This window comes from Pseudomonas sp. B20(2017) (genome assembly GCF_002113125.1).
Classification (GTDB): domain Bacteria; phylum Pseudomonadota; class Gammaproteobacteria; order Pseudomonadales; family Pseudomonadaceae; genus Aquipseudomonas.
Genome location: NZ_NEJP01000021.1, coordinates 1 through 55,714, shown reverse-complemented (window position 1 = coordinate 55,714; position 55,714 = coordinate 1). Strand labels below are relative to the sequence as shown.

General features: G+C 61.3%; 55 protein-coding genes and 1 other RNA gene (1 of these 56 cut by a window edge). 37 read left to right on the top strand and 19 right to left on the bottom strand.

Features of this window, described 5'->3' with window-relative positions:
- Nucleotides 1-625 carry the beginning of a glycerol-3-phosphate transporter gene (gene glpT, locus CAF63_RS25190; protein ID WP_085689903.1) on the bottom strand. 725 nt of this gene lie to the left of the window's left edge, so the window shows 625 of its 1,350 coding nt (coding positions 1-625); it begins with the start codon at nt 623-625; its stop codon lies beyond the left edge, outside the window.
- Between the two features lie 328 nt (nt 626-953).
- Between glpT and CAF63_RS25185 the strand changes: the two genes are divergently transcribed.
- A complete protein-coding gene (locus CAF63_RS25185) occupies nt 954-1,568 on the top strand; it encodes an energy transducer TonB (RefSeq protein ID WP_085689901.1) in 615 nt (204 codons plus the stop codon).
- 61 nt (nt 1,569-1,629) lie between these two features.
- Here CAF63_RS25185 and CAF63_RS25180 read toward each other — a convergent pair whose 3' ends face one another.
- Entirely contained in the window at nt 1,630-2,607 is a 978-nt protein-coding gene (locus tag CAF63_RS25180) for an NADPH:quinone oxidoreductase family protein (RefSeq protein WP_085689899.1), read from the bottom strand.
- 150 nt (nt 2,608-2,757) lie between these two features.
- Here CAF63_RS25180 and CAF63_RS25175 point away from each other — a divergent pair, with 150 nt between their 5' ends.
- Nucleotides 2,758-3,165, top strand: coding sequence for a flagellar basal body-associated protein FliL (locus tag CAF63_RS25175; protein WP_007951814.1), 408 nt, complete (start codon nt 2,758-2,760; stop codon nt 3,163-3,165).
- A 142-nt stretch (nt 3,166-3,307) separates the two neighbouring features.
- Here the strand turns inward: CAF63_RS25175 and CAF63_RS25170 are convergent, their stop codons facing one another.
- Nucleotides 3,308-3,760: an EVE domain-containing protein gene (locus tag CAF63_RS25170; protein ID WP_085689897.1), complete on the bottom strand. Its 453-nt coding sequence runs from the start codon at nt 3,758-3,760 to the stop codon at nt 3,308-3,310.
- 197 nt (nt 3,761-3,957) lie between these two features.
- Here CAF63_RS25170 and CAF63_RS28875 point away from each other — a divergent pair, with 197 nt between their 5' ends.
- Nucleotides 3,958-4,113, top strand: coding sequence for a hypothetical protein (locus tag CAF63_RS28875; RefSeq protein ID WP_007911192.1), 156 nt, complete (start codon nt 3,958-3,960; stop codon nt 4,111-4,113).
- 35 nt (nt 4,114-4,148) lie between these two features.
- Here CAF63_RS28875 and CAF63_RS25165 read toward each other — a convergent pair whose 3' ends face one another.
- From CAF63_RS25165 to CAF63_RS25150, 4 genes are all read right to left on the bottom strand, one after another.
- Nucleotides 4,149-4,754 (bottom strand): 5-formyltetrahydrofolate cyclo-ligase, encoded by a 606-nt coding sequence (locus tag CAF63_RS25165; protein ID WP_007951812.1) that lies wholly within the window; start codon nt 4,752-4,754, stop codon nt 4,149-4,151.
- An 80-nt stretch (nt 4,755-4,834) separates the two neighbouring features.
- Nucleotides 4,835-5,013: non-coding RNA, 6S RNA (ssrS, locus tag CAF63_RS25160), on the bottom strand.
- 30 nt (nt 5,014-5,043) lie between these two features.
- Nucleotides 5,044-5,361: a cell division protein ZapA gene (locus CAF63_RS25155; RefSeq protein WP_007951811.1), complete on the bottom strand. Its 318-nt coding sequence runs from the start codon at nt 5,359-5,361 to the stop codon at nt 5,044-5,046.
- On the bottom strand, nt 5,358-5,567 hold the full coding sequence (locus tag CAF63_RS25150) for a TIGR02449 family protein (RefSeq protein ID WP_007940359.1): 210 nt from the start codon (nt 5,565-5,567) through the stop codon (nt 5,358-5,360). Before CAF63_RS25150 ends, CAF63_RS25155 begins: the two co-directional genes overlap by 4 nt.
- Before the next feature lie 125 nt (nt 5,568-5,692).
- On the opposite strand from CAF63_RS25150, the gene CAF63_RS25145 reads away from it, so the two are divergent.
- The 10 genes from CAF63_RS25145 to gcvP all read left to right on the top strand — a co-directional run bounded on the left by CAF63_RS25145 (nt 5,693) and on the right by gcvP (nt 18,214).
- The gene (locus tag CAF63_RS25145; protein WP_085689895.1) at nt 5,693-6,253 is read left to right on the top strand and encodes a YecA family protein; all 561 of its coding nucleotides are present in this window, start codon (nt 5,693-5,695) and stop codon (nt 6,251-6,253) included.
- Nucleotides 6,254-6,280: 27 nt separating this feature from the next.
- Nucleotides 6,281-7,615 (top strand): Xaa-Pro aminopeptidase, encoded by a 1,335-nt coding sequence (pepP, locus tag CAF63_RS25140; RefSeq protein ID WP_085689893.1) that lies wholly within the window; start codon nt 6,281-6,283, stop codon nt 7,613-7,615.
- Complete coding sequence (ubiH, locus tag CAF63_RS25135) at nt 7,612-8,799, top strand: 2-octaprenyl-6-methoxyphenyl hydroxylase (RefSeq protein ID WP_064379959.1); 1,188 nt, start codon at nt 7,612-7,614, stop codon at nt 8,797-8,799. The genes pepP and ubiH overlap by 4 nt, the downstream gene beginning before the upstream one ends.
- The gene (locus CAF63_RS25130; RefSeq protein ID WP_007951806.1) at nt 8,792-9,277 is read left to right on the top strand and encodes a DUF4442 domain-containing protein; all 486 of its coding nucleotides are present in this window, start codon (nt 8,792-8,794) and stop codon (nt 9,275-9,277) included. The genes ubiH and CAF63_RS25130 overlap by 8 nt, the downstream gene beginning before the upstream one ends.
- 9 nt (nt 9,278-9,286) lie before the next feature.
- Nucleotides 9,287-10,504 carry a 2-octaprenyl-3-methyl-6-methoxy-1,4-benzoquinol hydroxylase gene (locus tag CAF63_RS25125; protein ID WP_178081324.1) on the top strand — a complete coding sequence of 406 codons (1,218 nt, stop codon included), beginning with the start codon at nt 9,287-9,289 and terminating at the stop codon, nt 10,502-10,504.
- Between the two features lie 245 nt (nt 10,505-10,749).
- Complete coding sequence (locus tag CAF63_RS25120; RefSeq protein WP_085689889.1) at nt 10,750-11,754, top strand: extracellular solute-binding protein; 1,005 nt, start codon at nt 10,750-10,752, stop codon at nt 11,752-11,754.
- Between the two features lie 162 nt (nt 11,755-11,916).
- Nucleotides 11,917-13,533 (top strand): iron ABC transporter permease, encoded by a 1,617-nt coding sequence (locus CAF63_RS25115; RefSeq protein WP_085689886.1) that lies wholly within the window; start codon nt 11,917-11,919, stop codon nt 13,531-13,533.
- A 157-nt stretch (nt 13,534-13,690) separates the two neighbouring features.
- Nucleotides 13,691-14,773 carry a glycine cleavage system aminomethyltransferase GcvT gene (gene gcvT / locus CAF63_RS25110; protein ID WP_085689884.1) on the top strand — a complete coding sequence of 361 codons (1,083 nt, stop codon included), beginning with the start codon at nt 13,691-13,693 and terminating at the stop codon, nt 14,771-14,773.
- Nucleotides 14,774-14,822: 49 nt separating this feature from the next.
- Entirely contained in the window at nt 14,823-15,206 is a 384-nt protein-coding gene (gcvH, locus tag CAF63_RS25105) for a glycine cleavage system protein GcvH (RefSeq protein ID WP_085689882.1), read from the top strand.
- A 134-nt stretch (nt 15,207-15,340) separates the two neighbouring features.
- Entirely contained in the window at nt 15,341-18,214 is a 2,874-nt protein-coding gene (gene gcvP, locus CAF63_RS25100; RefSeq protein WP_085689880.1) for an aminomethyl-transferring glycine dehydrogenase, read from the top strand.
- A 190-nt stretch (nt 18,215-18,404) separates the two neighbouring features.
- Here the strand turns inward: gcvP and CAF63_RS25095 are convergent, their stop codons facing one another.
- The 3 genes from CAF63_RS25095 to CAF63_RS25085 all read right to left on the bottom strand — a co-directional run bounded on the left by CAF63_RS25095 (nt 18,405) and on the right by CAF63_RS25085 (nt 21,005).
- Nucleotides 18,405-18,722, bottom strand: coding sequence for a DUF2388 domain-containing protein (locus CAF63_RS25095; protein ID WP_007951791.1), 318 nt, complete (start codon nt 18,720-18,722; stop codon nt 18,405-18,407).
- A 69-nt stretch (nt 18,723-18,791) separates the two neighbouring features.
- Nucleotides 18,792-20,576, bottom strand: a complete 1,785-nt coding sequence (locus CAF63_RS25090; protein WP_085689877.1) for a GspE/PulE family protein — start codon at nt 20,574-20,576, stop codon at nt 18,792-18,794.
- 90 nt (nt 20,577-20,666) lie between these two features.
- Nucleotides 20,667-21,005 (bottom strand): hypothetical protein, encoded by a 339-nt coding sequence (locus tag CAF63_RS25085; RefSeq protein ID WP_085689875.1) that lies wholly within the window; start codon nt 21,003-21,005, stop codon nt 20,667-20,669.
- 126 nt (nt 21,006-21,131) lie between these two features.
- Between CAF63_RS25085 and CAF63_RS25080 the strand changes: the two genes are divergently transcribed.
- Nucleotides 21,132-21,596, top strand: a complete 465-nt coding sequence (locus CAF63_RS25080) for an Lrp/AsnC family transcriptional regulator (RefSeq protein WP_027610503.1) — start codon at nt 21,132-21,134, stop codon at nt 21,594-21,596.
- Nucleotides 21,597-21,752: 156 nt separating this feature from the next.
- Here CAF63_RS25080 and CAF63_RS25075 read toward each other — a convergent pair whose 3' ends face one another.
- Nucleotides 21,753-23,123 (bottom strand): inorganic triphosphatase, encoded by a 1,371-nt coding sequence (locus CAF63_RS25075; RefSeq protein ID WP_085689873.1) that lies wholly within the window; start codon nt 23,121-23,123, stop codon nt 21,753-21,755.
- A 156-nt stretch (nt 23,124-23,279) separates the two neighbouring features.
- On the opposite strand from CAF63_RS25075, the gene argE reads away from it, so the two are divergent.
- Together argE and argA are read left to right on the top strand one after the other, a co-directional pair.
- Nucleotides 23,280-24,428 carry an acetylornithine deacetylase gene (gene argE / locus CAF63_RS25070; protein WP_085689871.1) on the top strand — a complete coding sequence of 383 codons (1,149 nt, stop codon included), beginning with the start codon at nt 23,280-23,282 and terminating at the stop codon, nt 24,426-24,428.
- A gap of 135 nt (nt 24,429-24,563) precedes the next feature.
- Complete coding sequence (gene argA / locus CAF63_RS25065; RefSeq protein WP_007951778.1) at nt 24,564-25,862, top strand: amino-acid N-acetyltransferase; 1,299 nt, start codon at nt 24,564-24,566, stop codon at nt 25,860-25,862.
- Between the two features lie 82 nt (nt 25,863-25,944).
- Here the strand turns inward: argA and tauA are convergent, their stop codons facing one another.
- On the bottom strand, nt 25,945-26,934 hold the full coding sequence (gene tauA / locus CAF63_RS25060; RefSeq protein WP_007951777.1) for a taurine ABC transporter substrate-binding protein: 990 nt from the start codon (nt 26,932-26,934) through the stop codon (nt 25,945-25,947).
- Nucleotides 26,935-27,299: 365 nt separating this feature from the next.
- Here tauA and CAF63_RS25055 point away from each other — a divergent pair, with 365 nt between their 5' ends.
- The 8 genes from CAF63_RS25055 to CAF63_RS25020 all read left to right on the top strand — a co-directional run bounded on the left by CAF63_RS25055 (nt 27,300) and on the right by CAF63_RS25020 (nt 34,637).
- Entirely contained in the window at nt 27,300-28,700 is a 1,401-nt protein-coding gene (locus CAF63_RS25055; protein ID WP_085689868.1) for an OprD family porin, read from the top strand.
- Nucleotides 28,701-29,007: 307 nt separating this feature from the next.
- Entirely contained in the window at nt 29,008-29,646 is a 639-nt protein-coding gene (locus tag CAF63_RS25050) for a peroxiredoxin (RefSeq protein WP_011336455.1), read from the top strand.
- Nucleotides 29,647-29,961: 315 nt separating this feature from the next.
- Nucleotides 29,962-30,555, top strand: coding sequence for an NADPH-dependent FMN reductase (gene ssuE, locus CAF63_RS25045; RefSeq protein WP_085689866.1), 594 nt, complete (start codon nt 29,962-29,964; stop codon nt 30,553-30,555).
- A gap of 89 nt (nt 30,556-30,644) precedes the next feature.
- Nucleotides 30,645-31,625: a sulfonate ABC transporter substrate-binding protein gene (locus CAF63_RS25040; RefSeq protein ID WP_085689864.1), complete on the top strand. Its 981-nt coding sequence runs from the start codon at nt 30,645-30,647 to the stop codon at nt 31,623-31,625.
- A 25-nt stretch (nt 31,626-31,650) separates the two neighbouring features.
- Nucleotides 31,651-32,799 carry an FMNH2-dependent alkanesulfonate monooxygenase gene (ssuD, locus tag CAF63_RS25035; RefSeq protein ID WP_011336452.1) on the top strand — a complete coding sequence of 383 codons (1,149 nt, stop codon included), beginning with the start codon at nt 31,651-31,653 and terminating at the stop codon, nt 32,797-32,799.
- Between the two features lie 9 nt (nt 32,800-32,808).
- Nucleotides 32,809-33,591: an aliphatic sulfonate ABC transporter permease SsuC gene (ssuC, locus tag CAF63_RS25030; RefSeq protein ID WP_085689862.1), complete on the top strand. Its 783-nt coding sequence runs from the start codon at nt 32,809-32,811 to the stop codon at nt 33,589-33,591.
- Nucleotides 33,588-34,394, top strand: coding sequence for an aliphatic sulfonates ABC transporter ATP-binding protein (ssuB, locus tag CAF63_RS25025; protein WP_085689860.1), 807 nt, complete (start codon nt 33,588-33,590; stop codon nt 34,392-34,394). Before ssuC ends, ssuB begins: the two co-directional genes overlap by 4 nt.
- Before the next feature lie 27 nt (nt 34,395-34,421).
- Nucleotides 34,422-34,637, top strand: coding sequence for a molybdopterin-binding protein (locus CAF63_RS25020; protein WP_007953520.1), 216 nt, complete (start codon nt 34,422-34,424; stop codon nt 34,635-34,637).
- Between the two features lie 170 nt (nt 34,638-34,807).
- On the opposite strand, the gene CAF63_RS25015 is transcribed toward CAF63_RS25020, so the two are convergent.
- Nucleotides 34,808-35,443, bottom strand: coding sequence for a TetR/AcrR family transcriptional regulator (locus CAF63_RS25015; RefSeq protein ID WP_085689858.1), 636 nt, complete (start codon nt 35,441-35,443; stop codon nt 34,808-34,810).
- 229 nt (nt 35,444-35,672) lie between these two features.
- Entirely contained in the window at nt 35,673-37,049 is a 1,377-nt protein-coding gene (locus CAF63_RS25010) for a glutamine synthetase family protein (RefSeq protein ID WP_011336449.1), read from the bottom strand.
- Nucleotides 37,050-37,327: 278 nt separating this feature from the next.
- Between CAF63_RS25010 and CAF63_RS28650 the strand changes: the two genes are divergently transcribed.
- From CAF63_RS28650 to CAF63_RS24970, 8 genes are all read left to right on the top strand, one after another.
- Nucleotides 37,328-37,684, top strand: coding sequence for a gamma-glutamyl-gamma-aminobutyrate hydrolase family protein (locus CAF63_RS28650; protein ID WP_143492492.1), 357 nt, complete (start codon nt 37,328-37,330; stop codon nt 37,682-37,684).
- A 93-nt stretch (nt 37,685-37,777) separates the two neighbouring features.
- Nucleotides 37,778-39,136, top strand: a complete 1,359-nt coding sequence (locus tag CAF63_RS25000) for a glutamine synthetase family protein (RefSeq protein ID WP_085689854.1) — start codon at nt 37,778-37,780, stop codon at nt 39,134-39,136.
- Nucleotides 39,137-39,192: 56 nt separating this feature from the next.
- Nucleotides 39,193-40,557 (top strand): aspartate aminotransferase family protein, encoded by a 1,365-nt coding sequence (locus CAF63_RS24995; RefSeq protein ID WP_039765388.1) that lies wholly within the window; start codon nt 39,193-39,195, stop codon nt 40,555-40,557.
- Between the two features lie 172 nt (nt 40,558-40,729).
- Entirely contained in the window at nt 40,730-41,842 is a 1,113-nt protein-coding gene (locus CAF63_RS24990; RefSeq protein ID WP_085689851.1) for a polyamine ABC transporter substrate-binding protein, read from the top strand.
- Nucleotides 41,843-42,029: 187 nt separating this feature from the next.
- Nucleotides 42,030-43,127 (top strand): polyamine ABC transporter substrate-binding protein, encoded by a 1,098-nt coding sequence (locus CAF63_RS24985; protein ID WP_085689849.1) that lies wholly within the window; start codon nt 42,030-42,032, stop codon nt 43,125-43,127.
- A gap of 73 nt (nt 43,128-43,200) precedes the next feature.
- Complete coding sequence (locus tag CAF63_RS24980) at nt 43,201-44,343, top strand: ABC transporter ATP-binding protein (RefSeq protein ID WP_085689847.1); 1,143 nt, start codon at nt 43,201-43,203, stop codon at nt 44,341-44,343.
- A 35-nt stretch (nt 44,344-44,378) separates the two neighbouring features.
- Entirely contained in the window at nt 44,379-45,260 is an 882-nt protein-coding gene (locus tag CAF63_RS24975; RefSeq protein ID WP_178081323.1) for an ABC transporter permease subunit, read from the top strand.
- A complete protein-coding gene (locus CAF63_RS24970; RefSeq protein ID WP_085689843.1) occupies nt 45,257-46,147 on the top strand; it encodes an ABC transporter permease subunit in 891 nt (296 codons plus the stop codon). Before CAF63_RS24975 ends, CAF63_RS24970 begins: the two co-directional genes overlap by 4 nt.
- Before the next feature lie 142 nt (nt 46,148-46,289).
- Here the strand turns inward: CAF63_RS24970 and CAF63_RS24965 are convergent, their stop codons facing one another.
- Entirely contained in the window at nt 46,290-46,931 is a 642-nt protein-coding gene (locus CAF63_RS24965) for an HD domain-containing protein (protein ID WP_085689841.1), read from the bottom strand.
- 190 nt (nt 46,932-47,121) lie between these two features.
- On the opposite strand from CAF63_RS24965, the gene CAF63_RS24960 reads away from it, so the two are divergent.
- On the top strand, nt 47,122-48,087 hold the full coding sequence (locus CAF63_RS24960; RefSeq protein ID WP_085689980.1) for a GlxA family transcriptional regulator: 966 nt from the start codon (nt 47,122-47,124) through the stop codon (nt 48,085-48,087).
- A gap of 7 nt (nt 48,088-48,094) precedes the next feature.
- Here CAF63_RS24960 and CAF63_RS24955 read toward each other — a convergent pair whose 3' ends face one another.
- Nucleotides 48,095-50,506, bottom strand: a complete 2,412-nt coding sequence (locus CAF63_RS24955; protein WP_085689839.1) for a penicillin acylase family protein — start codon at nt 50,504-50,506, stop codon at nt 48,095-48,097.
- Between the two features lie 103 nt (nt 50,507-50,609).
- Nucleotides 50,610-51,188 carry a DUF6436 domain-containing protein gene (locus CAF63_RS24950; protein ID WP_085689837.1) on the bottom strand — a complete coding sequence of 193 codons (579 nt, stop codon included), beginning with the start codon at nt 51,186-51,188 and terminating at the stop codon, nt 50,610-50,612.
- Nucleotides 51,189-51,285: 97 nt separating this feature from the next.
- Between CAF63_RS24950 and CAF63_RS24945 the strand changes: the two genes are divergently transcribed.
- The gene (locus CAF63_RS24945; RefSeq protein WP_085689835.1) at nt 51,286-52,239 is read left to right on the top strand and encodes an alpha/beta hydrolase; all 954 of its coding nucleotides are present in this window, start codon (nt 51,286-51,288) and stop codon (nt 52,237-52,239) included.
- Between the two features lie 101 nt (nt 52,240-52,340).
- On the opposite strand, the gene CAF63_RS24940 is transcribed toward CAF63_RS24945, so the two are convergent.
- On the bottom strand, nt 52,341-53,093 hold the full coding sequence (locus tag CAF63_RS24940; protein ID WP_007953496.1) for a DUF2059 domain-containing protein: 753 nt from the start codon (nt 53,091-53,093) through the stop codon (nt 52,341-52,343).
- 108 nt (nt 53,094-53,201) lie between these two features.
- Between CAF63_RS24940 and CAF63_RS24935 the strand changes: the two genes are divergently transcribed.
- Both CAF63_RS24935 and CAF63_RS24930 read left to right on the top strand, forming a co-directional pair.
- Nucleotides 53,202-53,834 carry a 2OG-Fe(II) oxygenase gene (locus tag CAF63_RS24935; RefSeq protein ID WP_085689833.1) on the top strand — a complete coding sequence of 211 codons (633 nt, stop codon included), beginning with the start codon at nt 53,202-53,204 and terminating at the stop codon, nt 53,832-53,834.
- Between the two features lies 1 nt (nt 53,835).
- A complete protein-coding gene (locus CAF63_RS24930) occupies nt 53,836-54,321 on the top strand; it encodes a DUF523 domain-containing protein (RefSeq protein WP_085689830.1) in 486 nt (161 codons plus the stop codon).
- Between the two features lie 119 nt (nt 54,322-54,440).
- Here CAF63_RS24930 and CAF63_RS24925 read toward each other — a convergent pair whose 3' ends face one another.
- Complete coding sequence (locus tag CAF63_RS24925; protein ID WP_085689829.1) at nt 54,441-55,025, bottom strand: transporter substrate-binding domain-containing protein; 585 nt, start codon at nt 55,023-55,025, stop codon at nt 54,441-54,443.
- Nucleotides 55,026-55,157: 132 nt separating this feature from the next.
- On the opposite strand from CAF63_RS24925, the gene CAF63_RS24920 reads away from it, so the two are divergent.
- Nucleotides 55,158-55,583 (top strand): DUF4399 domain-containing protein, encoded by a 426-nt coding sequence (locus tag CAF63_RS24920; RefSeq protein WP_085647002.1) that lies wholly within the window; start codon nt 55,158-55,160, stop codon nt 55,581-55,583.
- Nucleotides 55,584-55,714: the final 131 nt, after the last annotated feature.

The window sequence follows — 55,714 nt, the reverse complement described above, 5'->3', positions numbered from 1 at the left end:
GCATGGTCACGAACGCGAACACCGCTACCGCCAGGGCAACGGCGGCCGGGACGTAGAACGCCGCATGCCAGTCGTTGAACAGGCCCATGCCGATCAGGAACAGCGGGCCGATCAGGCCGCCGCCGACGTTATGCGCCACGTTCCACACCGATACCACGCCGCCACGTTCCTTCTGCGACCACCAGTGCACCATCGTGCGTCCGCTCGGCGGCCAGCCCATACCCTGGGCCCAACCGTTGATGAACAGCAGGATGAACATCATGGTCACGCTGGAGGTTGCCCAAGGCGCGAAACCGAAAATGAACATGACCCCGGCCGATACCAGCAGGCCGAATGGCAGGAAGTAACGCGGGTTGGAGCGGTCGGACACCAGGCCCATGAGGAACTTGGACAGGCCGTAGGCGATGGCGATGGCCGACATCGCCAGACCCAGATCGCCACGGCTGTAGCCATCGTCGATCAGGTACGGCATGGCCAGCGAGAAGTTCTTGCGCAGCAGGTAGTAACCCGCATAGCCAAAGAAGATGCCGGCGAAGATCTGCCAACGCAGGCGTCGGTAGGTGCTGTCGATTTTTTCTTCAGGCAACGGAGCCTGATGTGCGGCAGGACGAAAGAAAGCAAACATTCAAGAGCTCCAGATTTCTTGTTTTGACTGCGGATGCGAATGTTACAGTTTCGTTACCGAAAATAGCACCGCTTCCCATCGGCAAAACAGTGGAAATGTTGGAAGTCGCGCGTTCCTTTATGAACATGTCGCTCAGATATAAGTGCGCGGCGTTGTGGGAAAGGTTACTTCGGCGTCTTCCTGCCGGGTTTCAGGGTTTTGTAAGGCGCAGGTTTGGGAAATGTCCTGCGAACAATGCAGAAGTAACGGCGTTCTGTTTCGGGCCTTCGGGCTCTACCCTTTTGACGGTGCCAATCGGGCATTCGTGCGGTGAAGGGGGGGAGGGCTCATGCGGTGGTGTGTGTTGCTGTTTTTGCTGATGGCATCTGGAGGTACGTGGGCGATAGAGGTGCTGCTGATTCCGGAAAACAACCCGAGGCCGGTCTATCCGCGGGGGCTTTTCAGGGCTGGCGTGGTCGGTGAAGTGGGCGCCGAGTTCACCGTCCATGCCGACGGCTCAGTCGACCGGATCAGCTTTGCGAAAGACAGCCATCCGGAGTTGATCGAAGCGGTCAGGGTCGCCGTCGAGCAATGGCGTTTCAAACCGTGGACGGTCGAGGGCGACAGACCGACAGAAAGGCGAGTCCTTGCGCCGATGGTGTTCAGGCTGGATCTGGATCAACCCATCCACATCAACCAGCAGCTGAAAGCCTTGAAGTGCCGCACCCTGAACGAATACCTCGGCAACATTGCGCAGCAGTCGTGGATCGATACCAAGGTGTTCGTTCACACCAGGGCCTACCTTTCCAATGTCTTCCACAAGGCGCAGTTGCCGGACGAACAGCGGCTGGCAATGATCGCCAGACTGAACAAGCGGATTCCGACGATTGTCCGGGGATGTCGGGACAGTCCGGTCCGGACGTACATGAGCCTGTTGCCAGAGGATATTCGCAGTCTGATGTAGGGCTGGAATGTTCTGAAGGGCGATCCGGCAGTTGCCTTCAATTCCGGATCGCTCGATCGGCTCAGCGCACTTGCACCACAACTTTCCCGACAGCCTTGCGCTGCCCGAGATCATTGATCGCCTGTGCGGCATTGCCCAGCGGATAGACCTGCGACACCAGCGGCTTCAGCTTGCCCTCGGCAAACCAGCCGAACAGTTGCTGGAAGTTCGCCGCGTTGTCCTGCGGCTGGCGCTGGGCGAAGGAGCCCCAGAACACGCCGAGTACCGCCGCGCCCTTGAGCAGGGCGAGGTTGACCGGCAGTTCGGGAATGCGGCCGCTGGCGAACCCGACCACCAGCAGGCGGCCGCTCCAGGCGATGGCGCGGATGGCCTGGTCGAACAGGTCGCCACCGACCGGGTCGTAGATCACGTCGGCGCCCTGGCCGTCGGTCAGGCGCTTGATCTCGTCCTTGAGGCTGGTTTCGCTGTAGTTGATCAGTTCGTCGGCACCGGCAGCCTTGGCCACGGCGAGTTTTTCCGCGCTGCTGGCGGCGGCGATCACCCGGGCGCCCATGGCTTTGCCGATTTCCACGGCGGCCAGGCCAACGCCACCGGAAGCGCCGAGCACCAGCAGGGTTTCACCCGGTTGCAGGTTGCCGCGCTGCTTGAGGGCGTGCATCGACGTGCCGTAGGTCATGCTGAAGGCGGCGGCGGTGTTGAAATCCATCGATGGCGGGATCGGCAGCACGTTGTAGCCCGGCACTGCGACCTGTTCGGCGAAGCTGCCCCAGCCGGTCAGGGCCATGACCCGGTCGCCGACCTTCAAGTGACTGACCTTTTCACCCACCGCGCTGACCACGCCGGAGGCTTCGCCACCCGGCGAGAACGGGAAGGGCGGCTTGAACTGGTATTTGCCCTCGATAATCAGCGTGTCCGGGAAGTTGACCCCGGCGGCGTGCACGTCCAGCAGGATTTCGTTCTTCTTCGCGACAGGACTGGCGACGTCTTCCAGCACCAGCGATTCGGCAGGGCCGAAGGCTTTGCACAGCACGGCTTTCATCAGGGCTATTCCTTTGGGAGTGATGGCCGATAAGTGTAGGTGTGGCAGTCAACGGGTCAACGAGCATGCCCGGCCCTGATAGTCCGCCATAAGCTTGTGCTTGAGCGGCGGGTCGTTATGCTAGGCCGCAAACCGGATAAGGAGCGAATTGTGAAAGCGTGGATCATGTTGTTGCTGGCCCTGTCTCTGCCTGTGGCAGCGCTGGCCGAAGAAGCCAAAGAAGGCGAGGCGCCGAAGGTCAACTACATCACCCTGAGCCCGCCGTTTGTGGGCAACTACGGGTTGGATGGCACGCCGAAGCTCAAGGTCTACAAGGCCGACGTGGCGCTGCGGGTGACCGGCGAAGAGGCGACCAAACTGGTCAAGGCCAACGAGCCGCTGATCCGCAATCAGTTGGTGGCGCTGTTCACCCAGCAGACCACCGATGCGATGGGCAGCATCGAAGGCAAGGAAAAGCTGCGTCAGGAAGCCTTGAAGCAGACCCAGCAAGTGATGAACGACGAGACCGGCAAGCCGGTGGTTGAAGATCTGTTGTTCAACAACCTGATCATTCAGTAAGGCATTTGTTGTCCGGGCGGGGCTCATCGCGAGCAAGCTCGCTCCCACAGTGATTTTGTGGTGCCACACATTTGTGTGATCGCCGCTGAACCCTGTGGGAGCGAGCTTGCTCGCGATGGCATTTTGTCAGGCGACAAATGGCTCAGGGTTTGAGCGCCATCACCGCCGCCCACTGTTCGGCAGTCACCGGCATCACCGACAGTCGCGAACCCTTCTGCACCAGCGGCATCTCGGCCAGCGCGGTCTGCTGTTTCAGATAATCCAGTTTCAAGACCCGGCTGAAGGTTTCTACGTGGGCAACGTCAATCGCGCTCCAGGCGTTTTTCTCCAGCGTGGCTTTCGGGTCGAAATAATGGCTTTGCGGATCCATTGCGGTGGGATCCGGGTACGCGGCCTGAATGATTTTGCCGATCCCGGCAATTCCCGGCTCCGGGCAGCTGGAGTGGTAGAAAAAGAATTCGTCCCCGACTGCCATGGCCCGCAGGAAGTTGCGTGCCTGAAAGTTGCGAACCCCGTCCCAGCGCGCTTTGCCGAGCTTTTCCAAACCCTTGATCGAGAGTTCGTCGGGCTCGGATTTCATCAGCCAGTAGGCCATGGTGTGTGCTCCTCAAGCGGTCGTTGGGCAGGTTGTCCGGCAATTTTATGACAAACCGACGGTCGGTTGACGTCAGCATTTGCGCAGAGGTTCACGTTGTCGCAAAATGCCGGCCTTTAAAGCTTGACGCTGCTGCACGGCCTACGAATGGAAACCGCTGCTGTCATCGTGATGATGTGCCTTGAGGGGGGCAATCGATGAAACGCAAACCGGATTTGCTGTGGACTTTGGTAATTTTGTTCGGTCTGGGCGTCGTGACCACCGGTTATGCGCAAAGTCTGTGGGCCAACAAGGCCGATGCACCGATTGAAGTGGCGCAACAAGTACAACAGTCAACAGCCTTCAAACGCTGAAACTGCCTTTTCGACGCCGCTGATCCGCGCGGCGTCTATCCCGCGAAATACCACGCCTTGTCTGTCACCGTTCCTTGCAACGGTACATCCCAGCTCGCTTGCGCGAGACGTTCGACCTTCTGACATTCATGGGCCAGGCCCAGCAGCGTCGGCTTGCGCCAGTTCTGGCGTCGGGCCAGATACGCCAGGCTGCGGTCGTAGAATCCGCCGCCCATGCCCAGGCGCCCGCCGACATCGTCGAATCCCACCAGTGGCAACAACACCAGATCCAGTGCCCAGACCTTGCGCTGACGGGCCAGATTGGCGCGTGGCTCAAGGATGCGGAAACGGTTGGGTTTGAGTTTTTCGCCGGGGCGGATTTGCTGGAAGACCATTTTGGTCCGGGGCCAGGCACTGAGCACCGGCAGGTAGGTTTTCTTGCCCCGACGCTGGGCGGCGCGCAGCAACAGGCGCGGGTCGATTTCACCGTCGGTGGGCAGATACAGGGAAATGTGTTTTGCCCGGCGAAAGTGCGGGTCTTGTGCCAGTTGCTTGTACAGGCCTTCGGCGGCCTGGCGTTGTTCGCTTCGCGTCAGCGAGCGGCGGGCCTTGCGCAGCAGGCGGCGCAGTTGGGGACGGGGCAGCAACGCGGGTTCGGTCATGGTTCGGCTTCGGCAGGGTGGGACGAAAACGTACGCATAAAAAATCCGATGCCGGCATGCACCGGCATCGGATTCGAATCAGGCTCCCCGGATGAGCCGCTGTCGACTTAGCCCTTGAACCCGAGAGTTCAAGGTGGAGGATGCAGTAGGCTTTAAGGCTTTCCGTCTGGCGGACATGCACACCAGCCCAACGTGCAACCCCCAGGGTAGTGCAAATCGGCTCAGGGACATCGTCAACTGGCAAGCACCCCAGGGAGTGCGGCGAGTATAACTCAAGCGGCCTGGCGAATCAGCCCTTGCTGATGTCCGGATCGTCGGCCAGCACCAGATCGACACGATCGAGCAAGTCACGCACCTGTTCACGGGTCGAACCGCTGGCCTGGATGTCCGGGCGCTCTTCTTTGTGCAAGAGGTCGTGGGTGATGTTCAGCGCGGCCATCACGGCGATGCGGTCGGCGCCGATGACTTTGCCGCTGCTGCGGATCTCGCGCATCTTGCCGTCCAGGTAGCGGGCGGCGCTGATCAGATTGCTGCGCTCTTCCTGGGGACAGATGATCGAATATTCTTTATCGAGGATCTGCACGGTAACGCTATTGCTTGAACTCATGAGTCTTGCTCCAGGGCCTTGAGGCGCGAAATCATCGATTCGACCTTACGCCGGGCGATTTCGTTTTTTTCAATGAGGTGCGCGCGTTCCTCGCGCCAGGTCTTTTCCTGAGCAAGTAAGAGTGCATTTTGACTCTTTAGTTGCTCGACTCGGGTAATCAGCAGTTCGAGTCTGGCCATCAGCGCTTGCAGGTCGGTGTCTTCCATTGTGTCCACTGATTCGGTCTGATGGGTTTGGCTGGGGGACAGCCTTTAATGGTCTTGGCGAGTCTGTCGATGTAGGATACAAGGCCTTCATTCTAGACATAGCGCCGTCTGGCGCCTAGCTGCCCATGCCCATTCAGAATTCCCCGTACCAAGGCTTTGCCACCCTGCTCAATTCCAGCGGTCACTCCGTTTCGCCTGCCGAACTGCACGGCCTGTTGCTGGGCCGCAGCTGCGCCGGTGCCGGCTTCACCGCAGAGGAATGGCTGATCGATGCTGCCGAGTTGCTCGAAAACGAGCCGCAGGACAACGTTCGCGCCGCGCTGATCGGCCTGCAAGAGATGGTCAAAAGCGAACTCACCGGCGACGACATCACCGTGGTTCTGCTGCTGCCGAACGATGACGCGCCACTGGCCGAGCGCGCAGCTGCGCTGGGCGAATGGTGCCAGGGCTTCCTCACTGGTTTCGGCCTGAACTGCCGCGACAGCAGCATGCTGAGCACCGAAGCCACTGAAGTGTTGCAAGATTTGGCAGCGATCTCCCAGGTGCAAGACGCCCTGGAAGAGTCCGAAGACGGCGAAAGCGATTACATGGAAGTCATGGAATACCTGCGTGTAGCGCCGCTGCTGCTGTTCTCCGAAACCAAAAAGGCCGACGTGCCGCCAGCGGCCAAGCCGTCGCTGCACTGATCGCGTGCCAGGGAAAGCCATCTGCCCATGATCCATATCCCGAAAGCGGAATACGCCCGGCGCCGCAAGGCGCTGATGGCGCAGATGGAACCCAACAGCATCGCGATCCTGCCTGCCGCCGCGGTCGCCATTCGCAACCGCGACGTCGAGCATGTCTATCGCCAGGACAGCGACTTCCAGTACCTCAGCGGTTTTCCCGAGCCACAGGCGGTCATCGTCCTGATGCCCGGTCGCGAACATGGCGAATACGTGCTGTTCTGCCGTGAGCGCAATGCCGAACGCGAACTCTGGGACGGCCTGCGTGCCGGCCAGGAAGGCGCGATCCGCGATTTCGGCGCCGACGACGCCTTCCCCATCACTGACATCGACGACATCCTGCCGGGCCTGATCGAAGGCCGCGACCGGGTGTATTCGGCGATGGGCAGCAACCCGGAATTCGACCGCCACCTGATGGACTGGATCAACGTGATCCGCTCCAAGGCGCACCTCGGTGCCCAGCCGCCGAACGAATTCGTTGCCCTGGATCACCTGCTGCACGACATGCGCCTGTATAAATCGGCGTCAGAAGTTAAGGTGATGCGCGAAGCGGCGCGGATTTCCGCCCAGGCTCACATCCGGGCAATGCAGGCCAGCCGCGCCGGGCTGTACGAGTACAGCCTCGAAGCCGAACTCGATTACGAGTTCCGCAAGGGCGGGGCGAAAATGCCGGCCTACGGCTCGATCGTCGCTGCCGGGCGCAACAGCTGCATCCTGCATTACCAGCAGAATGACGCGCTGCTCAAGGACGGCGATCTGGTGCTGATCGACGCCGGATGCGAGATCGACTGCTACGCCAGCGACATCACCCGCACCTGGCCGGTCAACGGCAAGTTTTCCGCTGAACAGAAAGCGATCTACGAACTGGTGCTGGCTTCGCAGGAAGCGGCATTCGCCGAAATCGCTCCGAACAAGCATTGGAACCAGGCGCACGAAGCCACGGTTCGGGTGATCACCACCGGGCTGGTGAAGCTGGGGCTGTTGCAGGGCGAAGTCGACGAGTTGATCGCCTCCGAGGCCTACAAGGCGTTTTACATGCACCGCGCCGGCCACTGGCTCGGGATGGATGTGCATGACGTCGGCGAGTACAAGGTCGGCGGCGAATGGCGGGTGCTGGAAGTCGGCATGGCGCTGACCGTGGAGCCGGGCATCTACATCGCCCCGGACAATCAGAACGTAGCGAAAAAATGGCGCGGCATTGGCGTGCGCATCGAGGATGACGTGGTAGTGACCAAGAGCGGTTGTGAAATCCTGACCGGCGGCGTGCCGAAAACCGTCGCCGAGATCGAAGCCCTGATGGCGCAAGCACGGACCTGCGCGGCATGAGTCGGGTCAATCTGGCAATCATCGGTGGCGGTCTGGTCGGCGCCAGTCTGGCGTTGGCCTTGCAGGCCGGGGCCAAGGCCCGGGGCTGGAAGATCGTGCTGATCGAACCGTTCGCCCCCGGTGACACCTGGCAACCGAGCTACGACGCGCGTTCCTCGGCGCTGTCTTTCGGTTCGCGGCAGATTTATCAGCGGCTGGGCGTGTGGCAGGAAATCTCCCGCCGCGCCGAGCCAATCAAGCAGATTCACGTGTCCGACCGTGGACGTTTTTCCACCGCCCGCCTTTCGGCGATGGAAGAGGGCGTCCCGGCGCTCGGTTATGTAGTGGAAAACGCCTGGCTCGGCCAGTGCCTGTGGCAGCACCTCGATAAAGAGGTGATCAGTTGGCGCTGCCCGGCGGAGGTCTCCCGCATGGAGCCGCTGCCTGACGGCTATCGCCTGACCCTCAACGACGAAACCACAGTCGAGTGCGATCTGGCGGTGCTCGCCGATGGCGGCCGTTCCGGTCTGCGCGAGCAACTGGGCATCAACGTGCGCAAGCGCCCGTACAACCAGAGCGCGCTGATCGCCAACATCACTCCGAGCGAAGCACACAACGGCATGGCCTTCGAGCGCTTCACCGATGAAGGCCCGATGGCGTTGCTGCCGCTGCCGGAAAACCGCTGCGCGCTGGTCTGGACCCGTCTGGGCATGGACGCGCAACGGCTGGCCGACCTGAGCGAGCGTGATTTCCTCAGCGAGCTGCAAGGCGTGTTCGGCTACCGTCTCGGTACTCTGAAACAGGTTGGCGCGCGGCATCTGTACCCGCTGTCGCTAGTAGAGGCCGAAGAGCAGGTGCGTTCGCATCTGGCCGTGCTCGGCAACGCCGCCCACAGTCTGCACCCGATTGCCGGGCAGGGTTTCAACCTGTCCCTGCGCGATGCCGATGCGTTGGCCGCCGCGTTGCTGGCCAGCGACAAACCGCTGGGGGATTTCGCTACGTTGCAGGCCTATCGCGAGCGTCAGCGTCTCGATCAGGACCTCACCGTCGGCTTCTCCGATCAGGTCACGCGCCTGTTCGGCAGCACTCAGCCGCTGGTGTCGCTGGGGCGCAACATCGGCCTGCTCGGCCTCGATCTGCTGCCGCCGGCCAAGCGCTGGTTCGCCCGCCAGGCCATGGGGCTGGGGACGCGGCCGGATGCGTGAGTGGCTGATCAAGCAGTTTGGCAAGGCGCGGCTGATGCGCTGGATCATGACGTTCTACCCGCCGTATTTCGGCGCCGGTGTCCGCGTGAAGCACATCAGCGATGACTTTCGTGACATCCAGGTCTCGATGGGCCTGGGCTGGTACAACCGCAATTACGTCGGTACCCAGTTCGGCGGCAGTCTGTATTCGATGGTCGATCCGTTCTTCATGTTGATGCTCATGGAAAACCTCGGCTCGCGGTACATCGTCTGGGACAAGGCCGCCGACATTGATTTCATCTCGCCGGGCAAAGGCCCGGTGTTCGCCCGGTTCAACATCGACGACACCCTGCTCGACGAGATCCGTCGACAGACCGCCAGTGGCGAGAAATACCTGCCGCAGTTGCAGGTCGACATTCATGACGGCGCCGGCAACCTGGTGGCGCGGGTCGGTAAAACCCTTTACGTGCGGCTCAAGCCGCCAGCGAGACAGGCTTAAAGCATGGAAATGCGCGCGGATGTGCTGATTGTCGGAGCCGGAATGGTCGGCAGTGCCCTGGCGCTGGCGTTGCAGGGCAGCGGGCTGGAAGTGCTGTTGCTCGACGGCAGCCCGTTGAGCGTCAAACCCTTCAATGGCGATGCGCCGTTCGAGCCGCGAGTCAGTGCGTTGTCGGCAGCAAGCCAGCGGATCCTCGATCGCCTCGGCGTGTGGGACGGCATCGTCAACCGACGCAGCAGCCCTTACACCGACATGCATGTCTGGGACGGCAGCGGCACCGGCCAGATCCACTTCTCGGCCAGCAGCGTGCATGCCGATGTGCTCGGCCATATCGTCGAAAACCGAGTGGTCCAGGACGCCTTGCTCGACCGTCTGCACGATTGCGATATGGGCCTGCTGGCCAACGCGCGACTGGAGCAGATGCGCCGTTCCGGTGACGACTGGCTGCTGACCCTGGCCGACGGCCGCACTTTGCGCGCACCGCTGGTGATTGCGGCGGACGGGGCCAATTCCGCCGTGCGCCGTCTGACCGGCGTCGCCACCCGCGAGTGGGATTACCTGCATCACGCCATCGTCACCAGCGTGCGCAGCAGCAAACCGCACCGGATGACCGCGTGGCAGCGTTTCACCGATCACGGGCCGCTGGCGTTTCTGCCGCTTGAGCGTGACGGTCAGCAGGATTGGTGCTCGATCGTCTGGTCGACCACGCCAAGCGAAGCAGAACGGCTGATGGCGCTGGATGAGGCGGACTTCTGCCGTGAGCTGGAGCGCGCGTTCGAAGGTTGCCTCGGCGACGTCATCAGTGCCGACCCGCGCCTGTGCGTGCCGCTGCGTCAACGTCATGCCAAACGCTACGTGGCCGAAGGCCTGGCGTTGATCGGCGATGCCGCGCACACCATTCACCCGTTGGCGGGGCAGGGCGTGAATCTCGGCTTCCTTGACGCCGCGGTGCTGGCCGAAGTCTTGTTGCAGGCCAACGAACGCGGCGAACGCCTGGCGGACGTGAAAGTCCTGAGCCGCTACGAGCGCCGGCGCATGCCGCACAATCTGGCGCTGATGGCCGCGATGGAAGGTTTCGAGCGGTTGTTCCAGGCCGATCCGCTGCCGCTGCGCTGGTTGCGTAATACCGGACTGAAAATCGTTGAGCAGATGCCCGAGGCCAAGGCGCTGTTCGTGCGCGAAGCATTGGGGCTGACCGGGGACCTTCCCGTCCTGGCTAAACCTTAATTCTCCGTTGGGACTGACGGCCCTTTCGCGGGCAAGCCCGCTCCCACAGGGTTCCAGGGTGTACTCAAATTTGAATTTCACACTGACCACTGTGGGAGCGGGCTTGCCCGCGAAGGCGAAAGTTCAGTCGCCAGAGGTTTCGGGCTGTGCAACATCTGGTAACTCCTTGGGAAAGTGTTCGATTGAGCTCGCAAATGTGAGTCCTTATCATTTGGGCCACTTTTCCCGACCGAGAGACCGCTCCCATGTTGGCATCCAAGCGTGTTCTGACCGCACTGGCCCTGACCCTGATCGGCAGCACTGCCGCCCAGGCCGCCGACGAGGTGGTGGTCTACTCCTCGCGCATCGATGAGCTGATCAAGCCGGTGTTCGATGCCTACACCGCCAAGACCGGGGTGAAGATCAAGTTCATTACCGACAAGGAAGCGCCGCTGATGCAGCGGATCAAGGCCGAAGGCGAGAACGCTACCGCCGACCTGCTGCTGACCGTCGATGCCGGCAACCTCTGGCAGGCTGAGCAGATGGGCATTCTCCAGCCGTTCACCTCGAAAACCATCGACGCCAACATTCCCCTGCAATATCGCTCGTCCAGCCACGCCTGGACCGGCCTGAGCCTGCGCGCGCGGACCATCGCCTATTCCACCGAACGGGTGAAACCGGGCGAACTGACCACCTACGAAGCACTGGCCGACAAGAACTGGGAAGGCCGCCTGTGCCTGCGCACGGCGAAGAAGGTCTACAACCAGTCGCTGACCGCCACCATGATCGAAGTCCACGGTGCCGAGAAGACCGAGAAGATCCTCAAGGGCTGGGTCAACAACCTGTCCACCGACGTGTTCTCCGACGACGTCGCGGTGCTCGAAGCGATCAACGCCGGCCAGTGCGACGTCGGCATCGTCAACACCTACTACTACGGCCGCCTGCACAAGCAGAAGCCGGATCTGCCGGTGAAACTGTTCTGGCCGAATCAGGCGGATCGCGGCGTACACGTCAACCTGTCGGGCATCGGCCTGACCAAACATGCACCGCACCCGGAGGCGGCCAAGGCGCTGGTGGAGTGGATGACCACGCCTGAGGCGCAGAAGATCTTTGCCGATGTGAACCAGGAGTTCCCAGCGAATCCGGCGGTGAAGCCTTCTGAAGAAGTGGCGGCGTGGGGCCAGTTCGTGGCAGATACGCTGCCGGTTGAAGTGGCGGGCAAGCGTCAGGCTGAAGCGATCCGGATGATGGATCGGGCGGGTTGGAACTGAGTTTTTACATACAACAACGTTGATCGTTCCCACGTCGAACCGTCTGCGTGGGAATGCAGCCCCCGACGCTCTGCGTCGCATCATCGACAGCGTGACGCAGAGCGTCACAGAATGTGTGCCCACGCAGAGCGTGGGCACAATCATTTGAACGAGACTGTTTCCTTGGCCCACCCCGCCCAACGCCGCTGGTACCCCATCGTCTTCACCATCGCCGCGTTGGTGCTGCTTCCCCTCAGCGTCCTCCTGCTGTCATGGCAAACCATCGATCAGCAGATCTGGTCGCACCTGTGGGAAACCCAGATGCCGCGCCTGCTGGGCAACACCCTGACGCTGGTCATCGGCGTAGGCGTCGGCGTGACGCTGATCGGCGTAAGCCTCGCCTGGCTCACCAGCCTCTGCGAATTCCCCGGTCGGCGTTGGCTCGACTGGGCGCTGATGCTCCCGTTCGCGATCCCGGCCTACGTGCTGGCGTTCGTCTTCGTCGGCCTGCTGGATTTCGCAGGCCCCGTGCAAACCCTGCTGCGCGAATGGTTCGGCACCGGCCTGCGCCTGCCGCGAGTGCGCTCCACCGGCGGGGTGATTCTGGTGTTGGTGCTGGTGTTTTATCCCTACGTCTACCTGCTGGCGCGCACTGCGTTCCTGGCGCAGGGCAAGGGATTGATGGAAGCCGCGCGAGTGCTCGGCCAGTCGCCGTGGCAGGCGTTTTGGCGCGTGGCATTGCCGATGGCGCGGCCGGCCATCGGTGCCGGTGTGGCGCTGGCGCTGATGGAAACTCTGGCGGATTTCGGCGCGGTGTCGGTGTTCAACTTCGACACCTTCACGACCGCGATCTACAAGACCTGGTACGGCTTCTTCAGCCTGCCCAGCGCCGCGCAACTGGCCAGCCTGTTGCTGCTGGTGGTGATGCTGGTGTTGTACGGCGAGCGTCGCGCGCGCGGTGCCAATCGGGCAAGCAACGAGCGACCACGGGTCAAGGCGCTGTATCACTTGCGCGGGCCAAAGGCCTGGGCAGCGACCGGCTGGTGCGGTCTGGTGTTCGCCTGTGCGTTTGTCATTCCGGTGCTGCAACTGGTGGTGTGGTTCTGGCAGCGCGGGCGATTCGATCTGGATGAGCGCTACGCCGGGCTGATTCTCCACACGTTATATCTGGGCGGCATGGCGGCGGTGATCACGGTCGGCGTGGCGATGTTGCTGGCGTTCGCCCGGCGCCTGGCGCCGACCCGGACGATCAATTCTGCGGTCGGTCTGGCCAATCTCGGTTATGCCTTGCCAGGCTCGGTGCTGGCGGTGTCGATCATGCTCGCGTTCAGTTATCTGGATCGTGAGCTGGTGATTCCGCTGTCCGGCTGGCTTGGCGGTGCGGGCAAACCGTTGCTGCTGGGCAGTCTGGCGGCGTTGCTGCTGGCGTATCTGGTGCGGTTCGTGGCGGTGGCTTATGGGCCACTGGAAAGCAGTCTGGCGCGTATACGGCCCTCTTTGCCTGAAGCGGCACGTAGCCTGGGTGTCAGTGGGCCGCGACTGTTTTTCAAAGTGTATCTGCCGCTGTTGCTGCCCGGCACGCTCAGCGCCGCCTTGCTGGTGTTCGTCGATGTGCTCAAGGAAATGCCCGCAACCCTGCTGATGCGCCCGTTTGGCTGGGACACGCTGGCGGTGCGGATCTTCGAAATGACCAGCGAAGGCGAATGGGCGAGGGCGTCGTTGCCGGCGCTGACCCTGGTGCTGGTCGGTCTGTTGCCGGTCATCGGACTTATTCGCCGTTCGGCGCATCGAAACACTTAGTAGTGAGTCCTGAATCATGCGGCTACAATGCGCGGCATTCGGTGCGGTCCGTCTGACAGACCCTGTCGCTGAAATCGGCTGAAAGCCCTTTTTTACAGGGCTTTCCGATCCGTGCAGCAGCGCTCCGCACCTTCGCCACGCCCGGAAGGAGAAACCCATGGGACAGCGTACGCCTCTGTATGACCTGCATCTCGCCCTCGGCGCGAAGATGGTCGATTTTGGCGGTTGGGACATGCCCCTGCATTACGGCTCGCAGGTCGAGGAACACCATCAGGTGCGTCGCGATTGCGGGGTGTTCGATGTTTCCCACATGACCGTGATCGATGTCACCGGCCTCCAGGCCAAGGCCTGGCTCCAGCATTTGCTGGCCAATGACGTCGAACGCCTGCACAGCCCCGGCCGTGCGTTGTACAGCACCATGCTCAACGAGCGCGGCGGCATCGTCGACGACATGATCGTCTACCGCCTCGAAGACGGTTATCGTCTGGTGGTCAACGCCTCCACCCGCGATCAGGACCTGGCCTGGATGCAGGCACAGCTGGGCAGCTTCGATGTGCAAATGCACGAACGCGCCGAGCTGGCGATGCTCGCCATTCAAGGCCCCCTGGCCCGGCACAAGATTGCCGAACTGGTGACCCAGTCCCGCGCCAATCTGATCCAGATGCTCAAGCCTTTTGAAGGCCACGTCGACGGCGACTGGTTCATTGCGCGTACCGGCTACACCGGTGAGGACGGTCTGGAAATCGCCCTGCCGGCCGATCAGGCCCCCGGTTTCTTCAACGATCTGGTGGGCGCCGGCATTTCCCCCATCGGCCTCGGTGCCCGCGACACGCTGCGGGTCGAAGCCGGCATGAACCTTTACGGTCAGGACATCCACCAGGACGTTTCGCCACTGGCCTCGAACATGGCCTGGAGCATCGCCTGGGAACCGGCCACGCGCCGGTTCATCGGTCGTGATGCGCTGGAAGCGGAAAAAACCGCCGGTGTGCAGCACAAACTGGTCGGCCTGGTGCTTGAGGAGCGCGGGGTTTTGCGGGCCCATCAGGTGGTTCGTATCGCTGATGTTGGCGAAGGGGAGATCACCAGTGGTAGTTTCTCTCCTACGCTTAGCAAGTCGATTGCCTTGGCGCGTGTACCGATGGCGACTGCCGACCGCGCCGAAGTGGAAATCCGTGGCAAGTGGTATCCGGTACGAGTGGTCAAACCGACCTTCGTCCGTCACGGCAAAACCTTGATCTAAACCTTTTCCGGCGGGCACGACCGCTGACAATTTCTTGAGGACACCGAGCATGAGCAACATCCCAGCTGAACTGCGTTTTGCCGAAAGTCATGAATGGGCGCGCCTGGAAGCCGATGGCACCGTCACCGTGGGCATCAGCGATCACGCCCAAGAAGCGTTGGGTGATGTAGTGTTTGTCGAGCTGGCAGAAGTGGGCAAGGTGTTCGCTGCCGGTGATGCCGCCGGTGTCGTCGAGTCGGTGAAGGCTGCTTCCGACATCTACTCTCCGGTCGGTGGCGAAGTGATTGCCGTCAACGAAGACCTGGCCGGTTCGCCGGAAGAACTGAACAACGATCCGTACGCCGCGTGGATCTTCAAGCTCAAGCCAAGCGACAAGGCCGAGCTGGACAAGCTGCTCGACGCGGCCGCCTACAAGGCTGCCATCGGCGAATAAGCTGCACGCTAGCCCTCAAAGCCCCGACCCGTCGGGGCTTTTTTCTGCCCGGGACTTTTGCCGTCGGGGTGGCTGCTATGCTGGTTTGACCGTGTTGCATTGACGCCGAGCCGCCAGCCAAGAGAGAGCCCGTCATGTCCCAGTTGCCATCCCTGAGCCAGTTACGCGATCCCCATGCCTTTCTGCGCCGCCACCTCGGCGCCGATGCCGCCGAGCAGCAGGCGATGCTCGACAGCCTCGGCCTCGGCAGCCGGGTCGAACTGATCGAACAGACCGTGCCGCCGGGCATTCGCCTCAACCGCGAGCTGGATCTGCCGCCGGCGCTGGACGAACAGGCGGCGCTGGCAAAGCTGCGCGGTTATGCCGAGCAGAACCAGGTCTGGACAAGCCTGATCGGCATGGGCTACCACGGCACCCTGACGCCGACCGTCATCTTGCGAAATGTGCTGGAAAATCCCGGCTGGTACACGGCCTACACGCCTTATCAACCGGAAATCGCCCAGGGTCGGCTCGAAGCGTTGCTCAACTTTCAGCAACTGACCATCGACCTCACGGGTCTCGAGTTGGCCAACGCCTCCCTGCTCGATGAAGCCACCGCCGCGGCGGAAGCCATGGCCCTGGCCAAGCGCGTGGCGAAGTCGAAAAGCAATCTGTTCTTCGTCGACGAAAACTGTCATCCCCAGACCATTTCCGTGGTGCAGACCCGCGCCGAAGGCTTCGGCTTCGGATTGATCGTCGACACTGTGGATAACTTGAAGCAGCACCAGGTGTTCGGCGCGCTGCTGCAATACCCCGACACCCACGGCGAGATCCGCGACCTGCGTCCCTTGATTGATCACCTGCACGCGCAGCAGGCGCTGGCCTGCGTGGCGGCCGATTTGCTCAGTCTGTTGCTGCTGACCCCGCCGGGCGAACTGGGCGCCGACGTGGTGTTTGGTTCATCCCAGCGCTTTGGCGTGCCGATGGGTTATGGCGGCCCGCACGCGGCTTTTTTCGCCAGTCGCGAGGAATACAAACGAGCGATACCGGGGCGGATCATCGGCGTGTCGAAAGATGCCCGTGGCAACGTCGCGCTGCGTATGGCCCTGCAAACCCGCGAGCAGCACATTCGCCGGGAGAAGGCCAATTCGAACATCTGCACCGCCCAGGTGTTGCTGGCCAACATCGCCAGTTTCTATGCGGTCTATCACGGCCCGGAAGGACTGAAACGAATCGCCCAGCGGGTGCACCGGCTGACCTGCATTCTCGCCGCCGGGCTTGAGCGCCATGGCATCCAGCGCCTCAACCAACACTTCTTCGATACCCTCACGCTGGACGTGGGCGGGGCGCAAACCGCGATCATCGAAAGCGCGCGGGCCGCGCAGATCAACCTGCGCATCCTCGGTCGTGGCCAACTCGGTCTGAGCCTCGATGAGACCTGTGATGAAAACACCGTGGCCAGACTGTTCGATGTACTGCTGGGCGCCGATCACGGGTTGAGCGTCGATGAGCTCGACGCTGAAACGCTGACCTCCGGCATTCCCGACACGCTGCAACGCAGCACGCCGTACCTGCGCCATCCGGTGTTCAACGCCCACCACAGCGAAACCGAGATGCTGCGCTACCTTAAGCAGCTGGAGAACAAGGATCTGGCGCTCAACCAGTCGATGATCCCGCTGGGTTCCTGCACCATGAAACTCAACGCCACCAGCGAGATGATTCCGATCACCTGGCCGCAATTCGCCAATCTGCACCCATTCGTGCCCCGGGAGCAGGCGGTCGGTTACACGCTGATGATCGAAGAACTGGAGCGCTGGCTGTGCGCGATCACCGGGTTCGATGCGATTTGCATGCAGCCCAACTCCGGCGCCCAGGGCGAGTACGCCGGACTGCTGGCGATCCGTAAATATCACGAGAGCCGCCAACAGGGCGCTCGGGATATTTGCCTGATTCCTTCGTCGGCCCACGGCACCAACCCGGCCTCGGCGCAGATGGCCGGGATGCGCGTGGTGATCGTCGAGTGCGACGATGCCGGCAACGTCGATCTGGAGGACTTGAAAGCCAAGGCGTCCGAGGCCGGGGCCAAGCTGTCGTGCCTGATGGCGACCTACCCGTCGACCCACGGCGTGTACGAGGAAGGCATCAGCGAAATCTGCGAAGTTATCCACAAGCACGGCGGACAGGTGTACATGGATGGCGCCAACCTCAACGCCCAGGTCGGGCTGGCGCGGCCGGCGGACATCGGCGCCGATGTGTCGCACATGAACCTGCACAAGACGTTCTGCATTCCCCACGGCGGAGGCGGGCCGGGCATGGGGCCGATTGGCGTGCGTGCGCATCTGGCGCCATTCGTTGCCAACCATCCGGTGATTCCGATCGACGGGCCGCAACCGCAGAACGGTGCGGTCAGTGCCGCGCCGTGGGGCAGTGCGAGCATTCTGCCGATCAGCTGGATGTACATCGCGATGATGGGGCCGCAACTGGCGGATGCCAGCGAAGTGGCGATCCTTGCGGCCAACTACCTGGCCCAGCATCTGTCCGGTGCTTTCCCCGTTCTGTACACCGGTCGCAACGAGCGGGTCGCCCACGAATGCATTCTGGATCTGCGGCCGCTGAAAGCGCAGACCGGCATCAGCGAGGAGGACGTCGCCAAGCGCCTGATGGATTACGGCTTCCACGCGCCGACCATGTCGTTCCCGGTGCCGGGCACCTTGATGGTCGAGCCGACCGAGAGCGAGTCCAAGGCCGAACTGGATCGCTTCATCGGCGCGATGCTGAGCATCCGCGCGGAAATCACCGAGGTGCAGAACGGCAACTGGCCGGCCGAGGACAACCCGCTCAAACGGGCCCCGCACACACTGGCCGATATCACCGGCGTGTGGGATCGGCCCTACAGCATCGAGCAGGGCATCACGCCGGATGCGCACACCAAGGCGCACAAGTATTGGCCGGCAGTGAATCGGGTCGATAACGTCTACGGCGACCGCAACCTGTTCTGCGCCTGCGTGCCGGTGGACGATTACCGCTGATCACTGTGGGTGAAATCAAACCATTGTGGGAGCGAGCCTGCTCGCGATTGCGCTAGTCCAATCGACATCTTCGGTGACTGATCCACCGCTATCGCCAGCAGGCTGGCTCCCACAGTGTTCCGTGGTGAATGTGAAGTCCGAGGCAAAAAAATGCCGCTCGTGTGAGCGGCATTTTTGTTTGGCCGGAAGATTACTCCGACGCCACGGCGTTCTTCGCCAGAATCGCGTTCGCCAGTTCCATGTCCGTTGCCTGCAGGCCCGGGTTGTCGGCGCGGACTTTCTGCATCGCCGCTTCCAGGTACGGGCCACGGATGCCGCCATCGCTGGCGACGAAACTGCCAGCATCGTCCTGGGCGGCAACGATCAGTTTGTGATCCTTGAAGGTCAGGTAGGTCGAGCCGGTGGTCGCACCGGACGAAATGACGTTACGCCAAAAGCTGTCGGCCATTGCCGAACCGACGGGCAGAGACAGCAGGGCAAGGGTGGCGACAGCAAGTTTGAGACGCATGTTGGGTGACTCCACTGGTGTTGAATAACCGGTTGGATCGCCGTTTCCCCGATCCGGTTCCGTGAGCGGCTATTTCTGCTCACTCTGTGGCGTCACCCGCAACACTTCCTCAAGCGTCGTCAGCCCTGCCGCGACTTTCTGCGCGCCGGATAATCGCAGGCTGCGCATGCCTTCCTTGAATGCCTGTCGGCGGATCGCGGTGAGATCGGTGTCGGGGCTGATCAAGGCTTTGAGGCTGTCGGTCAGTTGCATGATTTCGTAGACCCCGGCACGACCGTGATAACCGGTGTCGCGGCATTCCAGGCAACCGATGGCCCGTTGCGCATTGCCCGGCAGCGGCGCCTGCCACGGCCGGGTCAGGGTTTGCCAGTCTTCTTCATCAAGAGTCAGCGGCGCCTTGCAGTGCGGGCACAGGGTTCGCACCAGTCGTTGCGCCATGACGCCAAGCACGGTGGCCTTGATCAGGTAATGCGGCACGCCGAGTTCCAGCAGGCGGCTGATGGCGCTCGGCGCGTCGTTGGTGTGCAGGGTCGAGAGCACCAGGTGCCCGGTCAGTGCCGCCTGGATTGCCATTTCGGCGGTTTCCAGGTCGCGGATCTCACCGATCATGATGATGTCCGGGTCTTGCCGCATCAGCGCGCGCACGCCGGCGGCGAAGGTCAGGTCGATGTTGTGCTGGACCTGCATCTGGTTGAAGGCCGGCTCGACCATCTCGATCGGGTCTTCGATGGTGCAGAGGTTGACCTCCGGGGTCGCCAGCTTTTTCAGTGTGGTGTACAGCGTCGTGGTCTTGCCGGAACCGGTCGGGCCGGTGACCAGGATGATGCCGTTGGGCTGGCGGGTCATGTCCTGCCAGCGCCGCAGGTCGTCGGCGGAAAAACCGAGCTGGTCGAAATCCTTGAGCAGCACTTCCGGGTCGAAGATCCGCATTACCATTTTTTCACCGAACGCGGTGGGCAGGGTCGACAGGCGCAGCTCGACTTCGCCGCCGTCCGGGGTCTTGGTCTTGACCCGGCCGTCCTGGGGTTTGCGCTTCTCGGCGACGTTCATCCGGCCAAGGCTTTTCAGGCGGCTGACGATGGCCATCGTCACCTGCGGCGGAAATTGGTAGACGTTGTGCAGCACACCGTCGATGCGAAAGCGCACCGTGCCTTGCTCGCGCCGGGGTTCGATGTGGATGTCGCTGGCCCGCTGCTGAAAGGCGTACTGGAACAGCCAGTCGACGATGTTGACGATGTGCGCGTCGTTGGCGTCGGGCTCCTGATCGCTGGCGCCGAGGTTGAGCAGTTGTTCGAAGTTGCCGAGGTTGCCGCTTTGCGCATCGGCATTGCTGGCGCCGCTGACCGATTTGGCTAGGCGAAAGAATTCGACGCTGAAACGCTGAATGTCCGCCGGGTTGGCCACCACCCGTTTGATTGGCAGTTTCAGGACGTGAGTCAGATCCGCCTCCCAGCCGCTGACGTAGGGCTGGGCGCTGGCCACTGTGACCGCATCGCGATCAACCGACACCGCGAGAATCTTGTGGCGCTGGGCAAAGGCATAGGACATCAGCGGCGTGATGGCGGCGACGTTGATCTTCAGTGGATCGATCCGCAGATACGGCTGGCCGGCCTGCTGCGCCAGCCACAGGGTCAGGCTTTCCAGGTCGAGGTGTTTGCCCGGACGGCTGAGGTCGTCCAGTTGCTGGCTGGCGATGAATTCCAGCGGATGCTTCTGGCCGTGGGCGGCATGCCGGCGCCGGGCGTTGAGCGCTTGCTCCGCCGAGTCCTGGCAGATGAAGCCTTGGGCGACCAGCTCCCGCAGTACCTCATTGAGATCCAGCCAGCGGTCCTGAGTGGCGAGTTGAACGGACATGCGGGCTCCTTTTGAACGACAGTGCGCAAAGGATAGTCGTGGCCCCGCCGACCGTTGGGCCACTACCCGACGAAGACGTTTCGGTTCTTGTCAGCCGGCCGCCTGCGCCGGTGCATCCCACGCCGCTTCGGGGTTTTGCAGGTCCACCGAGCAGACGCTGATCAGGTTACGAAGTTTTTCCGCGATCACCTGGGCGCGGTGCCAGCTCAGGCCACCCATGACGATGTCGATCGACAGCAAGTCGTCCAGCCGCTGGACATTGACCTGTTCCGGGGTGAGGCACTGCAAGGCGAACAGGTTCAGCACCCGCACCAGCAAATCCGGCTCGGCCTCGGCCAGGATCTGGTATTGCGCAAGGCAATGGGCGTTGCTGGCGTTCCACACATCGGCACGGGGCGCAGGGGTGTTGACGGCTTCGAGGTGTGGCATGGCAGGTCTCCGGAATCAGTGGAGGAATTTTTACATTCGATGCCGGGCATTTCTTATCTAAGATGAGCCGATTACGTTATTGATCGGGTAGATCAATTCGGGTTTGGCTGAATTTGAGGATTATTTATGCACAGCGAGCTGGACAGCTACGACCGGCGCATTCTCGCCCTGCTGCAAGAGGACGCTTCCTTGTCCAGCGCACAGATCGCCGAACAGGTGGGCCTGTCGCAATCGCCGTGCTGGCGGCGGATTCAGCGGATGAAGGAGGAGGGGATCATTCGTGGCCAGGTGACTTTGCTTGATCGCAAGAAGATCGGCCTGAACACGCAGATCTTCGCCGAGATCAAACTCAACGCCCACGGCCGTTCGAACTTCACTGAGTTCACCGAGGCGATTCGCGGCTTTCCCGAAGTGCTGGAGTGTTACGTGCTGATGGGGGCGGTGGATTTTCTGTTGCGGATCGTCGCGGCGGACATCGAGGCGTATGAGCGGTTCTTCTTCGAGAAGCTGTCGCTGGTGCCGGGGATTCAGGAAGTGAACTCGATTGTGGCGTTGTCGGAGATCAAGTCCACGACCAGTTTGCCGGTCTGACGTTTTGCTGATGATCGTTCCCACGTCGAGGCGTCGAACCGTCCGCGTGGGAATGCAGTCCGGGACGCTCCGCGTCCCAAAGCGGACGCAGAGCGTCCATTGAGGCATTCCCACGCAGAGCGTGGGAACGATCACAGTCTGCTGGCAATGGCGGTGTTACATGCGCAGCAGCATTTTCCACGCGCGGTTCTGGTACACCGCAATCGCCTGATGCTTGCGTGCATCGAGCAGTTCGTCGGTGATGGTCGGTTCGTTGGCCAGTTGCGCCAGTTTGTTCAGCTCGCCGTACAGACGATCCATTTCCGGGATCTCCAGCACGTTGCGCGCGTGGTGCAGCCAGACCTGGATGCGTTCGATGCGCGGAAGTTGCTCGGCCAGATCTTCCGGCTGTTGCTGATAACGCTGCAATTGCAGCGAAGTGGCTTCTTCGCCCAGCAGGCGCGGCAGCCAGCTTTGCAACTGCGCGGCACCCTGGCGATTGCCACGGGTATTGCGGTCAGCGGTCCAGGTGCGGGCCAGCAACCAGCGCGAAGCGTTCAGCGAGAACAGGCCCCAGCGCGGATCTTCCAGCTCTTCGAGGAACTGCTCCGGTGCGGCTTTGCGTACGTCTTCGTCTTCGATGCCGACCTGCACCAGCGGGCGCCAGTCTTCCAGCAGGGCATCGAGGGCAACGCGCAAGTCGTGGGTCGACGGACGCGGTGCGGCCTGGCCTAGGCTGCTCAGCAGGGCGCGCATTTCCGCTAGGTTCTCGACCCAGTCCTGCAACAGGCGCCAGTGGCCGTTGAAACGATACTGTTCGGCCAGACGCTGACTGCTGCCGAGCAAGTGCCAGGCCAGGGCGGCGAAAGCGTCGTCCAGTGGGGTTTCAGCGGTGATGACCGGCGCCGGCAGGCTCAGCGAGTAGCTGTTGGCATCGTACAGGCGATAGCCGCGCTCGGCCTTGCTGATGTCGCATGGCATCAGGGCCAGGGTTTCGGCCAGTTCGGCGGCCAGTTCCAGCAGCGCGGCAGGTTCGCCTTCGCGCAGTTCCAGTTCCAGCTCGCAGATTTCTTCTTTCTGTTTGCCGACCACCACGTGGCCCAGGTCCAGCGCGGCTTCGATGACCACTTTGGTCTTGCCACGGCCCCAGGCGATTTCGGCGCGTTCGCGGACGAAATCGGTGGTGAAGATCGGCTTCAGGGTTTTCTTGTCCAGCTCGGCAAGGGACTCGGGCCAGCATTCGCCGTCGAGTTTCTTCACGTCGAGCTTGGCTTTGGGCAGGTGCCAGTCGTACTCGTTACGCTCGGACAGGCCGGCGACGCTCTGGCCACGGGTCTTGAGGGTCTGAATCACCTCTTCGCCGTCCTTGCGCAGGCGCAGGGCAACCTTGGCCCGGGCCAGGTCGCGCTCTGGCGTGTCGAAGTACTGATTCATCAACTCACGGCGTTCCCAGCCACTTTTGTTGCGTTTTTTCAGGAGAGGGTGCTCGCGCAGGGCGGCGAGGGTTTCGCGGCTGACGCGGAGTTTGATTTCGGTTTCTTTCTGCATGGCCGGAAAATCCAGGATCGGGAGCGCAGCCGGGGGAATGTGTGGCTGCCAAGGCCGTGCAGTGTACAGGACTGAACCTTCCTACGCTTTGCGGCGGTTTATTCTCGGCGCCGGATGGTTCTATGATGAACCTCAATCCGGGAGTTGGAGTCAGCGATGCCTTTGCCGTCCATGCAAGACCAGTTCGCTGCGCTGATCGCCGCGCCGTCGGTCAGTTGCACTCAGCCGCGGCTCGATCAGTCCAACCGGGCGGTGATCGATCTGCTCGCGGGCTGGCTCGGCGAGCTCGGTTTCAGTTGCGACATCCAGCAGGTCAGCCCCGGCAAATTCAACCTGCTTGCCAGTTTTGGCAGCGGTCCCGGCGGGCTGGTGCTGGCCGGGCACAGTGACACGGTGCCGTACGACGATGCGCTGTGGAAAACCGACCCGCTGAAACTCACCGAGGTCGACGGCCGCTGGGTCGGCCTCGGCAGTTGCGACATGAAGGGCTTTTTCGCCCTGATCATCGAAGCCGTGCAACCGCTGCTCGACCAGCCGTTCAAGCAACCGCTGTTGATCCTCGCCACCTGCGATGAAGAAAGCTCGATGTCCGGTGCCCGGGCGCTGGCCGAAGCGGGGCGACCGCTGGGCCGGGCGGCGGTGATCGGCGAGCCGACCGGGCTCAAGCCGATCCGCATGCACAAGGGCATCATGATGGAGCGCATCGATATCCTCGGGCAGAGCGGCCATTCGTCGGATCCTCGCCTGGGGCACAGCGCCCTCGAAGCGATGCACGATGCCATCGGCGAACTGCGCGGCCTGCGCCTGCTGTGGCAACGCGAATTCAACAACCCGCAGTTCAGCGTGCCGCAGCCGACCATGAACTTCGGCTGTATCCACGGTGGCGACAACCCCAACCGCATCTGCGGCCAGTGTTCGCTGGAGTTCGACCTGCGGCCGCTACCGGGGATGGACCCCAAGCTCTTGCGCAGCGAGATTCTGCGCAGGCTCAACCCGGTCGCCGAACGCCATCAGGTGAAGATCGATTACGCGCCGCTGTTTCCCGAAGTGCCGCCGTTCGAGCAGGCCGAAGACGCGGAGCTGGTGCGAATTGCCGAAAAACTCACCGGCCACGCGGCCGAAGCGGTAGCGTTCGGCACCGAAGCGCCTTATCTTCAGCGCCTTGGCTGCGAAACCATCGTACTCGGCCCCGGCGACATCGCCTGTGCGCACCAGCCGGACGAGTACCTCGAAATGTCACGTTTGCAGCCTACCGTGCATCTATTGCGGCAGTTGATCGAACATTACTGTCTCAAAGCTGTATAAATTGCCCAAACACCCACCCGTATTCATGAGGAGAGCGCGCGTGTCGCCAAGCCTGTTCCGACGATAACCATCAGCCCGCTGTGCGTTTTCCGTTCTGCCCTTTTCCCGGCTGCTATTTATTACAGGCCCAGGTTCATGCCCGAATACGTCAATTGGCTTCGTCACGCGTCTCCTTATATCAATGCTCACCGCGATTGCACCTTCGTCGTCATGCTTCCGGGCGACGGCGTGGAGCATCCGAATTTCGGCAACATCGTCCATGACATCGTGCTGCTGCACAGCCTCGGCGTGCGGCTGGTGCTGGTTCATGGTTCTCGCCCACAGATCGAAACCCGTCTTGCCGCTCGCGGCCTGACCCCGCATTACCACCACGGCATGCGCATCACCGATGCCGCAACGCTGGAATGCGTGATCGACGCGGTCGGCCAACTGCGTATCGCTATCGAAGCGCGGCTGTCGATGGACATGGCCTCCTCGCCGATGCAGGGTTCGCGTCTGCGGGTGGCCAGCGGCAACCTCGTGACGGCGCGGCCGATCGGCGTGCTGGAAGGTGTCGACTATCACCACACCGGCGAAGTGCGTCGGGTCGACCGCAAAGGCATCAACCGCCTGCTCGACGAGCGCTCCATCGTGCTGCTGTCACCGCTGGGTTATTCGCCGACCGGTGAAATCTTCAACCTGGCTTGCGAAGACGTCGCCACCCGCGCCGCCATCGATCTGGGCGCCGACAAGCTGCTGCTGTTCGGTGCCGACCTCGGTCTGATCGACGAAAACGGCAAACTGGTGCGCGAGCTGCGTCCGCAGCAGGTGCCGGCGCATTTGCAGCGTCTGGGCAGCAACTATCAGGCGGAACTGCTGGATGCCGCCGCCGAAGCCTGTCGTGGCGGCGTGGCGCGCAGCCATATCGTCAGTTATGCCGAGGACGGCGCGCTGCTGACCGAACTGTTCACCCGCGACGGTGGCGGTACGCTGGTGGCCCAGGAGCAATTCGAACTGGTGCGCGAGGCGGCGATTGAAGACGTCGGCGGTTTGCTCGATCTGATCAGCCCGCTGGAAGAGCAGGGCATTCTGGTGCGCCGCTCGCGCGAAGTGCTGGAACGCGAGATCGAGCAGTTCAGCGTGGTCGAGCGTGAAGGGATGATCATCGCCTGTGCGGCGCTGTATCAGATTGCCGATTCGGATGCCGGTGAGCTGGCGTGCCTGGCGGTGAATCCCGAGTATCGCCATGGTGGTCGCGGCGACGAATTGCTCGAGCGCATCGAGACCCGTGCCCGGGCGCAGGGCCTGAAGACCCTGTTCGTCCTCACCACCCGCACTGCCCACTGGTTCCGCGAGCGCGGCTTCGAACCGAGCAGCGTCGAGCGCCTGCCGGCGGCTCGGGCTTCTCTCTATAACTATCAGCGCAATTCGAAGATCTTCGAAAAGTCTCTGTGATGTGACGCCCTCATCGCGAGCAGGCTCGCTCCCACAAAGGTTCACCGAGCCGGTGTGGGAGCGAGCCTGCTCGCGATAGCGTTTATTCGGTTACAAACTTCGCACTGACGTACGGCGAGTAGTCAGGCAGAACACTTTCGACCTTGCCCTGTTCCTTCAAAAACTTCGCCGTCTCACCAATCGCCTTCGCCGTGCCGCCGTCCAGCAGCGCCGTGGTCTGTTGTGCCTTGGCGTCGGGGAATGCCGAACCGGCGAGCAATTCCGGAACGTCGGCAGCATTGGCACCGGTCAGTTTGGCGATTTTCTGCACAGGCACCGAGTCGGCGGTCCAGCTGTCTTTATGGGCCGCGTAATCAGCGAACGAGTCCAGGGTCACCTTGGCGAACTTGGCCACGACTTCAGGATGCTTCTCGGCAAAGTCTTTGCGTGCTACCCAGACTTCGAAGGTCGGCGCGCCCCACTGGCCGACCTGCGCGGCATCGGTCAAAGTCTTGCCGGTCTTGCGGATTTCACCCAGCGCCGGCGACCAGACAAAGGCGCCATCGATGTCGCCACGCTTCCACGCCGCGGCGATTTCTGCGGGTTGCAGGTTCACTACTTTGACTTTCGAGGTGTCCAGGCCCCAGTGCTTGAGTGCGCCAAGCAAGCTGTAGTGGGAGGTGGAGACAAACGGGGTGGCGATGGTCTTGCCAATCAGGTCTTCGGGTTTGTTGATGCCGCTGCCGTTACGCACCACCAGCGCTTCGGCGGCATTGATCTGTGCCGAAACGATGAAGGCAACGATTGGCAGATTGCGCGAGGCGGCGGCCGCCAGCGGGCTGGAACCGAGATTGCCGATCTGCACATCGCCGGAGGCAATGGCTGTCACAACTTCCGGGCCGCTGTTGAACCGGCGCCAGTCGATTTTTTCGCCGATGGTCTTCTCGTAGACGCCGTCGGCCTGCGGGACTTTGCTCGGGTCGATACCGGTCTGGTAGCCCACGGTGAGGTTGGCGGCATGGGCTGAAAAAGAAATCAGCGCCGACACACAAACTGTAACAAATTGACTAGATAGTGCGCGTTTGGCCATCATGGCGTCGCCTTTTTGATAGGGATTGACGAAACGGGGTTGCGTCAAAGCTAATCGATCTAAAAAAAGGCTAACAAATACCATTTAGTAATGAGCTTAGTCGCCGATACGCTGTATCCCGGTACAGATGGCAATTGGCTGGCAATATAGCCGAATGATATAAAAAAGAATGAATAAATTCTTTTTGGGTTTATCAGGAAGTCTTTACCCTGCAGGGACCAAATAACTGCGATTAGACCTTGGTCGTAGACACACAAGGTTACGATTGACTTGTCAGTCACGGTCTGGCGCTAATCGCGCATCTTAGGATCCAGGGGCATCAGACCCCGGACCAGGAACACAAGAATTAGAAACGAGAGGAGCGAAACATGAACAAGTCCACCTTGGCCCTGGCCGTGGCCGTAGGGGTTTTGGCGCAGCAGGCAGGCGCCGCCGGTTTCATCGAAGACAGCAAGGCCACTCTGGGTCTGCGTAACTTCTACATCAACACTGACAACCGCGATGGCGACGTCAACGCTCCTGCCAACAAGCGTGCAGGCGTTCAAAGCAAGCAGGAAGAATGGGGCCAAGGCTTCGATCTGCGCTTCATCTCCGGTTACACCCAAGGCACTGTAGGCTTTGGTATCGACGCCATCGGCCTGCTGGGCGTGCGTCTGGACTCGGGTGGTGGTACTAACGGCGCTTCCCCGGCGACAGCGACCAACTACGGCTCCTACGGCGGCACTGTTTTCCCGAGCAAATCCAATGGCGAAGCGGTTGATAACTTCTCCAGCCTGGGTCTGACTGCCAAGGCCAAGATCTCCCAGACCGAACTGAAGCTGGGTACTCTGCAGCCTAAAAACCCGGTTATCGTTACAAACGATGGTCGTCTGCTGCCGCAAACTTTCCAGGGTGGTCAGATCACCTCGGGCGACATCAAGGACTTGACCCTTGTTGGCGGTCAGATCGAGCACGTCAAGGGTCGTAACTCCAGCAACAACGAAGAACTGTCGATCGCTGGCGCCAACGGTCGTACTGCGAGTGGCCGCGACAGCAACAAGTTCATCTATGCTGGTGGTGACTACAAAATCACCAAAGACCTGACTGCCCAGTACTACTACGGCAATCTGGACCAGTTCTACAAGCAACACTTCCTGGGCCTGGTGCACAACTGGGCAATCGGCCCTGGCGTGTTGAAGTCTGATCTCCGTTACTTCAACAGCCGTGACGACGGTAAAAATGGCACCGATGCCAACTACTACACCTCCGGTGACTACGGTACTGGCATCACCAAAGGTAAGGTCGACAACAACCTGTACAGCGGTCTGTTCCTGTACACCGTTGCTGGTCATACCTTCGGTGGCGGTTATCAGGTCAGCAACGGCAACAGCGACTTCCCGTGGCTGAACCAAGGTGACGGTTCTTCGAACTACACCATCACTGACATGCAAATCCAGAAGTTCGGTCGTGCTGGCGAGCGTACCTGGCAGGCTCGCTACTCGTATGACTTCGCCAAAGTCGGCCTGCCTGGCCTGACCGCCGGTGTGGTTTACCTGCGTGGCGACAATATCGACACCACCGGCCGTGTCGGTTTCAACCAGGTCAGTGTCAACGCTACTGGCCGCTCCGAGTGGGAACGCGACCTGACCGTTGGTTACGTCGTTCCAGAAGGTCCGCTGAAGAATCTGGGCTTGATGTGGAAAAACGCTACCTGGCGCAACGACATCCCAGGTCAGCGTGACCAGGATGAAAACCGCCTGATCGTCAGCTACTCGATCCCGCTGCTGTAATAGCGCTCCTGCACTGATGTAAAAAGCCTGATGTAAAAAAAGCCCCGTCCGGCATCGCGCCGGACGGGGCTTTTGCGTTTTCGGATCCGGCTCACCCCCGTAAGCCTTCCCCGATGTTCCCCTCTTTACAGCAACTCAAGGCCTTCTCGAACCTTGAGGGCGATGTTCGTCGCGATGGTGCGGGGCGTCCAGTGAACAGATGTTTAATATTCTTAAACGATATAAATATCTCGTTATTTATTCTTTTTCACGATGGTGAATCCCGAGCTACAGTTGAGGTCTCCAACAACTCATCAGGAGCCGCACCATGAGCCTCAGACTTGGCGATATCGCCCCCGATTTCGAACAGGATTCCAGCGCCGGCAAGATTCGTTTCCACGAATGGCTGGGCGATAGCTGGGGCGTGCTGTTTTCCCATCCGGCGGACTTCACTCCGGTCTGCACCACCGAGCTCGGCTTCACGGCCAAGCTCAAGGACGAGTTCACCAAGCGTGGCGTGAAAGCCATTGCACTGTCGGTCGATCCGGTGGACTCGCACCACAAGTGGATCGAGGACATCAACGAAACCCAGAACACCATCGTCAACTTCCCGATCCTGGCCGATGCCGATCGCAAGGTGTCCGATCTGTACGATCTGATCCACCCGAACGCCAACGACACCCTGACCGTGCGTTCGCTGTTCGTGATCGATCCGAACAAGAAGATCCGCCTGACCATCACTTATCCGGCCAGCACCGGGCGCAACTTCCACGAGATCCTGCGGGTGATCGACTCGCTGCAGCTCACCGACAACTACAAGGTGGCCACCCCGGCCAACTGGCAGGACGGTGAAGAAGTGGTGATCGTGCCGTCGCTCAAGGACGAAGACGAAATCAAGCAGCGCTTTCCGAAAGGCTACCGCGCGGTGAAACCGTACCTGCGCCTGACCCCACAACCAAACAAATAACCTTTGCGGTAAAGCCGCCACCGCTTTCGCGAGCAAGCTCGCTCCCACAGGGGGGCTGCGTTTCAAATGTGGGAGCGAGCTTGCTCGCGAAGGCGTCGGCCTGTTCAACACGGAAATCAAAACCACGATGCAGGGTTTCAGGCCGTTTTCACGGCCTGTTTTTTTGCCCGCACGAAAGTGAAATGCATATCTCCATAAAGAATAACCAAATGAATAAATATGATTTATGGATATATGAATCAGCTGGTAAGGTCACTGACATCGAAGCGAGATCGCAACCCGCGAATCGCCTGTAACGCGCAAGGAATCGTCTGAATGCTGGTCGTCTCACTCGGTGGCAGTCCCAGTCAACGTTCCCGCTCCGGGGTGTTGCTGGAACGCTCGCAACGCTGGTTGCAGCAGCAAGGGGTGGAAGTGGTGAGTTATCAGGTGCGGGACTTCCCGGCCGAAGACCTGCTCCACGCCCGCTTCGACAGCCCGAAGGTGCTCGACCTGCTGCAACAGATTGAAAACGCCGATGGCCTGCTGATCGCCACGCCGGTGTACAAGGCGTCGTTTTCCGGCGCCCTGAAGACCGTGCTGGATCTGCTGCCGGAACGCGCCCTGAACCACAAGATTGTTCTGCCGGTGGCCACCGGCGGCAGCATCGCCCACATGCTGGTGGTCGATTACGCCCTCAAACCGGTGCTGTCGGCGTTGAAAGCCCAGGAAATGCTGCAAGGGATTTTTGCCGAGGACAGCCAGATCGCTTACGGCGAAGGCAGTGCTGCGGCGCAGCTGGCACCAGCCCTGGAACAGCGGCTGCACGAAGCGCTGGATCAGTTTGTCAGTGCTATGGCCCGTCGGCCGAAGCCGCTGGAACCGGGCTTATTGAACGAACGTTTGTTGAGTGCTCGCTGGAGCATTTGAGCCACATCGAAATTTGAAGTACTGGCCTTACTCGCCCGCCAACGGGCAAGCAGGTGCAGCCAAAACCCAACAGCAAAAAGGAGAGCGCTATGCGCACTGTATTTTTGCGTCGTGGTCTGGTCGCTCTGTTTGCTGCGGCTGTGTCCTTCGGCGCCATCACTCAAGCTCAAGCCGAGACGTTGCGGATCGGTTATCAGAAGTACGGCACGCTGGTGCTGCTCAAAGCCAAGGGCACTCTGGAAAAACGCCTCGCCGCCCAAGGCGTCGACGTGCAATGGACTGAGTTTCCCGGCGGCCCGCAACTGCTGGAAGGCCTGAACGTCGGTTCGATCGACTTCGGTGTCACCGGCGAAACCCCGCCGGTCTTCGCCCAGGCCGCCGGTGCCGATCTGCTCTACGTGGCTTACGAGCCACCAGCGCCGAACAGCGAAGCGATCCTCGTGCCGAAAGATTCGCCGATCAAATCGGTGGCGGATCTCAAGGGCAAGAAAGTCGCCCTGAACAAAGGCTCCAACGTTCACTACCTGCTGGTGCGTGCGCTGGAAGACGCCGGCCTCAAGTACACCGACATTCAAACCGTATTCCTGCCGCCGGCCGATGCCCGCGCCGCGTTCGAACGTGGCAGCGTCGACGCCTGGGTCATCTGGGATCCGTACCAGGCGGCCGCCGAGAAACAACTGCAAGCGCACACTCTGCGTGACGGCAAAGGCATCGTCGACAACCACCAGTTCTACCTGGCGACCAAACCCTACGCGCAGAAAAATCCCGAGGTGATCAAGACCCTCGTGGAAGAAGTGCGCGCCGTCGGCGAGTGGTCCAAGGCCAACCCGCAAGACGTGACCCAACAGGTGTCGCCGCTGCTCGGCCTGCCGGCAGACATCACCCTGACCTCGGTGAAACGCCAGGGCTACGGCGCGCTGTTCCTGACCCCGGAAGTGGTCGCCGCGCAACAGAAAATCGCCGACACCTTCTACCAGCTCAAGCTGATTCCCAAGCCATTGAGCATCAAGGACGTGATCTGGACCCCACCGGCCGCTGTGGCCCAAAGCTCGGTCACCCAAGCCCAGTAAATCGAATCCCCAAGGAGACCACTCCATGAGCCTCAACATCTTCTGGTTCCTGCCTACCCACGGCGACGGCCATTACCTTGGCACCGCCGAAGGCGCCCGCGCCGTCGACCACGGCTATCTGCAACAGGTCGCGCAAGCGGCGGATCGTCTGGGCTTCGGCGGCGTGCTGATTCCCACCGGCCGTTCCTGCGAAGACTCGTGGTTGGTGGCCGCGTCGCTGATCCCGGTGACCCAGCGTCTGAAGTTTCTGGTTGCCCTACGCCCCGGGATCATTTCCCCGACGGTGGCGGCGCGTCAGGCGGCAACGCTGGATCGCCTGTCCGGCGGTCGTGCGCTGTTCAACCTGGTGACCGGTGGCGATCCGGAAGAGTTGGCCGGCGACGGTCTGTTCCTCGATCACGAAGCGCGCTATCAGGCTTCGGTGGAATTCACCCGGATCTGGCGCCGGGTGCTGGAAGGCGAAACCGTGGATTACGACGGCGAGCACATCAGCGTGAAAGGCGCCAAATTGCTCTATCCGCCGATCCAGCAGCCGCGTCCGCCGCTGTATTTCGGCGGTTCGTCGGAAGCGGCGCAGGATCTGGCCGCCGAACAAGTGGAGATGGTCCTGACCTGGGGCGAGCCGCCCGCAGCCGTTGCCGAAAAGATCGAACAGGTTCGTGCCAAAGCGGCCAAGCTCGGACGCACCGTGCGCTTCGGCATTCGTCTGCATGTGATCGTGCGGGAAACCAACGCTGAAGCCTGGCAAGCGGCGGATCGTCTGATTTCGCACCTGGACGACGACACCATCAAGCGCGCTCAGGCTTCGCTGGCGCGGTTCGATTCGGTCGGCCAGCAACGCATGGCCGCGCTGCACGGTGGCAGCCGTGACAACCTCGAAGTCAGCCCGAACCTGTGGGCCGGCGTCGGTCTGGTGCGCGGCGGTGCCGGCACGGCACTGGTCGGCGACGGTCCGACCGTGGCGGCGCGCGTGAAGGAATACGCGGATCTGGGCATCGATACCTTCATCTTCTCCGGTTATCCACACCTCGAAGAATCGTATCGGGTGGCCGAGTTGCTGTTCCCGCACCTCGATGTCGAGCGCCCGGAATTGCCGAAAAGCGCCGGTTACGTCAGCCCGTTCGGCGAGATGGTGGCCAACGACATTCTTCCCAAAGCCGCGTCCCAGAGCTGAGGCGCCGCCATGAAGAAATTTATCCACAGCCTCGCGCCCTGGGCGTTACCGGTGTTGTTGCTGGCGGTGTGGCAGTTGTCGGTGTCGGCCGGTTGGTTGTCGACGCGGATTCTGCCGGCGCCGGTGGCGGTGATCGAAGCCGGCGTAAGCCTGGTGCGCAGCGGCGAAATCTGGACGCACCTGGCAATCAGCGGCTGGCGCGCCGCGCTGGGCTTCACCATCGGTGGCAGCATCGGCCTGGTGCTGGGTTTCATCACCGGCCTGTCGAAGTGGGGCGAACGGCTGCTCGACAGCTCGGTGCAGATGATCCGCAACGTGCCGCATCTGGCGCTGATTCCGCTGGTGATCCTGTGGTTCGGCATCGATGAGTCGGCGAAGATTTTCCTGGTGGCATTGGGCACGTTGTTCCCGATCTACCTCAACACCTATCACGGCATCCGCAACGTCGATCCGGCGCTGGTGGAGATGGCGCGCAGTTATGGCCTGTCCGGTTTCAGCCTGTTCTGGCAGGTGATTCTGCCGGGCGCCCTGCCTTCGATTCTGGTCGGCGTGCGCTTCGCCCTGGGCTTCATGTGGCTGACGCTGATCGTGGCGGAAACCATCTCTGCCAGCTCCGGCATCGGTTACCTGGCGATGAATGCCCGCGAGTTCTTGCAGACGGACGTAGTGGTGCTGGCGATCCTGCTGTACGCGGTGCTCGGCAAGCTGGCCGACCTCGCGGCCCGTGGACTTGAGCGTGTGTGGCTGCGCTGGCATCCGGCCTATCAGGTTGCCAAGGGAGGTGCGGTATGACCGCTCAACAACCTCCACGCCTGCTGCGCGGAATTCCGCTAGCGGTGCGCAACCTGCAAAAGACCTTCGGCTCGCGGCAGGTGCTGCGTGACATCGATCTGCACATTCCGGCCGGGCAGTTCGTCGCCGTGGTCGGGCGCAGCGGCTGCGGCAAGAGCACTCTGCTGCGCTTGCTTGCCGGTCTCGATCAACCCACCGGCGGCGAGCTGCTGGCCGGAGCTGCACCGCTCAGCGATGCGCGGGATGACACCCGGTTGATGTTCCAGGAAGCACGGCTGCTGCCGTGGAAAAAGATCATCGACAACGTCGGCCTTGGCCTCAAGGGCGACTGGCGCCCGCAAGCCTTGCAGGCGCTGGATGCGGTCGGCCTCGCCGATCGCGCCAATGAATGGCCGGCGGCGCTGTCCGGCGGGCAGAAGCAGCGTGTGGCGCTGGCCCGGGCGCTGATTCATCAACCGCGTCTGTTGCTGCTCGACGAACCGCTGGGCGCGCTGGATGCGCTGACCCGGATCGAGATGCAGCAACTGATCGAGCGTCTCTGGCAACAGCATGGTTTCACCGTGTTGCTGGTGACCCACGACGTCAGCGAAGCGGTGGCGATTGCCGACCGGGTGATTCTGATCGAGGACGGCGAAGTCGGCCTCGACCTGCAAGTGGAGTTGCCGCGCCCTCGGGTGCGAGGCTCCCATCGCCTGGCCGCGCTGGAAACCGAAGTGCTCAACCGAGTGTTGTCCCTGCCCGGCGAGCCGCCGGCGCCGGAACCCGTTTCACCCTTGCCTACGCAACTGCGTTGGGCTCAATAACTCAAGCAAACGACAGGAATCAATGCCATGACTATCAAAGCCATCAACGTACGCAACCAGTTCAAAGGCGCGATCAAGGAGATCGTTCTCGGCGACGTGCTGTCGGAAATCGACGTGCAGACCGCTTCCGGCATCGTCACGTCGGTGATTACCACCCGTTCGGTCAAGGAGCTGGAACTGGAGGTCGGCAGCGAAGTGATCGCCTTCGTGAAATCCACCGAGGTGTCCATCGCCAAGTTGTAAGGGCGTGGGACAAAAACAACCCCGAAGGGTTTGAGCCCTTCGGGGTTTTTTATGGTCAGTGCGGTCGAGTGATCGTTCCCACGCTCCGCGTGGGAATGCAGCCCGTGACGCTCCGCGTCACTGGACGCGGAGCGTCCCCAGAGGCATTCCCACGCAGAGCGTGGGAACGATCATGTAAGGGTTCTTTTCGGCAGAAAGGGCGGCAGGTACAGCCCGATATAGGCATCGAACACCCGCATGCCTTCCTCGGCCATGCGCGGGGTGATCTGTCCGTGCTGCTGCACCGAGCGGGCGTAGACGCGGTCGCCCAGCTCCATGGCCAGCGCGAAAACATCCACATCGTCCGGTAGTCGCGGCAGTTCGAAGTGATGGTCGAACAGCTTGTGCATCAGATCACCCAGTTCGAGATCGTGCTGGCGGTCTGCCTGGGTGACTTCGGTGAGGCCGTGTTGCGCGAGGATCAGTTGGCGGGCGGCGGCATCCTCGCCGTAGATCTCCAGCATCCGCTCTTCGACCAGTCGCGACAGGTCGCGCCAGTCGCGCAGGGCATCGTGATCGATTGGCGCTTGCAGGCAGGCGCGGAAGGCTGCGTGCACATCCGCAGTCAGGGCCTCAAGCAGCGCCGGGACGCTGGCGAAGAAGTGGTAGACCGAGGAGGGCGGAATCTGCGCGCGCTCGGCCACGCTATAGATCGACAGACTGGCCACGCCCTCGGTGGCCAGCAAGATGCGCGCGGCATCAAGGATCGAGTCGATCCGTGCCTGGCTGCTGGCGCGGGGTTTGCGAGCGGTGGCGGGTTGCGTCATGGGAGTCTCCTGCGGGGCAGGGGGCATTGTACGAGCCGGTTCTTGCGTTGTCTGCCCAAACGCCATCGCGAGCAGGCTCGCTCCCACGGATGATCTCTAGTGGGCAGGGATGTTGTGTACACAGAGAGTTCCCTGTGGGAGCGAGCTTGCTCGCGATCCGCTGCAGGCGGCCATAAAAAACGCCGCTGACTGCGAGAGCCAACGGCGTTCTTTCGGACGCTACATCCGCTTAAACGGTGTGCAGGTACCAGTTGTACTCGAGATCGGAGATGGAGTGTTCGAACTCCTCCAGTTCGCTTTCCTTACAGGCGACGAAGATATCGATGTATTTCGGATCGATGTACTTGGCCATCACCTCGCTGTCGTCCAGCTCGCGCAGGGCATCGCGCAAGTTGTTCGGCAGGCTCTGCTCGTTCTGCTCGTAGCTGTTGCCTTCGGTCGGAGCCGGTGGCTCGATCTTGTTGGTCAGACCGTGGTGCACGCCCGCCAGCACCGATGCCATCAGCAGGTACGGGTTGGCGTCGGCGCCGGCAACGCGGTGTTCCAGACGGACCGCGTCGGCGGAGCCGGTCGGTACGCGCAGGGCCACGGTGCGGTTGTCCAGGCCCCAGCTCGGCGAGTTCGGCACGTAGAACTGTGCGCCGAAACGACGGTAGGAGTTGACGTTCGGGCAGAGGAAAGCCATCTGCGCGGGCAGGGTCTCGAGCACACCGCCGATCGCGTGACGCAGCGCGGCGTTCTGCTCGGGATCCTCGCTGGCAAAAATGTTTTTGCCTTCTTTGTCGAGAACCGAAATGTGCACATGCAGACCGTTGCCTGCCTGGCCCGGATACGGCTTGGCCATGAAAGTGGTGTCCATTTCATGGTCGTAGGCGATGTTCTTGATCAGGCGCTTGAGCAGGACCGCGTAATCGCAAGCCTTGATCGGGTCGGCGACGTGGTGCAGGTTCACTTCGAACTGCGCCGGGGCACTTTCCTTGACGATGGCGTCGGCCGGGATGCCTTGCTCTTTCGCACCTTCCAGAATGTCCTGGAGGCAGTCGACGTATTCGTCGAGGTCGTCGATCAGGTAGACCTGGGTCGAATGCGGGCGTTTGCCGGAGATCGGCGAGCGTGGCGGCTGAGGGCGGCCGTTCACGTTTTCCTGGTCGATCAGGTAGAACTCGAGTTCGAATGCTGCGCAGATGGTCAAGCCAAGTTCGTCAAACTTTGCAACAACTTGACGGAGCACTTCGCGCGGGTCGGCGAAGAAAGGGTCGCCTTCGAGTTCGTGCATGGTCATTAGCAGCTGCGCGGTCGGGCGCTTCTGCCATGGCTCGTTGCACAGGGTATCGGGGATTGGATAGCAGATACGATCGGCATCGCCGATGTCCAGGCCCAGGCCGGTGCTTTCCACCGTCGAACCATTGATATCCAGAGCAAATAGAGAGGCCGGCAGGTTGATGCCTTTCTCGTAAACCTTGTGGAGGCTGGTGCGTTCGATGCGCTTGCCGCGCACCACACCATTCATATCCGCAATCAGAAGGTCAACGTACAGAACCTCAGGATGTTCCTTAAGGAACGCGTTCGCTTCGTTAAGCTGAACGGCACGCGGGGGTACCGACATGATGCAACACCTTTGTTGTTAAAAATATCAATCATTGATCTTTTCTGGTTTCAGTCAACCCGAACGGCCTGCCGAAGTCAAGCGAGGCCTTTTCTGCCCTGAAAAAGCGCCACGAGGGCCTTTATGGGGCACTTTGGGGCATTTTTTTATCCGTGAAGGACGCGTCACCCGCAGGCTTGAGCAGGCCGTGTTGTATTTTTTACGGGGGTGTTGTGTAAAAAAATGAACAAGGCTAAGCTCGGATCAAACCCATAACAGCAATAATACCGGGGTGCTTCATGTCTCGCCTGCCGTTAATCGGCGTCACCGACTGCTCTTTGCAGTCCGGTCTGCATGCTTATCACATCAGTGGCGACACGTCCGTCCGCAGCGCGGCCAGCAAGGCTTGCAGCCTGCCAGCGTTGTCCCTGTTCGTGGCAGATCAGGCGGCAGCGTCCGATATTCTGGACGCATGCGGGGGCATCCTCTTTAGCGGTTCTCCTTTCAATATAGATCTCTTTCCTTCTTCCGGCCTGCACCGCGCCCGTCGTCGTGCCCGTGATTCTGCACGCCGAAGATGTGCACAGGAAATGCAACGCCAGCGTAAAGGGCAGGTAAGCTCCTCCTTCATTGTCCATGCGCGGTGCCAGGCGTAAGCCGGCACTGCGCGCAAACAAGCCCCCTTAACGCGACGCCCCGTGCGTCAAACTTGCCTGACATGCGTCAGGAGACTCAGCCCAGAGGCATTTATGAGTAACAACCTCGACCAGCTCACCGATTGGTTGAAAGACCACAAGATCACAGAAGTCGAATGCATGATCGGCGACTTGACCGGGATCACCCGCGGCAAGATCTCGCCGACCAACAAGTTCATCGCCGAAAAGGGCATGCGCCTGCCAGAGAGCGTTCTGTTGCAGACCGTGACCGGCGACTACGTCGAAGACGACATCTATTACGAACTGCTTGACCCGGCCGACATCGACATGATCTGCCGTCCCGACCAGAACGCCGTGTACCTGGTGCCGTGGGCCATCGAGCCGACCGCCCAGGTGATCCACGACACCTATGACAAGCAAGGCAACCCGATCGAGCTGTCGCCGCGCAACGTCCTCAAGAAAGTCCTGAAACTCTATGCCGACAAGGGCTGGCAGCCGATCGTGGCGCCGGAAATGGAGTTCTATCTGACCAAGCGCAGTGACGACCCTGACTATCCGTTGCAGCCGCCAATCGGCCGCTCCGGGCGCCCGGAAATCGGGCGTCAGTCGTTCTCGATCGAGGCGGCGAACGAATTCGACCCGCTGTTCGAAGACGTCTACGACTGGTGCGAACTGCAGGAGCTGGACCTCGATACGCTGATCCACGAGGACGGAACCGCGCAGATGGAAATCAACTTCCGTCACGGTGACGCGCTGTCGCTGGCCGACCAGATTCTGGTGTTCAAACGCACCATGCGCGAAGCCGCGCTCAAGCACGACGTGGCCGCCACCTTCATGGCCAAGCCGATGACCGGCGAGCCGGGCAGTGCGATGCACCTGCACCAGAGCATCGTCGATATCGAGACTGGCAAGAACGTGTTCTCCAACGAAGACGGGACCATGAGCCAGTTGTTCCTGCACCACATCGGTGGCCTGCAGAAACTGATTCCTGAGCTGTTGCCGCTGTTCGCCCCGAACGTCAACTCGTTCCGCCGCTTCCTGCCGGACACATCGGCGCCGGTGAACGTGGAATGGGGCGAAGAAAACCGCACCGTGGGCCTGCGCGTACCGGATGCCGGCCCGCAGAACCGTCGCGTGGAAAACCGCCTGCCGGGCGCCGACGCCAACCCGTACCTGGCGATTGCCGCGAGCCTGCTCTGCGGCTACATCGGTATGGTCGAAGGCATCAATCCGAGCGCGCCGGTCGTGGGCCGTGGTTACGAGCGCCGCAACCTGCGCCTGCCGCTGACCATCGAGGACGCGCTGGAGCGTATGGAAAACAGCGCAACCATCGAGAAATACCTGGGCAAGACCTTCATCACCGGCTACGTCGCGGTCAAGCGGGCCGAGCATGAAAACTTCAAGCGCGTGATCAGTTCCTGGGAGCGTGAGTACCTGCTCTTCGCCGTCTGATACGCCGGGCGCGGTGGCCAGCCGCCGCGCCTTCACCGATAACAAGGAGAATTGGCATGACCAGCAACAACCCGCAAACCCGTGAGTGGCAAGCCCTCAGCAGCGATCACCACCTGGCCCCGTTCAGCGACTTCAAGCAGCTGAAAGAAAAGGGTCCACGGATCATCACCAACGCCAAGGGCGTGTACCTGTGGGACAGCGAGGGCAACAAGATCCTCGATGGCATGGCGGGTCTGTGGTGTGTGGCGATCGGTTATGGGCGCGACGAGCTGGCCGATGCGGCCGCCAAACAAATGCGCGAACTGCCTTACTACAACCTGTTCTTCCAGACCGCTCACCCGCCTGCACTGGAACTGGCCAAGGCCATCGCCGACGTGGCGCCGGAAGGCATGAACCACGTGTTCTTCACCGGCTCCGGCTCCGAAGGCAACGACACCATGCTGCGCATGGTTCGCCACTACTGGGCGATCAAGGGCCAGCCGAACAAGAAAGTCATCATCAGCCGCAAGAACGGTTATCACGGTTCCACCGTGGCCGGCGCAAGCCTGGGCGGCATGACCTACATGCACGAACAGGGCGACCTGCCGATCCCGGGCATCGTCCACATCGCCCAGCCGTACTGGTTCGCCGAAGGCGGCGACATGACCCCGGAAGAATTCGGGATCTGGGCGGCCAATCAGCTGGAAGAGAAGATTCTGGAAGTCGGCGTGGACAACGTCGGTGCCTTCATTGCCGAGCCGATCCAGGGCGCTGGCGGCGTGATCATTCCGCCAGACACCTACTGGCCGCGCATCAAGGAAATCCTCGCCAAGTACGACATCCTGTTCGTGGCCGATGAAGTGATCTGCGGTTTCGGCCGTACCGGCGAATGGTTCGGCAGCGATTTCTACGACCTCAAGCCACACATGATGACCATCGCCAAAGGCCTGACGTCCGGCTACATCCCGATGGGTGGCCTGATCGTGCGTGACGAAGTGGTGGCGGTGCTCAACGAGGGCGGCGATTTCAACCACGGCTTCACCTACTCCGGTCACCCGGTGGCGGCGGCGGTGGGTCTGGAAAACATCCGGATTCTGCGCGAAGAGAAAATCATCGAACGCGCCCATGAAGAAACGGCACCGTATTTGCAGAAACGTCTGCGCGAACTGAACGATCACCCGTTGGTGGGTGAAGTGCGCGGAGTCGGTCTGCTGGGGGCCATCGAGCTGGTGCAGGACAAGGCCACTCGCAAGCGTTACGAAGGCAAGGGTGTGGGCATGATCTGCCGCCAGTTCTGCTTCGACAACGGGCTGATCATGCGTGCCGTGGGCGACACCATGATCATCGCGCCGCCGTTGGTGATCAGCAAGGCGGAGATCGATGAGCTGGTGACAAAGGCACGCAAGTGCCTGGACCTGACCCTGAGTGCGTTGCAGGGCTAAGTGCTAGGCTCTGAGCGATGGAGCTGTTGCGCTGTCGCTCGGAGCTGTCAGAAAGGCTGGTCTTTTCTTGAAAGACCGCCTCGGATCTTGCCAGACTAGCCGCGGTTCCAGTTGTCCGGGTTCGGCCGCTGAACAAAGTGGTTCAAAAAAGAAAAATTTGGAGCATTAACGCATGAAGGCATTAGGCAAAAAGCTCGCTGGCAAGACTCTGCTCGCCATGTCCCTGATGGGCGTGATGGCGGGTGCGGTTCAGGCGGACGACAAGGTATTGCACGTTTACAACTGGTCCGACTACATCGCGCCGGACACGGTTGCCAATTTCGAAAAAGAGACGGGCATCAAGGTCGTCTATGACGTTTTCGACAGCAACGAAACCCTGGAAGCGAAGCTGCTGGCCGGCAAATCCGGTTACGACATCGTGGTGCCTTCCAACAACTTCCTGGCCAAGCAGATCAAGGCCGGCGTTTATCAGGAACTGGACAAGTCCAAACTGACAAACTGGAAGAACCTCGACGAAGACCTGCTCAAGGCCGTTGGCGACGCCAGCGACCCGGGCAACAAACACGCGTTCCCGTACATGTGGGGTTCGATCGGCATCGGCTACAACCCGGCCAAGGTCAAGGCTGCGCTGGGCATCGACAAGATCGATTCCTGGGACGTGGTGTTCAAGCCTGAAAACATCGAGAAGCTGAAAAGCTGCGGCGTGAGCTTCCTCGACGCGCCGACCGAAATGATTCCGGCGGCTCTGCACTATCTGGGCAAACCGACCGATAGCAAGGACAAGGCTGACCTGAAAGCCGCCGAAGACCTGTTCCTCAAGATTCGTCCTTCGGTGGCTTACTTCCACTCCTCGAAGTACATCTCGGACCTGGCCAACGGCAACATCTGCGTGGCGGTCGGTTACTCGGGTGACCTGGAACAATCCAAGACCCGCGCCAAGGAAGCCGGTGACAAGGTCAAACTGGCCTACACCATTCCGAAAGAAGGTGCCGGTACTTTCTACGACATGGTCGCCATTCCCAAGGATGCCGAAAACGTCGAAGCCGCCTACAAGTTCATGAACTACCTGCTCGAGCCGAAAGTGATGGCCGAAATCACCAACGCCGTGCGTTTCCCGAACGGCAACAAGGCGGCCACGGCGCTGGTGGACAAGGAAATCACCAGCGATCCGAGCATCTACCCTTCGGCTGAAGTGAAGAAGCAGCTCTATGCGATCAGCGATTTGGACGCGGCCACCCTGCGCCTGATCACTCGCAGCTGGACCAAGATCAAATCCGGTAAATAAGCCGGTTTGAAGCAGTCGCCGCTGGCCGTCGCCTTCACCCGGGCGGTCAGCGGTGCAATTAAATGACAGAAAGTTTTGCTGGAACGGTTTTTCGAAGGTAAGTTGCGCGCCGGTTTTGTTGCCGGGCAACCGTGACTGTCATGCAGCACGGGGCAACTTGGGCCCAACTAAATTAGAGGACCTCCACTTGCCTATTTTTTCTTCTTTGCGCAATGCCCTGCTGGCCGCTGCCGGCCTGACGTTCGCTGTCGGTGCCCAAGCCGCCGGTACTGTGCATATTTATAACTGGTCGGATTACATCGGCGAGACCACCCTGGCCGATTTCCAGAAAGAAACCGGGATCAAACCGGTCTATGACGTGTTCGACTCCAACGAAACCCTGGAAGGCAAACTGCTCGCCGGGCGTACCGGTTACGACGTGGTCGTGCCGTCGAACCACTTCCTCGGCAAGCAGATCAAGGCGGGCGCGTTCCAGAAGCTCGACAAGGCGCAGCTGCCGAACTATTCCAACCTTGATCCGGTGCTGCTCAAGCGCCTGGAGCAGAACGATCCGGGCAACCTGTACGCCGTACCGTACCTGTGGGGCACCAACGGCATCGGCTACAACGTCGACAAGGTCAAGGAAGTGCTTGGCGTCGACAAGATCGACTCATGGAGCGTGCTGTTCGAGCCGGAGAACATCAAGAAGCTGCACAGCTGCGGCGTGGCGTTCCTCGATTCGGCCGATGAAATGATGCCGACCGTGCTCAATTACATGGGCCTGAACGCCAACAGCACCAACACCAAGGACTACGAAAAGGCTACAGCCAAGTTGTTGGCGGTGCGTCCGTACGTGACCTACTTCCACTCGTCCAAATACATCGGCGACCTGGCCAACGGCGATATCTGTGTGGCCATCGGTTTCTCCGGCGACATCTTCCAGGCGAAGAACCGTGCCGAAGAAGCCAAGAAAGGCGTGAACATCGCCTACTCGATCCCGAAAGAGGGCGGCGCACTGTGGTTCGACATGCTGGCGATTCCGAAGGATTCGGCCAACGTCAAAGAGGCCCACGCCTTCATCAACTATTTGCTGAAACCTGAGGTGATCGCCCAGGTCAGTGATTACGTCGGTTACGCCAACCCCAATCCGGGTTCGGACAAGCTGATGGAGCAGTCCATCCGCACCGACGAGTCGGTTTATCCACCGCAGGCTGTGCTCGACAAGACATACGTGTCGATCGAGTTGCCGCCGAATATTCAGCGTTTGATGACCCGCAGCTGGACCAAGGTCAAGTCGGGTAAATAGCGTCAACGTACAAACTATCCTGGGTTCGTCTTGCGTGGGCGAACTGCACTCTTTTTTTCTGGGAGTTTCGTAAATGGCAGTTGCCTCCGGCGCCTATAAGAAAGCCCTCGAGGGCGACCAGACACCGAAGCAGGTGCTGGTCAAAATCGACCGGGTCACGAAGAAGTTCGACGAGACGGTTGCCGTGGACGATGTGTCCCTGGAAATCAAGAAGGGCGAGATCTTCGCCCTGCTCGGCGGTTCGGGATCGGGCAAATCCACTCTGCTGCGGATGCTGGCAGGGTTCGAACGGCCCACGGAGGGGCGCATTTTCCTCGACGGCGTCGATATCACCGACATGCCGCCGTACGAGCGACCGATCAACATGATGTTCCAGTCCTACGCCCTGTTCCCGCACATGACCGTGGCGCAGAACATCGCGTTCGGCCTCAAGCAGGACAAGATCCCGGCAGCCGAGATCGACGCCCGCGTGGCCGAGATGCTCAAGCTGGTGCAGATGAGCCAGTACGCCAAGCGCAAGCCGCACCAGTTGTCCGGCGGCCAGCGTCAGCGTGTGGCACTGGCGCGTTCGCTGGCCAAGCGGCCGAAACTGCTGCTGCTCGACGAGCCGATGGGCGCACTGGACAAGAAACTGCGTTCGCAGATGCAGTTGGAACTGGTGGAAATCATCGAGCGCGTTGGCGTGACCTGCGTGATGGTGACCCACGATCAGGAAGAGGCCATGACCATGGCCGAGCGCATCGCGATCATGCACCTGGGCTGGATCGCCCAGATCGGCAGCCCGATCGACATTTACGAAACCCCGACCAGCCGCCTGGTCTGCGAATTCATCGGTAACGTGAACATCTTCGAAGGCGAAGTGATCGACGACGCCGAAGGCCACGCGACCATCACCTGCAAGGACCTCGACCGGCAGATCTACGTCGGCCACGGCATCAGCACCTCGGTGCAGGACAAGTCCGTGACCTACGCGATCCGTCCGGAAAAACTGCTGGTCACCGCCGACCAGCCGACCTGCGAGTACAACTGGTCGAGCGGCAAAGTGCATGACATCGCCTACCTCGGCGGTCACTCGGTGTTCTACGTCGAATTGCCGAGCGGCAAGCTGGTGCAGTCGTTCGTGGCCAACGCCGAGCGCCGTGGCGCACGTCCGACCTGGGGCGATCAGGTCTACGTGTGGTGGGAAGACGACAGCGGCGTGGTACTTCGCTCATGAACATGCGCAAATTCAAACGCCGGCTCAATCGAATAATTCCCGGTGGCCGTCAGTTGGTCATCGGGGTTCCGTTCATCTGGCTGTTCCTGTTCTTCATGCTGCCGTTCTTCATCGTCCTGAAGATCAGCTTCGCCGAAGCGGACGTGGCCATCCCGCCATACACCGAGATCTATAGCTACGCCGAGCAGAAGCTGCAACTGCTGCTGAACCTGGGCAACTACGCGATGCTCGGCGACGACGAGTTGTACATCGCCGCCTACCTCGGCTCGCTGAAGATGGCGTTTTTCAGCACGCTGCTGTGCCTGTTGATCGGTTACCCGATGGCCTACGCCATCGCCAGCGCCCGCAAGGAAGTGCAGACGGTGCTGGTTTTGCTGATCATGATGCCGACCTGGACCGCGATCCTGATCCGCGTGTATGCGTGGATGGGCATCCTCAGCAACAACGGCCTGCTCAACGGTTTCCTGATGAGCATGGGCTTGATCGATGAGCCGCTGCAGATCCTCAACACCAACCTCGCGGTGTACATCGGCGTCGTCTACTCGTACCTGCCGTTCATGATCCTGCCGCTGTACGCCAACCTGGTGAAGCACGACACCAGCCTGCTGGAGGCCGCTTCCGACCTCGGTTCGAGCACCTTCAACAGCTTCTGGAAAATCACCGTGCCGCTGTCCAAGAACGGGATCATCGCCGGCTGCATGCTGGTGTTCATCCCGGTGGTGGGCGAGTTCGTGATCCCGGAACTGCTCGGTGGTCCGGAAACCCTGATGATCGGTAAAGTGCTCTGGCAAGAGTTCTTCAACAACCGTGACTGGCCGGTGGCGTCCGCCCTGGCGGTGGTGATGCTGGCGATTCTGATCGTGCCGATCATCCTGTTCAACCGCAGTCAGGCCAAGGAAATGGAGGGTAAAGAATGAAGCGCTTCCGTTTCTCCAGCCTGATGCTGGTGCTCGGCTTGTTGTTTATCTACCTGCCGATGCTGATCCTGGTGATCTACTCGTTCAACGCCTCGAAACTGGTGACGGTGTGGGGCGGCTGGTCGGTGAAGTGGTACGTCGGCCTGCTCGATAACTCGCAACTGATGGGTTCGGTGGTGCGCTCGCTGGAAATCGCCTGCTACACCGCGGTTGCCGCCGTAGCGCTGGGTACGCTGGCAGCCTTTGTGCTGACCCGCATCACCCGCTTCAAGGGCCGTACGCTGTTCGGCGGCCTGGTCACCGCGCCGTTGGTCATGCCTGAGGTGATTACCGGTCTGTCGCTGTTGCTGCTGTTCGTGGCGATGGCGCAGATGATCGGCTGGCCACAGGAGCGCGGCATCGTCACCATCTGGATCGCGCACACCACGTTCTGTGCGGCGTATGTGGCGGTGGTGGTGTCGGCGCGTCTGCGCGAGCTGGATCTGTCGATCGAAGAAGCGGCGATGGACCTCGGTGCGCGTCCGTGGAAAGTGTTCTTCCTGATCACCATCCCGATGATCGCGCCGTCGCTGGCGGCGGGCGGCATGATGTCGTTCGCGCTGTCGCTGGATGACCTGGTGCTGGCGAGCTTCGTGTCCGGTCCGGGTTCGACGACCCTGCCGATGGAAGTGTTTTCGGCGGTGCGTCTGGGCGTGAAGCCTGAGATCAACGCCGTGGCCAGTCTGATTCTGCTGGCGGTGTCGCTGGTGACTTTCATGGTCTGGTTCTTCAGCCGCCGTGCCGAAGAGGCCCGCAAGAAAGCGATTCAGCAGGCCATCGAAGAAGGCGCTGCGGATTCGTGGAAGCAACCGGACGTGCGCCGGGCGCCGACGCCGGAAGCGGCTTGAGCCAGTGGGGGTGATCACAACTCTGTGATCAACCCCAATCCAAACTGTGGGAGCGAGCTTGCTCGCGAAAGCGGTGTGTCATTCAACATCAATGTTGGCAGATACGCCCCCTTCGCGAGCAAGCTCGCTCCCACAGTTGGTTTTAGGCCGACCAGGGAGAATTGCGGATGACCTCGACGAAGTTCATCGGCTTGAACCCCGGCACCTGATCCTTCAGCACATCGGTCTTCACATTGCCGAACGTCGTCTGCGGACGATGACGCAAGCCATCGGCGAACGCGCAGATGATGCACTCCTTGAAACCCTCGCCCCGCGGATGCGCATGCACCACGGCTTCGCGCTGCACCGTGGTGAACGCCGCGTAGTCCATGCCCAGCACGTCCATCTCGACGCCTGCGGTCACCAGCGCCACGGTCGGACGCAGATGCTTCGGTACACCCGGCGTGGTGTGCAGGGCGATCGACAGCCAGACCTGCTCGATGTCGTCATCGCTCAACCCGTACGGCTTGAGAAACGCCGCCGCTGCGTTGGCGCCATCGACTTCGAAGCGCTCGTCGTCGCTGCGGTGACCTTCGACCAGACCCAGGTCGTGGAACATCGCGCCGACGTACAGCAGCTCCGGATCGTAGGCCAGTTGCTGGCGCTCACCGCTCAAGGCACCGAACAGAAATACCCGGCGCGAGTGGTGGTAAAGCAGGTCGGATTCGATATCGCGGATGTACTCGGTGGTGGCCCGGGCGAGGGCGCTGTCGGGGATCCGGATACCGGCGATGGTCGTGGTCATGTTGAGCTTCCTCGTCGAAAACGCCGTCACGGCGCTGATGGAGAAAGTCTGTTCCCGGGGGCAAAACCGGACAATCGATCCATGGCTGCGATCCTTGCCATTCCACCTGCAAATCGTGCCAGCTCGCTTCTGCGGCGAGGATTGGCTAGGGTTGGCGCTGATCCGCCATTCCCCGGGAGCCTTCATTGCCATGAACAGAACCGTCGCCATCGTGGTGTTCCCCGGCGTGCAGGCGCTGGACGTCAGCGGGCCGATGGACGTGTTCGCCGAGGCCAACCGCTTCCTGGCGCCGGAGGATCATTACCGGCTCGAGGTGATCGGCGTCGAACACGGGCCGATGGCGTGTTCCAACGGGCTGACCCTGAGTGCGCATCGGCATTTCAGCGACGTGCGGGAAGCTTATGACTTGCTGCTGGTGGCCGGCGGACCGCAGTTGCCGTTTCTGGATTTCGGCGAGAGGTTCGATGCCTGGCTGCGTGAGGCCTGTGGGCGGGCGCGGCGGTTCGGCTCGATCTGCAACGGTGCGTTCATGCTGGCTCGTGCGGGATTGCTGGACGGGCGCACGGTCACCACCCACTGGAATGACGCCGAGGCGCTGGCGCAGTTGTGCCCGTCCAGTCGGGTCGAGGCCGATCGGTTGTACGTCGAGGATGGTCAGCTCTACACCTCAGCGGGTGTGACGGCGGGGATTGATCTGTCGCTCTACCTGCTGGCGCGTGATCACGGGGCCGAGGTCGCGCTGAGCGTGGCCAAACGGCTGGTGGTGTTCACCCAGCGCTCGGGCGGGCAGTCGCAGTTTAGTCCGTTCCTTACGCCCCACGCCGAACCGACGTCGGCTGTGGCGATGGTGCAGCTGTATGTGCTGGCCAATCTCACCGGCGACCTGACCATTGCCGACCTGGCGAATGCCGCGAACATGAGTGCGCGGAATTTCTCTCGGGTGTTTGCGCGGGAGGCAAAAGTTACTCCGGCGGAGTTCGTCGAGCGAGCGCGGGTGGATGCGGCGCGGGTGATGCTCGAAAGCACCACGGCGCCGCTGAAGACTGTGGCGTATCAGTGCGGGTTTCGTGATGCGCAACATATGCGCAGCGTGTTCAACCGGCGGCTGGGCGTGACGCCGCAGCAGTTCCGGCTGAATTTTGCGGCGATGGTTTGAGCGGCGCTTATTGCGCCTCTCGCGCCGGCAACAGCTTCAAGGTACTGCGCGTATTCGCCGTCACCTCTTCCTCACTGAAATGCGCCTGCACATACATCCCGTCCACATACGCTTCCGCCTGATCGTCATAGTGGCTGTCGAACGGCACGCCGCTCTGGCCGACCGGGTTGATGGTCAGGCTGTGAGCCGGGTCGGCGAAGTCCACCAACCGGCGGGTCGACGGGCCGTAGGTCACCGGCCACGGCGCCGGTCCGATCTTCGCCGAGAGGTTGTTCGGCACTTCATGGGAGCCCGGTGCCGCGAACGGGCCGACGTTGAAAATGCGATCCAGCGGCTTCTGCTGGCCCAGCGGATGACCGTGGGTCAGGGTGTGGGCCTTGCCCCATTGCCAGCCGGAAACATCGTCGCCGAGGGTCGACTTCAGGTGCGCCATGCTCGCCTGCCACGCGGCGCGCACGGTATCGACGCGGGTCTCCTTGTTCGGCGTGCTGCGGTTGTCCCACCACGGTGAATCGGCATTCGCCGCGAGCCGGGGCAGGGCTGCATCGATCACTCGGGTCGACAGCAGGGTTTCGAAGAAATCATTGCCCAGCTCATCGCGCATTGCCGCGTCGGCGAGGTTGAACAGGAACTGGTTGAACACCGTCGCACTGACCGATTCCAGCGGATAGTCGCCTTGCCATTGGGCCAGTTGCTCGACCAGTTTCAGCTCGGCGGGATTGCCCGCCACTTCACGCAGCACCGGCAGCAACGGCGCCAACAGACGCGGGCCATAACCGGTGGCGGTGCCCAGTTGCAGCTTCTGGTTGGCTTCGTTGTCCCACTTCACGTTCTTGTCGGCGAGCTGGCGGTTGAGCTGCTGGCCACGGTCGGCAAGGTTGTAGTAACCGGGAATCTCCATGCCGGTCGGCGACACGGGCTGGAAGTTGGCCGAGACGATGTAGCCCCGCGCCGGGTTCTCTTCCTGCGGGTTGGCGCTGAACGGGAAGTAGCCGTCCTTGTCCGCCTGATTGCCGCTGCCGTCGAGAATGAAGCCAGGCTTCACCCCGGCCGGACGTTTGGGCAACAGCGCCGAGGCCCACCACGCGATATCGCCCTTGGCGTTGGCGTAGACAATGTTCAGCCCCGGCGCCTGCACCTTGGCCGCTGCGGCACGGGCTTTGGCCAGGGTGTCGGAGCGGTTGAGCTGGTAGAAACCTTCGAGGATCGGGTTCGGTGTTTCGAGGAACGCCCACCACATCGCAATCGGGGTTTTCCCGGCGGCGCTGCCGAGGGCGTCGTTGACGATCGGGCCGTGGGGCGACTGACGCAGAGTGATGGTCACCGGCGTCTGGCCTTTCACCGCGATCTGTTGCTCGGTCTTGACCATGTCGGTCCACTGGCCCCGATACCAGACCTGATCCGGGTTGTCCGGATTGACCTTCTCGGCGATCAGGTCCAGATCATCATTCTGGAACATGGTCAGGCTCCAGCCGAAATCCAGGTTGTGCCCGAGAAACGCGAACGGCACCAGCGCCTGATGATGGCCGTAGAGTTCAAACCCCGGCGCCGACAACTGCGCCTCGTACCACACCGACGGCACCGAAAAACGAATGTGCGGATCGCCCGCCAGCAAAGGCTTGGCGCTCTTGCTGCGACTGCCGGCAATCACCCAGGCGTTGCTGCCTTCGAACTGCGGCAGGCCATTGTCGATCAGTGCCTGTTCGCTGACGCGGGCGAGGGTGTTCAGGTCTTTCCAGTCTTCGGCGGCGAGGGCCGGTGCGCTGCTGGCGTGACCCTTGGCGAGCACGCCCTTGGGCTGCCAGTCGAGGTCGAAGACATTGAGGTAGTCGGCGCCGAGCTGATCGCGCACGTAGGTCAGCAGCGGTTCGGTGCGAAACGCGGCGGCAAAGCTGTAGGCCATGTAGCCGGCGACGCTGATGCTGTCCTCGGCGGTGAACGGCCGCTTGGGGATGCCCAGCACGTCGAACTCGACGGGGGCGGCGTGCGAGTCCTGATATTGATTGATGCCGTCCAGATAGGCTTGCAGGGCCTTCCACGCCGGTGACTGCTTGTCGAGGCCGGCCACGTAAGTGGCAGCGCGCTCGCGGATGCGCAGGCTGCGGAACAACTTGTCGGTATCGAGCAGTTTCGGCCCGAGCACTTCGGCCAGTTCGCCCCGGGCGAGACGGCGCATGGCTTCCATCTGAAAGAGGCGATCCTGGGCATGCACATAACCGAGGGCGCGGTAGAGGTCGGTCTCGTTTTCGGCCCGGATGTGCGGCACGCCGCGCTCGTCATAACGCACGGTCACCGAACCTTGCAGGTTGCGCAGTTCCACCTGGCCCTGACGCGTCGGTTGCTTGCTGTAGACATACCACCCGCCGGCGGCGAGCAGGACAACGATGAGCAAGGCAAGAACGGTGAAGACGCGTTTCATGGTGACTCCTTGTGCATTCGGGGTTGCCGCCCGTGCGGGCTGCAAACAATTAGCACACGCCTCGTGTGCTGCGCATCGCCGTCCTTGAAATGTCCGGAATGCCTTACTTCGTCTCCACCGGCCACGGGCAGTAGCAACCGACCGCCAACGTATGAGTCGCATTGACCGGACGATCATCACTCAACGCTTGCAGGATCGGTTCGATAAAACTGTTGCTGGAGTTGCATGTCAGGCCTTCGCTGTACGGGCCGAAGTACGCCAGTCTGCCGCTGCGGTCCCAGATCGCCACGGCCGGGCTGGCGGGAATCTGTTCGGAGCCGGGCAGTACCGCGATGGTTTTGAGATTGCTGAGGGTGGCGGGCAACTGGCCGTGGCTGCCGGCCTTCTGCACCGCGAAGAATTCCACGCCCTTGGGGCCGAACTGTTCGACCATTTCGGTCAGGTGCTGTTGATTGCCGACGTTGCACGGGCAGGCAGGATCCCAGAAGTGCACCAGACGGATATTGCCGGGACCGGCGAGGTCGTTGGGCAAGCGCAGCGGGTCGCCGGAAAACACCGCGGTGTGTTCGCTGAAAGCCCGCAGGTAGCGGCCCTGAAACCAGTCGTACGCGGCCCACAGCACGCCGGCACACATGATGGCGAGCAGGCTGGCAAACAGTGCGGTGCGGTAGGGCGAACGCATGGATTTGAGTCCTCGAGAGCGCGCTAGCTTGCCATGCTTGCCTCTACAGATGAATATCGCAGGCCGATAAAGTCCGTTTACCGTTCTGGAATTGCCCATGTCTGTTGCTTTCGATCCCGATCATCTGCGCGCGAGCCTCAAGCCTCTGGCCGAGTGGCAGCCGTTGTCCGAGGAGGCGAAGGCGTATCAGCGGTTCTACCAGACCGACTTTCCGGAGCGCGATGTCTGGCGTGGGATGGGCCGGTTCGACGTCGATGGCTATCAACTGGTCAGCCATTGCTGGTGGCCGGCGGAAACAGCCAGGGCCACGCTGTTTCTGGTGCACGGTTTTTATGACCATACCGGCCTGTACCGGCATGTAATCGAGTGGGCGCTGGATCAGGGGTTTGCGGTGATTGCCTGTGATCTGCCGGGGCATGGTCTGTCCAGCGGCGAGCGGGCGAGCATCCGCGACTTCTCCGAATATCAGAATGCGCTGCAAGGCCTGTTCGCCGAGGCGCGTTCGATTGCGCTGCCAGAGCCGTGGCACTTGTGCGGGCAAAGCACCGGCGGGGCGATCATTGTCGATCACGTGCTCAATCATGGTGAAAACAGCCCGGCGCAGGGGCAGTTGATTCTGCTGGCGCCGTTGGTGCGGCCGCGTGCCTGGGGCTGGTCGCAGTTCAGTTATTACCTGCTCAGGCCCTTTGTCAGGGGCATCGCCCGGCGTTTCAGCGAGAATTCCAACGACCCGGATTTCCTGCCGTTCCTGCAGGCCGATCCGTTGCAGCCAAAACGCTTGCCGACCGCGTGGGTCGGGGCGTTGTCACGCTGGATCAATCGGGTGGAATACGCGAAGAAAAGCCCGCGCCGGCCGCTTATCGTTCAGGGCCAGGCGGACATGACCGTGGACTGGCAGCACAACCTGCAAGTGATGAAGTGGAAGTTCGACCGGCCGCAGATTCTGCTGCTGGCCGAGGCGCGGCATCACCTGGCCAACGAGACGGCGGAAATGCGCGAGGAGTATTTCGAGTTTCTGAGCAAGCGGATCAAAGGCCGGAATCACTCGTGATCCTGAGGGCCCCTTCGCGAGCAAGCTCGCTCCCACAATAGATCGCAATCCTTTGTGGGAGCGAGCTTGCTCGCGAAGGCGGTCGGTCAGGCAGCAGAGATTTATTGATTCAGGTTCGAGGTGCTCTGGCCGACGGCCAGCCCGGCGCGGATCGCTGCCAGCGCGGCCTGATAGTAAGCCTTGCCTTCGGTGGATTCGGCAAAGGTTGCGAACTCTTCCAGTTCTTCATCCGACAGGTCGCGATAGACGTACAGCAGCGTGTTGTTCAGGTCGGCACCGATCTGATCCATCAGGCGCTGGCGTTGACCGTTCAACATGCCCTGGGCCTGACCGCCGCCGAGCAGGCCGGGAATCATCGAACTCAAGCTGTCCGCCGCCACGCCGGCAATCGCCAGGCTGACTTCGGCACCGGCTTCACGGGCGGGCAGGGCCTGGGCGAGGTGGCCGATGATCAGCAGGCGGCTATCGCTGGCCGGCATCTTCGGCAGGCCCTTGGCGTTTTTCGCCAATTGATCGCGGCGGGTCGCCAGCAGTTCGGCGGCGACGATCTTCTTGCCCAGCGGTGACTGAAAGAACGACAGGGCCGGTTTCGGATCGGCGAGGTTCTTGCGCAACTGAGCTTCGGCGCGTTGATCCACGGCCTGAGGGGCGAAGCGCTGGTTGCTGTTGTTCACCAGCGCCTGAAACACCGCCGGCGGCAGGCTGTTCTGGTAACGCTGCTGCGCGGCACTCAGGGCGTCGTTGAAATGCGCGCGTTGTTCTGGCCAGCCGGCGACCTTGTACAACTGGTCGTGGCCGTCCGCCCAGGCGGGCAAAACGCAGAACATCAACAGTGAAAAAAGCAAACGGCGCATAAGGACTCCTGTCGGCAGCCGACTATTCTCCGTGCGGTGCCAGTACTTGTCGAGAATTCGTATCAAGCCGCCGCGTGGCTCTGTCGGATTTCTTGCCGCAGGCATACTATGCGCGCCATGCAAATATCCTCTGATCACCCGCTGCTGTTACGTATCGTCGACGACCTGGCCGAGCGCGGCTGGTCGCAGCAGAACATTTTCCTGCCTGCGGATTTGACCCGTGCGCTGGCGGCCGAGTGCCGTAAACGTGAGGCCGAAGGTGAACTGGCACCGGCGGGGGTCGGACGTGGCCCGTTTTCGGAGATCCGCGAGGGGATTCGTGGCGACCATATCCAATGGATCGACCCAGGTCAGGCCGAGGCCAGCGACCGTTATCTGAACCTGATGGACAGTTTGCGTGAGGCGCTCAATCGCGGTTTGTTTCTAGGGCTGGAAGACTTCGAGTGCCACTTCGCCCTGTACCCGCCGGGTGCGTTCTATCGCAAGCATGTCGACCGTTTCCGCGACGATGACCGGCGCATGGTTTCGGCGGTGATCTACCTCAATGAGGGCTGGTTGCCGGAGGATGGCGGGCAACTGCGCATGTACCTGGAGAATGACCGCGTTCATGACGTGCAGCCTACGGGCGGTTGTCTGGTGGTGTTTCTCTCCGGCGAAGTCCCGCATGAAGTGTTGCCAGCCAGCCGCGAGCGACTGTCGCTGACAGGCTGGTTCCGCCGCCGTGGCAACGAGCCGTTCTGAGATGCACAAAATTCTGGTCAGTCGCTGCCTGTTGGGTCACCGCGTGCGTTATGACGGTGGGGCCAGCGGGCCGTTCGATCTGCTGGAGCAGTGGATTGCCGAAGGGCGCGTAGTGCCGTTGTGCCCGGAAGTCGCCGGTGGTTTGCCGACGCCACGGGCAGCGGCAGAGATTCCGGGCGGGCAGGGCAGCGAAGTGCTGGACGGGCTCGCCTCGGTGATCACCACCGAGGGCGAAGATGTCAGTGCGCAGTTTCTCGACGGTGCCCGTCAAGCGCTGGAGCTAGTGCAGAAACACGGGATTCAGGTGGCGGTGCTCAAGGCCAACAGTCCTTCCTGCGGGAATCTGTTGACCTACGACGGCACGTTCAGTGGGGTGAAGGTCAGCGGCGAGGGCGTTACCGCAGCGTTGCTCAAACGCCATGGCGTACAGGTCTTCAGCGAACTCGAACTGCCGCAGGCCGCACAGGCCCTGATACAACTCAATTAATTGCACACCAGAAAACACTGTGGGAGCGAGCTTGCTCGCGATTGCGTATTGTCAGCGCCTGAATTTGTGGCAGGCACACCGCTTTCGCGAGCTGGCTCGCTCCCCCATGGAAGTTGTGTTCACTTCAGACTTTCAGTGGCCTGCACGCTCAACCACTTCTTCGACAACGCCTCCAGTCGCCCGTCCGCCCTGATCCGCTGCAAGGCATTCTCAAGGCTCGCCTGAAACGCCGGGTTACCCTTCTGAAACGGAATCGCCAGATCCACCGGCGGCCCGACCTTCGGTTTCTCTTCAGTCAGCGCCTGCACCAGCACCAACGGCCGGGGCTGCTCGTCCTTTTTCGCCAGCAATTGTGCATTGACCTGCGTGTAAGGTTCGCTGACGTCGAAACGATCCTTGAGCTCGGGTGTCAGTGCTATGTGGTTGAGCGCGACATCGTACTTGCCGCTTTCAACGCCCTGGAGCAGATCGGCTTCGTCAGTGACGATGAAGTCGGCCCGCACATCCAGTTCGTTGGCCAGCAGTTGCCCAAGCTCGACCTCGAACCCCGTGAGCGTGTCGCCGTCCTTGAAATTGAAGGGCGGTGTATTAGCCTCAAGGGCTATGCGCAACTCGCCACGGTCGTTGACGTCATCAATCAGTTCGGCGTGAGCCAGAGGGCTCAGAAGGGGAAGCAGGCAGATCAGGCCAGGCAAAAAACGCATGGTCACTCCTTTGAAATCGATATCGGCCTGTTTTCCAGGCTCGCTTTGCTATGGTTGTCGAGTGCCTTCGACAACGAATGGTCATGAAGTTGTCATGACCGTGCGGATTTTACGGAAAAACTGGAGAAGAAAATGAAAAGCTTTATGTCACGTGCAGCGTTGGCCGGTGTGCTGATGGGTGTTTCGGTACTGGCCAGTGCGGCCACACCGGCACCGAAGGGCGCCGAAGTGTTCATCGTTTCTCCCGAGGACGGAGCCACGGTTTCGCAGACCTTCACGGTCAAGTTCGGTGTAAAGGACATCGCGCTGGCACCGGCCGGTGACGTCACCAAGAACACCGGTCATCACCATCTGCTGATCGATGCCAAGGAAATCGTTCCGGCCGGCTCCGTCGTGCCGACCGACGCCAACCACATGCACTTCGGCAAGGCGCAGACCCAGGCCGACATCAAGCTCGCGCCGGGCAAGCACACCCTGCAGCTGGAGCTGGGTGACAGCGGCCACATGGCGTTCGATCCGCCGATCGTGTCGAAGAAGATCACCGTCAACGTCGAATGATGTTTTCGCGTGCATGAAAAAGGGAGCCCGAACAGACTGTGTGAAAACCTAGCAATCTGTCCGGCCCTTTAAGAAAATGCTCCGTATCGAAAGATACGGAGCATTTTTCGTTATGGCCTACATACAAGGAG

Coding starts and splice junctions, on each gene's coding strand:
- CAF63_RS25185 (WP_085689901.1), top strand. CDS start 954: ATGCGGTGGTGTGTGTTGCTGTTTTTGCTGATGGCATCTGGAGGTACG.
- CAF63_RS25180 (WP_085689899.1), bottom strand. CDS start 2,607: ATGAAAGCCGTGCTGTGCAAAGCCTTCGGCCCTGCCGAATCGCTGGTG.
- CAF63_RS25170 (WP_085689897.1), bottom strand. CDS start 3,760: ATGGCCTACTGGCTGATGAAATCCGAGCCCGACGAACTCTCGATCAAG.
- CAF63_RS28875 (WP_007911192.1), top strand. CDS start 3,958: ATGAAACGCAAACCGGATTTGCTGTGGACTTTGGTAATTTTGTTCGGT.
- CAF63_RS25165 (WP_007951812.1), bottom strand. CDS start 4,754: ATGACCGAACCCGCGTTGCTGCCCCGTCCCCAACTGCGCCGCCTGCTG.
- CAF63_RS25155 (WP_007951811.1), bottom strand. CDS start 5,361: ATGAGTTCAAGCAATAGCGTTACCGTGCAGATCCTCGATAAAGAATAT.
- CAF63_RS25150 (WP_007940359.1), bottom strand. CDS start 5,567: ATGGAAGACACCGACCTGCAAGCGCTGATGGCCAGACTCGAACTGCTG.
- CAF63_RS25145 (WP_085689895.1), top strand. CDS start 5,693: ATGCCCATTCAGAATTCCCCGTACCAAGGCTTTGCCACCCTGCTCAAT.
- pepP (WP_085689893.1), top strand. CDS start 6,281: ATGATCCATATCCCGAAAGCGGAATACGCCCGGCGCCGCAAGGCGCTG.
- ubiH (WP_064379959.1), top strand. CDS start 7,612: ATGAGTCGGGTCAATCTGGCAATCATCGGTGGCGGTCTGGTCGGCGCC.
- CAF63_RS25130 (WP_007951806.1), top strand. CDS start 8,792: ATGCGTGAGTGGCTGATCAAGCAGTTTGGCAAGGCGCGGCTGATGCGC.
- CAF63_RS25125 (WP_178081324.1), top strand. CDS start 9,287: ATGCGCGCGGATGTGCTGATTGTCGGAGCCGGAATGGTCGGCAGTGCC.
- CAF63_RS25120 (WP_085689889.1), top strand. CDS start 10,750: ATGTTGGCATCCAAGCGTGTTCTGACCGCACTGGCCCTGACCCTGATC.
- gcvT (WP_085689884.1), top strand. CDS start 13,691: ATGGGACAGCGTACGCCTCTGTATGACCTGCATCTCGCCCTCGGCGCG.
- gcvH (WP_085689882.1), top strand. CDS start 14,823: ATGAGCAACATCCCAGCTGAACTGCGTTTTGCCGAAAGTCATGAATGG.
- gcvP (WP_085689880.1), top strand. CDS start 15,341: ATGTCCCAGTTGCCATCCCTGAGCCAGTTACGCGATCCCCATGCCTTT.
- CAF63_RS25095 (WP_007951791.1), bottom strand. CDS start 18,722: ATGCGTCTCAAACTTGCTGTCGCCACCCTTGCCCTGCTGTCTCTGCCC.
- CAF63_RS25090 (WP_085689877.1), bottom strand. CDS start 20,576: ATGTCCGTTCAACTCGCCACTCAGGACCGCTGGCTGGATCTCAATGAG.
- CAF63_RS25085 (WP_085689875.1), bottom strand. CDS start 21,005: ATGCCACACCTCGAAGCCGTCAACACCCCTGCGCCCCGTGCCGATGTG.
- CAF63_RS25080 (WP_027610503.1), top strand. CDS start 21,132: ATGCACAGCGAGCTGGACAGCTACGACCGGCGCATTCTCGCCCTGCTG.
- CAF63_RS25075 (WP_085689873.1), bottom strand. CDS start 23,123: ATGCAGAAAGAAACCGAAATCAAACTCCGCGTCAGCCGCGAAACCCTC.
- argE (WP_085689871.1), top strand. CDS start 23,280: ATGCCTTTGCCGTCCATGCAAGACCAGTTCGCTGCGCTGATCGCCGCG.
- argA (WP_007951778.1), top strand. CDS start 24,564: ATGCCCGAATACGTCAATTGGCTTCGTCACGCGTCTCCTTATATCAAT.
- tauA (WP_007951777.1), bottom strand. CDS start 26,934: ATGATGGCCAAACGCGCACTATCTAGTCAATTTGTTACAGTTTGTGTG.
- CAF63_RS25055 (WP_085689868.1), top strand. CDS start 27,300: ATGAACAAGTCCACCTTGGCCCTGGCCGTGGCCGTAGGGGTTTTGGCG.
- CAF63_RS25050 (WP_011336455.1), top strand. CDS start 29,008: ATGAGCCTCAGACTTGGCGATATCGCCCCCGATTTCGAACAGGATTCC.
- ssuE (WP_085689866.1), top strand. CDS start 29,962: ATGCTGGTCGTCTCACTCGGTGGCAGTCCCAGTCAACGTTCCCGCTCC.
- CAF63_RS25040 (WP_085689864.1), top strand. CDS start 30,645: ATGCGCACTGTATTTTTGCGTCGTGGTCTGGTCGCTCTGTTTGCTGCG.
- ssuD (WP_011336452.1), top strand. CDS start 31,651: ATGAGCCTCAACATCTTCTGGTTCCTGCCTACCCACGGCGACGGCCAT.
- ssuC (WP_085689862.1), top strand. CDS start 32,809: ATGAAGAAATTTATCCACAGCCTCGCGCCCTGGGCGTTACCGGTGTTG.
- ssuB (WP_085689860.1), top strand. CDS start 33,588: ATGACCGCTCAACAACCTCCACGCCTGCTGCGCGGAATTCCGCTAGCG.
- CAF63_RS25020 (WP_007953520.1), top strand. CDS start 34,422: ATGACTATCAAAGCCATCAACGTACGCAACCAGTTCAAAGGCGCGATC.
- CAF63_RS25015 (WP_085689858.1), bottom strand. CDS start 35,443: ATGACGCAACCCGCCACCGCTCGCAAACCCCGCGCCAGCAGCCAGGCA.
- CAF63_RS25010 (WP_011336449.1), bottom strand. CDS start 37,049: ATGTCGGTACCCCCGCGTGCCGTTCAGCTTAACGAAGCGAACGCGTTC.
- CAF63_RS28650 (WP_143492492.1), top strand. CDS start 37,328: ATGTCTCGCCTGCCGTTAATCGGCGTCACCGACTGCTCTTTGCAGTCC.
- CAF63_RS25000 (WP_085689854.1), top strand. CDS start 37,778: ATGAGTAACAACCTCGACCAGCTCACCGATTGGTTGAAAGACCACAAG.
- CAF63_RS24995 (WP_039765388.1), top strand. CDS start 39,193: ATGACCAGCAACAACCCGCAAACCCGTGAGTGGCAAGCCCTCAGCAGC.
- CAF63_RS24990 (WP_085689851.1), top strand. CDS start 40,730: ATGAAGGCATTAGGCAAAAAGCTCGCTGGCAAGACTCTGCTCGCCATG.
- CAF63_RS24980 (WP_085689847.1), top strand. CDS start 43,201: ATGGCAGTTGCCTCCGGCGCCTATAAGAAAGCCCTCGAGGGCGACCAG.
- CAF63_RS24970 (WP_085689843.1), top strand. CDS start 45,257: ATGAAGCGCTTCCGTTTCTCCAGCCTGATGCTGGTGCTCGGCTTGTTG.
- CAF63_RS24965 (WP_085689841.1), bottom strand. CDS start 46,931: ATGACCACGACCATCGCCGGTATCCGGATCCCCGACAGCGCCCTCGCC.
- CAF63_RS24960 (WP_085689980.1), top strand. CDS start 47,122: ATGAACAGAACCGTCGCCATCGTGGTGTTCCCCGGCGTGCAGGCGCTG.
- CAF63_RS24955 (WP_085689839.1), bottom strand. CDS start 50,506: ATGAAACGCGTCTTCACCGTTCTTGCCTTGCTCATCGTTGTCCTGCTC.
- CAF63_RS24950 (WP_085689837.1), bottom strand. CDS start 51,188: ATGCGTTCGCCCTACCGCACCGCACTGTTTGCCAGCCTGCTCGCCATC.
- CAF63_RS24945 (WP_085689835.1), top strand. CDS start 51,286: ATGTCTGTTGCTTTCGATCCCGATCATCTGCGCGCGAGCCTCAAGCCT.
- CAF63_RS24940 (WP_007953496.1), bottom strand. CDS start 53,093: ATGCGCCGTTTGCTTTTTTCACTGTTGATGTTCTGCGTTTTGCCCGCC.
- CAF63_RS24935 (WP_085689833.1), top strand. CDS start 53,202: ATGCGCGCCATGCAAATATCCTCTGATCACCCGCTGCTGTTACGTATC.
- CAF63_RS24930 (WP_085689830.1), top strand. CDS start 53,836: ATGCACAAAATTCTGGTCAGTCGCTGCCTGTTGGGTCACCGCGTGCGT.
- CAF63_RS24925 (WP_085689829.1), bottom strand. CDS start 55,025: ATGCGTTTTTTGCCTGGCCTGATCTGCCTGCTTCCCCTTCTGAGCCCT.
- CAF63_RS24920 (WP_085647002.1), top strand. CDS start 55,158: ATGAAAAGCTTTATGTCACGTGCAGCGTTGGCCGGTGTGCTGATGGGT.